This window comes from Nioella aestuarii (assembly GCF_050896395.1).
GTDB classification, from domain to species: Bacteria; Pseudomonadota; Alphaproteobacteria; order Rhodobacterales; family Rhodobacteraceae; genus Nioella; species Nioella aestuarii.
In genome coordinates, this window is record NZ_JBPBBA010000015.1 from 1 (window position 1) to 55,710 (window position 55,710).

Genomic DNA, 55,710 nt, shown 5'->3' on the forward strand with positions numbered 1-55,710 from the left:
CGCCCCCGCCTCTGCCAGCGCCACGGCAGCCGCCAGCCCGATGCCCGAGGACGCCCCGGTCACCAATGCGCGCTTACCGTCGAGGCGGAACGAGGGGGTGCGGGGTAGGGTCATGCGTCTCTCCAATCCGGTTCGGGGATGGTGCCGGGGACCCGGGCCTTGTTGAATTCCCGCATCCGCCCCAGCACATCCACCCCAAGCTGCCGGTAGGCGTCGAGAATGTCCACAAGGACCCAGTTTTCGCGGATCAGACCACCTTCCAGACGCCAGAAATCGAGGCTGCGCAAGAGAATCTCGGTGCCCGTAGGCGCGATCCCCATCCAGCCGTCGCCCGAGAGGGTCAGGCGCATATTGGGCCAGCCGGTTTCGCAGACATAGTCACCCTCGCCCACCCAGTGGGACATGAGATCGCCCATAGCGTCGAGCTTGCGGTCAGGCATCCCGCGCAGGAACGGCCCCTGGTGCCAGGTGCGAAAGCCGGAAATGCCGCGCGCGGTGCCGATCCCGGCGGGGCCATACCAGTTCATCTGCGGGTGCCAGTAACGGTCGAGGCGCATGATCTCGGGGTCGGGATTGGCGGGGTATTTGCACAGATCCGTCAGCATGGCGATGACGTGATCCATCGCCGCCTGCCCGCAGCCTTGGATGGATAGGCCATCGCCTGACATGGGTGCAGGCGTGCAGAGGAAGGCGCCAAGCTGCGGCGCCATGGGCCAGGCACGGGCCTGCATCATCAGTTCGGGGATGTCCCAGATCGCCTGTATCTCGGTGATCTGACCGCCTTCGATGCGGAAGAACTCGTGATAGCGCATATGGGCAACGTGGCCCGTGGGCGGGATGCCGAGGAAGGGCGCGCGGAACGTGCCCATGTAATTGCCCATGCAGCCGACCCAGTCCTGCCCTTCGGGCGTGGTGCCCGCCATGACAATCATATCGCGACGTTCGAGGTCGGGCATGGCGGCCAGAAGCGGCGCATAGGCAGTGTCATAGAGCGCCGCACCGCCCGTCAGATCGCCGAACGGGTGGCACAGACGGGCCGTGGACTGTGCGGCGATGCTCGCCAAGGCGTCGCGAACCGGTTCCGTGGAAAACTGTGCCATCGCGGCCCGGATCGGGGCCAGAACAGATTTGAGCGCGGCGGTTCGGTCAGGCATGGCGCCCTCTTTCGGCACGGGCGCGGGATGGCCCTTCGAAGGGCCATGCAAGACGCGATTTGCAAATCGCGTGGGAAGCGGTTTCAAAACCGCTTTTTGAAGGCGCTTCGAAGCGCCCTTCCCGCGTTCCGATCACTCTGCCGCCTCCCTATGGGGCGCACCTTCGCCATAGGGCACATTCACCCCGCCATAGCGGCGCACCCGGATATTGCATTGTTCGGCATGACCGACAAAGCCCTCCAACATACACAGGCGCGAGCCGTATTCGCCGATCATGGTCGCGGCCTCATCGGTGGCAACCTTCTGATAGCTATGGGTTTTCAGGAACTTGCCGACCCAGAGCCCACCGGTATAGCGCCCGGCCTTCTTGGTGGGCAGCGTGTGGTTGGTGCCGATCACCTTGTCGCCATTGGCCACGTTGGTGCGTGCACCCAGGAACAACGCGCCATAGCAGGTCATGTTGTCGAGGAACCAGTCGTCGCGGTCGGTCATCACCTGCACATGCTCTGACGCAATGTCATCGGCGACGGCCAGCATCTCGTCATAGCTGTCGCACAGGATCACCTCGCCATACTCCTCCCAGCTGACGCGGGCGGTATCCGCCGTCGGCAGGATCTGCAGCAACCGGTCGATTTCGGACAGTGTTTCTTCGGCCAATTTGCGGGAGTTGGTCACCAGCACAGCGGGAGAGTTGTAGCCATGCTCGGCCTGACCAAGCAGATCAGTCGCGCAAAGCTCTCCGTCCACGGTGTCATCTGCGATCACCATGGTTTCAGTCGGGCCTGCGAAAAGGTCGATGCCGACGCGGCCGAACAGCTGTCGCTTGGCTTCGGCCACGAAGGCGTTGCCGGGGCCGACCAGCATATGCACGGGCTCTATCGTTTCAGTGCCGATGGCCATGGCTCCCACGGCCTGGATACCACCAAGCACATAGATCTCATGCGCACCGCCCAGATGCATGGCGGCAATGACTGCGGGGTTGGGCTTGCCCTGCCAGGGGGGCGTGCAGGCCACGATGCGCGGCACGCCAGCGACCGATGCCGTCGCCACCGACATATGCGCCGAGGCCACCATCGGGAATTTGCCGCCGGGGACGTAGCAACCGACCGATTGCACGGGAATGTTCTTGTGGCCCAGGATCACGCCCGGCAGCGTTTCCACCTCGATATCCAGCATCGAGGCGCGCTGCGCCTGCGCGAACTTCACCACCTGTTCCTGGGCGAACTTGATGTCAGCCAGTTCCCGGTCAGACAACTCGCCGATCAGCGCGTCGATCTCTGCCTGGGACAGCCGGTAGCTGGCGGGTGAGTAGCCGTCGAACTTCTCCGACAATTCCCGCACAGCCGCGTCCCCGCGCGCTTCGATATCGGCCAGTGTAGCCTCTACAACGGTGCGTGTTTTGGCGTCGTCCTCGGCGCGCTCGGATGCCGGTTTGCCTCGCTTGAGATAGTCGATCGTCATTGTCTCGTCCTCGGTTCTCGGTCAGGGCCGCATGTCGCGCGGTCCCCTATCTGTGTCAGGCCGCCTTGGCCCCGATCTCTGCGAACAGGTCTTTGCCAAGTTGCTTCAGCGCGTGCGGCACATCCACGAACACCCAGTTCTCGACCAGCAGATCGCCTTCGCGCCGCCACCAGTCGCAGACGCGGAAGAAGATGCGCTCGTTCGAGACTGGCTGTTCAAGGAAGGGTTTCACATTCACGCCAGTCAGAGAGGGCCAGCCGCCTGAGCAAGTGTAATTGCCATCGCCGAAGCGGGTGAAATGGCGTGTCATCCCGTTGTAGGACGACCCACCGGACCAGCCCTCGAATTGGCTTTCAAACGGCACCTGGAAGCTGGCGAACTGTTCGATTCCGACAAAGGATCCAAAGGCGCCCGGGCCATACCACATCATGTTTTCATGCCAGTATGGGCGCCACGCCTCATCCTCGGTTGCCAGCTGCGCCAGCATGTCGGTGACAATCCGGTAGCTGTTCTTCGCCGCAGACGGGTTGCCTGCTTCGCGCAGGATACCGTTCTGGTTGGCTGGTCCCTGGATCAGTCCGGTATGCCCGCGCGTCAGGCCCGGGCCCGTGGCAATCGGCCATTGATTGCACGAGATCATCAGCTCGAGGATATCAAGGAAGATGTAGCTCTCTACGGCCTGTCCATCCTCCATCCGGTGAAACTCGCCGTAGCGCAGGTAGCTCAGTTTTTCGGGCGCGCGGATGCCGATCCAGTCGCGTGCAAAATGGCCGACATAGTAGCCGGTCGCGCTGATCCATTGATGCCCGTCGAAGTCACCTGACATGACGATGTCATCGCGCCGGTAAAGTCCTTCAAAGGCCGACTGAAGCGAGGTGATTAGTGTTTCGGCATAGGCATCGCGGCCCGAGCACAGATTAAGGGGATGGACCACGTTGATCGCGGCATCGGGGTGAAAGAAACCCTCTAGCGCTGCGCCGAAATCACCGGGGTGTTTTAGGGCATCGGCAAAGTTGAAATAGGGTTGGCGGGTCTGGTCGGTCATTTGGGGCTATCCGGGGTTCGGTCATGGGGTCCTGTCTGTGGCTGGATCAAGATCCCCCTGGCCCTGCACGCATCAGCGCGAAGGGTATGCGCCCTGGCCTTCGGGACCGTACCGCCGCGAGGCTTAACCTTGCGTCCCGGCCAAGGGCGCGGATCGCGACGGCACCGGCCAGAACCATCCCAACCATGCCCCGGCGCGACGGGGTGGGTGGGCGGGCGGCGTGCCGGGGCATGGTCACATACCCTATCATCCTTTCACCGCCCCTGCGGTCAGGCCGCTGACGATCTGGCGCTGGAAGAACATCACCAGGATGAAGAGCGGCGCTGTGGCGGACACCACGGCGGCGACCGCGAACATCACGTTGCCTTCCGTATAGGTCGTGCCCAGGAAGGCGGCGATTTCGGGCACCATCGTGCGGTTGGATTCCGACAGCAGCATCGAGGTCACGGCGAAGTCGTTATAGGCCAAGAGGAAGCTGAACAGCCCAGTGGTGATCACGCCCGGCCACATCACCGGCACGATGACCAGCCGGAAGGCCTGGAACTGGGTGCAACCATCAACCTTGGCGCTTTCATCCAGCTCCTTGGGAATGTTCTGAAAGAAGCTGTGCAGCATCCACAGGGTGAAGGGCTGATTGATCGCCACCAGCACGATGATCGTCGTGGGCAGAATGCCCCATAGGTTCCACTCGAAGAAGGGCAGCATATAGCCCGCGACCAGTGTCACCGGCGGCATGGCGCGAAAGATCAGCGCAATGATCAGCAGCCAGAACGTATAGCGGAACGAAGAGCGCGACAGGGCATATCCGCCCAATGTGCCAAGAGTCAGCGAGGTGCAGACCACGAAGAAGCACACGATGAAGGTGTTGATGACGGCGCGCCAGAATTCCTCGGTCACCCAGGCCCCTTCATAGCCCGCGCCCGTGAAGGGGCTGCCATGGGTGCGCTCGGTGTTGAATCCGGTCAGTGCGTTGGTCCAGTCGGCGATCGAGAAGAAATCAAGCTCGACCTTGAACGATCCCCACAGCGTCCACAGGAACGGGAATGCCGCGAGGATCAGCCAGAAGACGATAAATCCGTTGGTGGCGATGCGCAGCGGCAGGGGTGCGCGGAGTGCTTTCGAAGCCATTACATTTTCCCCTTGAAGTCGCGCCAGGTGCGCACCAGCACGGGCGAGAGCAGGATCGCCACCCCTATGATGGTCATGACCGATGTGGCCGCAGCCGAAGAGAGCTGCCTCGTTTCGCCGCCAAGGTCATTGAGGATGAACCAGCTTAGCGACTGTGCATGTGCGGCGGCGTTGAACCCGATGATCGGCTCCAGCACCCTAAAATTGTCCATCAGCTGGATCAGCGCTACGAAAGTCACCAGCGGCATCAGATGCGGCACCACGATGTAGCGGACCTGCTGCCAGCGGCTGGCCCCGTCGATCTGCGCCGCTTCGATTTGGTCCTCGGGCATGGTTTGCAGCCCGGCATAGAAGACGACGAAGGCAAACGGCGCGGAATGCCAGACGCCATAGACGATCAGGGCAATCCACATCATCGGGGTCGAGGCCTTGACCGACAGATCGGGGTCATTCACCAGCCAGCTGATTAAATTGCCCAACACGCCCCGGTTGTCGATCATCCAGAACATGATCAGAGATCCGACAAGCGGCGTCACGATCATCGGCAGGAGCGAGAAGAAGATGACAACGCCTTTTAGCTTTTGCGTCAGGGTGTTGACCGCCAGCGCGATCATCAGCCCAAGGATGATCAAAAGCGGCGTGACGGTGAATGTATAGGTCAGGGTAAAGCCCATGGCGCGGTAGAAGGGCAGATCGCCCAACTCGCTGAAAAAGGCACCGAAGCTGTCACTGCTGCGCCAGGCTTCGGCCACCTCGGCAGTGGCCAGATGCCCGCGGTTTAGGTAGATATCCAGCCCCACGAACCGGCCCAGTGGGCGTTCCTCGCGCAATTCGCGCGTGGCAGCCTGATCGATCGTGGTTTCCTCGACACAACTGAAAGGTGTGCAGGTTTCCACGGTAACGAGAACCGGCTCCAGCGGGGCGAAGACCGACTGCATCACCACCGACACGATGGGGGCGGCGATGAACAGCAGCATCGCAAGGCCCGTCGGCAGAAAGAACCAGAAGAAGGTGCGATGTTTCATGGCGCTCGGCTACTCGGTCTGAGAAAGGCAGGGCGGAGGAGGATCTCCGCCCCGCGAGGGAGGACGGATTACTGGCGGTAACCCTGTTCCTGGGCCGCCGCGATATAGGCGGCTTCCACATCGGCCAGCGCCTGTTCAGCGCTTTCATTGCCTTGCATGAAGTCCGACAGTTCGGCGCCAAGCGCCGTGTGCATCAGACCCATATAGGGCAGCATCGGATAGGGAACGGTGCCCATTTCGGCAGCGGCGAAGACGCCCACGGCGGCCTCGGTCGGCTCATATCCGGGGATCAGCCACACGGCCTGCGTGCGCACCTCTTCATCTTCCATCAGCGCCGGGCGGATGCCGTTCATCATCGCGACAAAGGTGGCCTCGGCCTCTTCGTCCGAAATGTTGCGGGCCACGGTCCAGCCGTCCCACCACAGGGTGGAGGCCGGAATATCGCCGCCACCAACGGTCATCGGGCCGGCAATGGCAAAGCCATCCACCACCTCTTGCGGCACGCCATCGGCGGTGACCAGCGTCGCGGCGCGGCTGCCCCACATGTTCATCAGCGCAACGTTACCGGCGCGGAATTCCGCGTTGGTGGCGTTGGAATCGTGGGTCAGGAAGTCGGGGTTCATGTATTCCGACAGGGCCAGCATCATGTTCAGCGCCTGAACGCCGGCTTCCGAGTTCACGTTCGGCGCGGCGCTTCCGGGCTCAAAGTGCTGCCCGCCAAAGCCCAGGAACATGTTGTTAAACTCCTGCGCCAGGTTCCAGCCAGCGGCATAGGCACCGCCCACGGGATATTCCATGATGCCCGCAGCACGGATCGCCTCGGCAGCGGCCAGCATTTCCTCATATGTGGTCGGCGGCTCCAGCCCGACCTGTTCCAGCACATCGGCGCGATAGACCAGATGCTGTGCGTTCGCCATGAAGGCCACGGCCATGACCTCGCCGCCGATGGTGATCAGCTGGTTGCGGTTCAGGCCCTCGCCATTCGCTTCGACCAGATCACCAAGCGGGCGGATCACGTCGGCATTCATCAGCGCCACGATGGAGGAGTTCGCAATAATGGCCGAGGTGTATTCGGCGGGGTTGCCCTGCATACCCGGCACGTTGATTTCCTGATGGTCAGCGGTCAGGTTGGTCGACACTTCTGCGCCGGTGCATTCCTGAGCGCCTGCGCCGACGGTCTGAATGGCGGGAAATTCATTGCCGACGATAGAGACACGGGCACCGATTGTGCAGCCGTGGCCTTCCGCCAGGACGGCGGTAGAGGCAAGCAGGGTTACAGCCCCTGCGGTCGTGAGTGTTCTGAGAAACATGGAGATCCTCCCGTTGGTGTTGTCTGGATGCATCTTGCAAGCCTGCACCCCTGTTGGCCCGGCACCCTGTCGTGCCGGAATTGGAATGGGGGTTAACCCCCGATACGTGCCCCTGTTTTCGCGTCGAACAGGTGGCAATGCTCTGCCGGGATGCTGATCGAAACCGGATCTCCGATTTCGGCCCGAAAGGATTTGTCGGCCTTGGCGCTGACAAGCGCGCCGCCAATGCGCAGCGATACCATCGTGGCCTCGCCCAACAGCTCGAGCGTGTAGATCGGGCCGGAGATTTGGCCGCCCTCGGCCACAACGGTTGCATCCTCGGCACGAAAGCCAAGTGTCACGGCACCGTCGGGCACATCCAGCCCGTCGACCCGGGTGTTGGGGGCCGTGAAGCTGCCGGATGCGGCGGTGCCGTCCACCAGGTTCATCGCCGGATTGCCGATGAAACTGGCGACGAAGGTATTGGCTGGGCGGTCATAGATCTCGGTCGGAGACCCAACCTGCTGCACCACGCCGTGGTTCATCACCACCACGCGATCGGCCAGCGTCATCGCCTCGATCTGATCATGGGTCACGTAGACCGTGGTCACGTTCAACTCGTGGCTGAGGTTCTTGATCTGCGCCCGTGTAGATACCCGTAACTTGGCGTCCAGATTGGACAGCGGTTCATCCATCAGGAAAACCTTGGGCTTGCGCACAATCGCGCGGGCCAAAGCCACGCGCTGGCGCTGACCGCCCGAAAGGGCCGCGGGTTTGCGGTGCAGGAATTCGGTCAATTCTACCATTTCCGCCGCTCGCATGACCCGTTCTTCATGGGTCGCCGGGTCGATCTTGCGGACCTTCAGGGGGAAGCGGATGTTTTCGTAGACATTCATGTTGGGGTAGAGCCCGTAGCTCTGGAACACCATGGCGATATCGCGGTCCTTGGGTTCCAGATCGTTGACCACCCGGTCGCCGATCACGATCTCGCCCTCGGACGGGTCCTCAAGCCCTGCGATCATGCGCATCGTCGTGGTCTTGCCACAGCCAGAGGGACCAAGCAGCACGAGAAACTCCTCATCCGCAATGGTCAGGTCGAACTTGTCGACGCCCACAAAACTGCCCCATCGCTTGGAGATGTTGCGCAATTGGATTTCGGCCATCGGGCCCCCCGCAGGTATTTTGCATACGTTTGCACGAAGGCTAGACAAGGCGAGCGCAACTTGGCAAGGATTTTTTGCAAACGTATGCAGTTTTTCTCTGGCCATGCCATCGAGACTGCCCCAGACTGATTGCAAGTGCTTGAATTAAAGGTGGAGACCATGGTGGACTTCCAACCCGAAAAAGACCTCGTTCGCAGCTACTACGCGGCCCTGGATACTGCGACGGCGAGCGAATCGTCGGATGTCATGGCGCGGTTCTGCGCCCCCGATTTGATCTGGCGTGGGATGCATCCGTTCGACACACTGTCCGGGCCAGAGGCGGTGGCGGACCGGTTCTGGAGCCCGCTAAAGAGCGCACTCGCCCGGATGCAGCGGCGCATGGATGTGTTCATGGCAGGGCGCAATTCCCTAAGAGAAGACGCTGCGGTCTGGGTCAGTTCCATGGGCCATTTGATGGGGCTCTTTGACGATGCCTGGCTTGGCATTCCGCCAACGCGCAAAATCGCAATGCTGCGCTATGCGGCGTTTCACCGGATCGAGCATGGCAAGATCGTGGAAACCGCCATGTTCTTCGACATTCCTGCGTTGATGATGCAGGCGGGGCTACAGCCCTTCCCTGTTCAAACCGGCGCGCAGCTGGTCCAGCCCGGCCCCCTGCCCCATGATGCTTTGATGTTCGCGCCGCAGCCTCCCGAAGACGGCGCAAAAACGCTGGCCACCATCAACGCGATGATCTCCGATCTCGGGCAATGGCAATCCGGCCTGCCACTGGAGGAGGAACTGGCGCGCACATGGCACGACGATATGATCTGGTGGGGCCCCGCCGGGATCGGGGCGACCTACACGATTGAACGCTATGCCAAACAGCATTCCGGCCCCTTCCGCGCGGGCCTGACCGACCGCAGCGGCACCGGCCATATCTGCCGTTTTGCGGAAGGACACTATGGCGGGTTCTTCGGCTGGCCCAACTTCACCGCGCGGCCCACGGGCGGGTTCATGGGAATGCCCGCGACAGGTCAGCCGGGTGAATTCCGGGTGGTCGATATCTACCGGCGTAAGGGCGACAAGCTGGCCGAGAACTGGGTGTTCATCGACCTGCTGCATTTCTGGAAGACGCAAGGGCTGGATGTGCTGGGGCGGACGGTCGGGATTTGACAATCTTTGCCATCGCGACCATCTTGCTCCACAGGAGGTCCACAGAATGGCAACGATGAATATCTCGCTTCCCGATCAGATGAAGGAATGCGTCGATGCCCAGACTGCCTCGGGCCGCTACGGCAATGCCAGCGACTATGTCCGTGACCTGATCCGCAAAGACCAAGACCGCGCCGCCGCCTTCGCGGCCCTGCAGGCGGAGATCACCAAGGGTGTAGAAAGCGGGATCGCGGAAGAGTGGGATCCGGAAGAGTTTCGCAAGCGGATGCGGGCCAAGTACGGTGGCCTCTGACATCTATCGGATTTCTCGTCAGGCCGACGCCGATCTAGATGAAATCTGGCGCTACTCGGCAGACACATGGTCACCCGCGCAAGCAGAACGGCACTATGATCAACTGCTAGAGAGCTTCGACCGGCTAGCCGCCTTTCCCCTAATGGGGCGGCTGCACGCTCTGGCAACACCACCGGTTCGGATCCATCCAATGCGACAGCATCTTGTGATCTATACGGAAGATGCGGAAGGTATCACCAATCTTCGTATTCTCGGCTCGGCGCAGGATTGGAGCGTCATTCTCTCGGCGTTGGAATGACGATCAAACCTCCTCCACCATCAGCACCCCATCAAGGCTTTTCAACGCGCCTTTGATCTGCGGGTTCACGGGGAAATCTTCGCCCAATAGCACGTCTACTTCTCCGGGCAGCTCCGGGCTTAGCAGACACAGGCTGACGGGCCCCCGGCCCTTCAGCTTCGCCTCTCCCTTTGCGCGCTCCAACAGGCCCGCCACGGCGGGGATGGCCACGTCTTCCTCGATGAAAATCCGCAAACCCGATCCGCCCGCATCAGCCACCACACCATCCACGGGCTGCACGGTGCGGGCCAGCAGTTTCAGCTGTTCCCCCTCATAAGTCGCATCCGCCGTGATCACCACGTTGGAGCCGCTGTCCAGAAACTCACGGCTTGCCTCCAGCACCTCGGAGAACATGGTGACTTCGTAAAGCCCCGTCGGGTCCGACAGCTGCACAAAGGCAAAGCGGTTGCCGCGCTGGCTTTTGCGTTCCTGCCGGGAGGACACGGACCCCGCCATCTTCGCCACAAAGGCCCCGCCCTGAACCTTCTGCTCCACCTCTTCCAGCGTCATGCATTTCTTGCGTTTCAGCGCCGGCATATAGTCGTCCAGCGGATGACCGGACAGGTAGAACCCGATGGCCTTATGCTCCTCCGCCAGCCGCTCATTTGGCAGCCAGTCGGCGGGGTTGGGCAGGCGCGGTTCGGGCAGGTCATCACCCGCCTCACCAAAGAGCGATACCTGGTTGGAACTGCGCTGTTCGTGGATGGCGGCGGAGTAACCCACCAGCGCATCCAGACTTTCAAAGACCCGGCGGCGGTTGCGGTCAAGTTCGTCAAATGCCCCTGCACGCGCCAGCATTTCCAACGGACGCTTGCCGACGCGTTTCAGATCCACCCGGCGGGCGAAGTCGAAGAGCGTCGCAAAGGGCTGCCCTGAACGACCTTCTTCGATCAGCCGCATCGCCTCGACGCCGACATTCTTGAGGCCACCGAGCGCATAGACCACCCTGCCTTTATCAACGGTAAAGGTCGCGGCAGACCGGTTCACGCAAGGCGGAATGGTCTCCAGTCCCAGCCGGTCCACCTCCTGCTTGTAGACATTCAGCTTGTCGGTCAGGTGGATATCGCAGTTCATGACGGCGGCCATGAATTCCACTGTGTGGTTCGCCTTCAGCCACGCCGTCTGGTAGCTAACCACCGCATAGGCCGCCGCGTGAGATTTGTTGAAGCCGTAATTCGCGAACTTCTCCAGAAGGTCGAAGACCTCGGACGCCTTCTTTTTGTCGACGCCGTTTTCCATCGCCCCTTTTTCGAATTTGGGGCGTTCCTTGGCCATCTCCTCGGCAATCTTCTTGCCCATGGCGCGGCGCAAGAGGTCGGCACCGCCGAGGCTGTAGCCCGCCATGACCTGCGCGATCTGCATCACCTGTTCCTGGTAGACGATGATGCCTTGGGTTTCCTCAAGGATATGGTCGATCAGCGGATGGACGGATTCGCGTTCCTTCAGCCCGTTCTTGACCTCACAATAGGTCGGGATGTTTTCCATCGGACCAGGACGGTAAAGCGCCACAAGCGCCACGATATCCTCGATGCAGGTAGGTTTCATGCGCCGAAGTGCATCCATCATGCCCGAGCTTTCCACCTGGAACACCGCGACAGTCTTGGCACTGGCGTAGAGCTGATAGGTCGCCTCGTCATCCAGCGGAATGGCGTTGATCTGGTTTTCTGCCCCGGCGGGCGGGTCGTAAAGCTGTGTGCCGTCCGGCCCGATATGCAGGTCACGCCCCTGCCCGTGGATCAGGTCGATAGCGTTCTGCACGACGGTCAGGGTCTTCAGACCCAGAAAGTCGAATTTCACCAGCCCGGCTGGCTCCACCCATTTCATGTTGAATTGGGTTGCGGGCATGTCGGATCGCGGATCCTGGTAGAGTGGCACCAGCTCATCCAGCGGCCTGTCCCCGATCACGACGCCCGCCGCGTGGGTCGATGCGTTGCGCAAAAGCCCCTCGACCTGCTGACCGTAATCCAGCAGCCGCTTCACGACCTCCTCTTCCCGCGCGGCGTCGCGCAGGCGGGGTTCATCGGCCAGTGCTTTTTCGATCGAGACGGGCTTCACGCCCTCGACCGGGATCATCTTGGACAGCCGATCCACCTGCATGAATGGCATTTGCAGCACCCGACCAACATCGCGCACGGCGGCCTTGGACAGCAGCGCGCCGAAGGTGATGATCTGCCCCACCTTGTCGCGCCCGTATTTCTCCTGCACGTAACGGATCACCTCTTCGCGGCGGTCCATGCAGAAGTCGATATCGAAGTCGGGCATGGAAACCCGCTCGGGGTTCAGGAAGCGTTCGAAGAGCAGCGAATAGCGCAACGGATCAAGGTCGGTGATGGTCAGCGCATAGGCCACCAGAGACCCGGCGCCGGACCCCCGCCCCGGACCCACAGGAATGCTGTGTTCCTTGGCCCAGTGGATGAAGTCGGCCACGATCAGGAAGTAGCCCGGAAAGCCCATGCCTTCGATGATATCCAGCTCGAAATCGAGCCGCTTCTGGTATTCCTCCGGGCTGACCGCATGGGGGATCACGGCCAGACGCGCCTGGAGACCTTCATTGGCCTGACGGCGCAGCTCGCTCACCTCGTCATCGGCGAACTTGGGCAGGATCGGCGGGTGCGTCCGCGCGCGGAAGGCGCAGCGCTTGGCGATCTCGATGGTGTTTTCCAACGCCTCGGGAAGGTCAGCGAACAGTGTCGCCATTTCCTCGGGCGTCTTGAAATAGTGCTGCGGGGTCAGGCGGCGGCGCGGTTCCTGCTGATCGACATAGGCCCCTTCCGCGATACAGATCAGCGCGTCATGCGCCTCGTACATGCTGGATTTGGGGAAATAGACATCGTTGGTGGCAACCAGCGGCAGGTCCATCGCATAGGCCATTTCCACATGGCCCTGTTCTGACAGGCGCTCCGCCTCGGGCAAGCCGCCTTCGCCGGGGTGGCGCTGCAGCTCAACATAAAGCCGGTCGCCATAGATGCCCTTCATCCGCGCCATCAGCGCCTCGGCCTTGGGCCGCTGGCCGTTGCGCAGGAAGCGCCCGATTGGGCCATCGGGGCCACCAGTCAGGCAGATCAGGCCATCGGAGTGGGCGGCAAGCTCCTCCAACGTCACGTGGGGCAAGCTGCCATCGCCACGCAGGTAGAGACAGGAGTTGAGCTTCATAAGATGCTCATAGCCCGTCCGGTTCTGGGCCAGCAGCACCACGGGCGCAGATGGGCGCGGTTTCTCACCCGGCTGCGGCGGGTCGTAATCAAGGCTGAGCTGACAACCGATAATTGGTTGCACCCCGGCGCCCGCCGCCAGCTCCGAAAATTGCAGGGCCGAGAACATGTTGTTGGTCTCGGTCACTGCAACGGCGGGCATCCCGGCGCCTGCGCACATACCGGCCAGCTTCTTAACCGGAACGGCCCCTTCCAGTAGGGAATATTCGGTGTGAAGGCGGAGATGAATGAATCGGGGGGCGCTGCTCATGGTAGGACTGTATCGTGCCAATCTTGCGGAGGGAATTGAGCTTGGCTTCCTAGATGCAGATTTCCGTCAGCCATCAATCGTCCGGTTTTTTGGGGTCATTCTAGGAACAGATACCGATTTGCCCCCACAAGGTTTCCAGCCTGGAAACATTAACATCTTCAAACTTGCCTTGGCGCAACCAGGGTGCTCTGCTGCTTGGAATGATGACCCGTGGCTCTGAACATCCGGTGGAAGTTCACGCATTCGCCTCTGCCGCTTTGGAGAGCGTGCAAGGGCCTTCTGCCCCTGTGCCGGACGTTCCCGGCCCAGACAGCTTACGTCGGCGCGTCCTGCATCTAGCCGCCGGACTTTTCCCGCGACTGACCGCACGGCTGCTTGCCCGCCGTTTCCTGAGCTCCACCTCCTTCGTGGACCGCGCGAAAATTGCCGCCTCGCCAGATATCACTTTGGTCGAACTTGGCACCGGAGGGGCAGTGCTGCGCCACGCAGCTCCAGACCCGACGCGGCCGTATGCACGGGTTCTGCTCGCCCATGGACATGACGGTCATCCAAGGCAATTCGCGCGCATCCTGAAGGCGCTGCGAGTTCGCAATGCAGCGGTCGATGTCCTGGTGTTGCCCGGTCATCTGGATCAGCAGCCGGAAATCTGTGGAGTTGACCGTATCGTCGGCGCCATCGGCGCCGCTTTGGATCTGTTTGGCCCTTATGATTCTGTGGCCACCCACTGCGTCAGCGGCAACGGGTTGCTACACTGTCTCGATGAGGGGCGCGACGTGGGCAGCGTGGCATTGATTTCCGCCTCGCTCGACCTGCCGCACCTGGTCCGCACAAGCGGGGTTCAATATGGGCTGAAGGGAAAGACGCTGGACCATTTCATCGCGTCGGTCGGCTCGCTTGGCGCACCGTATCCGCTGAATACGCCGTGGCACCACATTGCGACCAGACGCGGTGAACCGCTGATGGTGATCCACGCTAAGGCAGATTGGGCCGCACCGGTTGAGAATGCCGAAGAGCTTGGCAAGCTCTGGCCGAACGCGGATATCCGTATCTTCGACCGGGGCGATCACAACACGATTCTCTCCGTCAGCCCCGCCGTCACGGCAGTTGCAGAGTTCCTCTCAATGATTCCGCTGTGACCTTCCTGTTGTCAAAGCGTTCAATTTTCACCCACATCCCGTGAATAGAACGCATTATTGTGCATTTCTTGAAAGTCCTTTCGCCCGCATCAGTGCCGCATCGCTTGCCACAGAGAGAAAAAGCCGCTTTCCTGAGGACGCAACAGGGAAGGCGCAATGGCTTTACGTCGCATCGGGCCAGCGCAGATGAGGGCAACGTCCCTCCGACCAGACCGCGACAAGAGATTTGAATGACAGACGAGGTTGTTTTCCTCCTCAATGGCGCGCCGGTCCGGGTCTCGGATCAGCCGTCTACCCGGACATTGTTGGATTGGCTGCGCGAGACACAGGGCCTTACCGGAACCAAGGAAGGCTGCAATGAGGGCGATTGTGGTGCCTGCACCGTGGTTGTCACCGACGCGGACGGGTCCAAGGCCGTCAACGGCTGCATCCTGTTTCTGCCGCAGCTGAACGGCAAGGCAGTGCGCACGGTCGAGGGCATTTCCGGCCCCGACGGTCAGATGCACCCGGTTCAGACCGCGATGGTGGAGCATCACGGATCGCAATGCGGGTTCTGCACGCCCGGCATCGTGGCCACTCTGGCAGCGGCCCACACCAATGAAGACACTAAATTCGATGATGTGCTGGCAGGGAACCTCTGCCGCTGCACAGGCTACGCCCCGATCATACGGGCCGCGGAGGCTGCTGCGTCCCAACCGGTGCCGGACTGGATGCAGACCGACCGCGCGGCGGTGGCCTCTCTCGAAGCCGCCCCGCTTACCTTTGCGCCGTCAAGCAGCGATGAACTGGCCGCATGGTTCGAAGCCAACCCCGATGCCACGCTCATCGCCGGGGCTACGGATGTGGGGCTCTGGTTCACAAAGATGCTGCGTGATCTTGCGCCAGTGGCTTTTCTCGGCGGGTGCGCGGATCTGAAAACCATCTCGGAAGATGCGTCCGGGATGCGTGTGGGCGCGATGGTGTCTCTCACGGATCTTCATGCTGCCATTGCATCTCGCCATCCCTCGTTTGCCGAAATGCTGCGCCGGTTTGCCTCTACGCAAGTCAGGAACGCCGCCACCATCGGCGGCAACATCGCCAATGGGTCGCCCATTGGGGACGCGCCCCCCGCGCTGATCGCGCTTGGAGCGGAGCTTCATCTGCGCAAGGGCGACACCCGCCGCACGATCGCGCTGGAAGAATTCTTCATTGATTACGGCAAGCAGGACCGCGCGCCTGGCGAATTCGTGGAAGGCATCACCATCCCGACCCAGCCCGACCGGCTGCGCTGTTACAAGCTGTCCAAGCGCTTCGATCAGGATATTTCCGCTGTCTGTGGCTGCCTGTCGGTGACTGTGAAAAACGGCACCGTGACCGACGCAAAACTGGCTTATGGCGGCATGGCGGGCATCCCCAAGCGGGCATCGAATGCCGAGGCCGCGCTGGTCGGCCAGCCCTGGACGGAAGACACCGTGCGCGCCGCGATGGCCGCCTACGGGCAGGATTTCACCCCACTGACCGACATGCGCGCCTCTGCCGCCTACCGTCTGGAGACTGCTGCCAACATGCTCCTGCGCTATTTCCACGAGGATCAGGGCACCCTGTCCAATGTGCTGGAGGTGTCGGCATGAGCGTTCACAAATCCCTCCCCCATGACGCGGCACCCCTGCATGTGACCGGTCAGGCCCGCTATGTCGATGACATCCCGGTCCCGGCCAACTGCCTGCATCTGGCTTTCGGCATGTCCGAGATTGCCCATGGCCGGATCATCTCGATGAATCTCGACGCCGTGCGCGCCGCGCCCGGTGTGGTGATGGTACTGGCCGGTGAGGATTTCGACGAGATCCCCGATTGCTCGCCCTCGGCCCACGACGAACCGCTGCTGTCGGACGGCTCTATCCACTACCTCGGCCAACCTCTCTTCCTCGTGGCCGCGACCAGCCACCTTGCAGCCCGCAAGGCCGCGCGTCTGGCGCAGGTCGTGTACGAGGAACTGGAGCCCATCCTGACCATCGAGCAGGCGCTTGCAGCGAATGCCCGGTTCGAGGACGGCCCCCGCATCTACGAAAAGGGCGATATCGACGCGGCCCTGGCCCGCGCCACGCATATCATCGAAGGCCGGCTGGAAATGGGCGGGCAGGAGCATTTCTACCTCGAAGGTCAGGCCGCGCTTGTCATGCCGCAGGAAGGCGGCGACATGGTGGTGCATTGCTCCACCCAGCATCCAAGCGAAATCCAACACAAGGTCGCCCACGCACTCCACCGCCCGATGAACGCGGTGCGGGTCGAGGTGCGGCGCATGGGTGGTGGCTTCGGCGGCAAGGAAAGCCAGGGCAACCATCTGGCCATTGCCTGCGCCATGGTCGCGGATCGCACGGGGCGCCCCGTGAAAATGCGCTATGACCGCGACGATGACATGATGATCACCGGCAAGCGGCACGACTTCCGTATCGACTACCGTGCAGGCGTTGACGCCCATGGCAAGCTGACCGGGGTCGATTTCGTGCAGATGACCCGCTGCGGATGGGCGATGGACCTGTCCCTGCCCGTGGCAGACCGCGCCATGCTTCACGCGGACAATGCCTATCACCTGCCCGCCGCGCGCATCACCTCGCACCGGTTGCGCACCAACACCCAAAGCGCCACCGCCTATCGCGGCTTTGGCGGACCGCAGGGGGTTCTGGGGATCGAGCGGGTGATGGACCATATCGCCCACACGCTTGGCCTCGACCCGCTGGAGGTGCGCAAGGCCAACTACTACGCCGAGATGGGCGGCAAACCGGGTGCAATTCCGGAAGCCGATGTCGAGGCCAAAGGTGCGGGCACTGCCCACAAGATCAGCTCCGGCACCGGCGGCGCAAAACGCTTCGGCGGCGCGCATTCGCCCGAACCGATGGAAGCCGGTCAGCAGACCACGCCCTATCACATGCCGGTGACGGATTTCATCCTGAACGGGCTGACCGCGAAACTGGCGAAGAGCTGCGACTACCACGCCCGCCGCGCCTCGATTGCGGATTGGAACGCCAGCCAGCCGGTGTTGAAACGTGGTATCGCCCTGACGCCAGTGAAATTCGGCATTTCCTTCACGTTGACCCATCTCAACCAGGCAGGCGCGCTGGTGCATGTCTACAATGATGGCTCCATCCATCTGAACCACGGCGGCACGGAAATGGGCCAGGGCCTATTCCAGAAGGTCGCGCAGGTCGCCGCTGACCGCTTTGGCGTGCCGCTCGACCGGATCAAGATCACCGCGACCGATACCGGCAAGGTGCCCAACACGTCGGCCACTGCGGCCTCGTCGGGCTCTGACCTCAACGGTATGGCGGTGAAAGCCGCCTGCGACACGATCCGCGACCGGATGGCGGACTTCTTCGCTGAGCAGTACCAGACCAAGCCTGCACAGGTCCGGTTCGCCGATGGCATGGTCCATGTAGGCAACGAGGCAATCCCTTTCGACGAGGCCGCGAACCGCGCCTATGTCGGTCGGGTCAGCCTGTCGGCCACGGGCTTCTACAAAACGCCAGAGGTCGCATGGGACCGCATCGCCGGGCGCGGACGGCCGTTCTTCTACTTTGCGCAAGGGGCGGCCTGTTCCGAGGTCGTCATCGACACGCTTACTGGCGAAAACCGTATCCTGCGCACCGATATCCTGCATGACGCGGGCAGCAGCCTGAACCCGGTCCTCGATATCGGTCAGGTGGAAGGGGCTTTCGTGCAGGGCGCGGGGTGGCTGACCACAGAAGAACTGGTCTGGGACGGAAAGGGACGGCTGCGCACCCATGCGCCCTCGACCTACAAGATCCCAGCCTGTTCCGACCGTCCCCGCGTCTTCAACGTCGCGCTTTGGGATGCACCCAATCCCGAGGAGACGATCTATCGCTCCAAGGCTGTGGGGGAACCGCCCTTCATGCACGGGATCAGCGTCTGGTCCGCCTTGGCCGAGGCCGTGGCCGCCTGCGGCCCGAACTATGCCGACCTGCAGGCCCCCGCGACCGCCGAAGAGGTGCTTTCCGCCGTGAAGAGGGCAAGGGGATGAGCCTTGATCTGAACGCCCTTCGCGCCGCCGTCGCTGCGCATGGCCGCGTTGCGCGGATCGTGATTGCAGCCTGTGCCGGTTCGGTGCCGCGCGAAACCGGTACAGCCATGCTGGTCTGGGCCGATGGCCAGTCCGGCACCATCGGTGGTGGTGCGCTGGAGTATCAGGCGGTTGAGCGGGCGCGTCAGGCGCTGACCGGCTCGGATCGCTTCGACAAGGTGCCGCTTGGCCCCGGACTGGGCCAATGCTGTGGCGGGGCGGTTCAATTGCTGACCGAGGTTTGGGACGAGGCGCGCCTTGCAGGCGTAACTGGCGCTGTCCATGCGCGCGCCCTGCCCGGCTCCACCCACGCAATGCCGCTAAAGCTGACGGGCCATCTGCGCGCCGCACGGGCAGGTCATCGCCCGATTGAGGCACAGCTTGTTCAGGATTGGTTTGTGGAGCCGATCCGGGCCGCAACCATTCCGCTCTGGATCTGGGGGGCGGGCCATGTGGGGCGGGCGATTGTCGCCACGCTGTCCCCTCTGCCTGACTTCGCCATCACATGGATCGACAGCGCAGCGGATCGCTTCCCCGAAGACATCCCGCAAGGCGTCACCGCCCTGCCAGCGCCTGACATGCCGGCAGCCATTCGGCTGGCCCCCGTGGACGCACATCACCTGATCCTCACCTATAGCCACGAGATCGACCTGGCGCTTTGTCATGGTGCACTGGCCCACGGTTTCCGCTTCTGCGGCCTTATCGGATCAGCCACCAAATGGACCCGGTTTCGCAAGCGTTTGCAGCAGCTTGGCCACCAGGACGCCCGAATTTCACGCATCACCTGCCCGATCGGCAACCCGGAGCTCGGCAAACACCCGCAGGCCATTGCCGTGGGGGTCGCCGCCAGCCTAATCAGGAACGCCACCCGCGCCGACCTGCATCAAGATACAGACCGCAATCTGCGGCTCCACTCGGGAGGGGAGTGACATGACACATTCAGGAACAGGACCGGAGGGCGTCACATGACCGACCAACCGCTGCTATCCATCAGCAACATTACCAAGGCCTATCCGGGTGTCGTCGCAAATAGCGACGTGTCCTTCCAGATCATGCCGGGCGAGGTTCACGCCCTGCTTGGCGAAAACGGCGCCGGGAAATCGACGCTCGTGAAAATGATCTACGGTCTGGTGCGGCCCGATAGCGGCTCGATGACCTTCCGGGGCGCAGCCTATGCACCGCCAGAGCCGCGTGTGGCGCGGTCCACCGGTGTGGCCATGGTGTTCCAGCACTTCTCGCTCTTCGAAGCGCTCAATGTGGCTGAAAACATCGCGCTCGGCATGGAAAACCCGCCGCCGCAGCGCGATCTGGCCAAGCGGATTCGTGATGTGAGCGAGGCTTATGGCCTGCCGCTTGATCCTGATCGTCTGGTCGGTGATCTTTCCGCGGGCGAACGCCAGCGGGTCGAGATCATCCGTTGCCTTCTGCAAGATCCCAAGCTTCTGATCATGGACGAACCCACCAGCGTTCTGACCCCGCAGGAAGTGGAAATCCTGTTCCACACCCTGCGCAAGCTGGCCGCCGAGGGCACCTCGATCCTCTATATCAGCCACAAGCTGGAAGAAATCCGGGCGCTGTGTGACGAAGCAACGATCCTGCGGCTAGGCAAGGTCGTGGGCACCTGCACGCCGCGCGACACGTCGGCGGCGGAAATGGCGGAACTGATGGTCGGCAAATCGCTGGCCACCCCGGCCCGCGACAATGCCGATCTGGGCGATGTCATCCTGAAGGTCTCTGGCCTGTCGGTCGAACCCTCGAATCCCTTCGGCACAACGCTGCGCAATATCGGGATCGAGCTGCGCGCGGGTGAGGTTCTGGGCATTGGCGGCGTTGCCGGAAACGGCCAGGACGAGTTGCTGGCCGCGCTTTCCGGTGAAGTCACCACCGCGCCGGGGACTGTCTATCTCAACATGCAGCCGATCGGCGACAAGGGCCCCAATGAACGGCGCGAAATGGGCATTCTCTGCGGGCCGGAAGAACGGCTTGGCCATGCCGCTGCGCCGGATATGAGCCTTGTGGAAAATGCCCTGCTAACCGCACGCCAGCGCAAAAACCTTGCAAGTAGCGGCTTCATCAACTGGGGGGCAACGCGCGCCTATGCCGAGAAGGTCATTGCCGATTTCGACGTGCGCACGCCCGGCCCGGACAATTTGGCCCGGTCTCTGTCCGGCGGGAATCTGCAGAAATTCGTAATTGGTCGGGAAATCCTGCAAGACCCAACGGTTCTGGTGGTCAACCAGCCGACCTGGGGTGTCGATGCCTCGGCTGCCGCCGATATCCGGCAAGCGATCCTTGATCTGGCCCAGAAGGGCGCAGGCGTGATCGTCATCAGCCAGGATCTCGACGAACTGCTGGAGGTGTCCGACAATTTCGCCGCCCTGAACGAGGGCCGCCTGTCGAACGTGCGCTCCACGCGCGACCTGACCATGGAAACCATCGGGCTGATGCTGGGTGGGGCGCATGACATGCATGATCTGGACGAGGAGGCAATCCATGCTGAGGCTTGAGAAACGACCGTCCCCGTCAAAGGCGTGGACCATGGCGACACCGCTGCTGGCCGTGGTGCTGACCATGATCGCGGGCGGGTTGATGTTTGCCGCACTGGGCAAGAACCCGTTCGAGGCGATCCGCATCATCTTCTGGGATCCGCTCTTTCACGAAAGCTTTGCCGCGTATTCGCGGCCCCAGCTTCTGGTCAAGGCTGGCCCACTGATCCTGATTGCCATCGGCCTGTCCCTCGGCTTCCGGGCCGGGATCTGGAACATCGGGGCCGAGGGTCAGTATATCATGGGCGCCATCGCTGGTGCGTCTTTCGGGCTCGCCTTCTACCCGTCCGAAAGCCCGCTGATCTTCCCCGGAATGATCATTGCCGGTGCGCTTGGCGGTTGGGCCTGGTCGATGATCCCCGCGATCCTCAAGACCCGGTTCCGCACGAACGAGATCCTTGTGTCACTGCTATTGGTCTATGTGGCCGAGAAATTCCTGGCCTCTGCTGCCGTGGGCTTCCTGCGCAACCCCGAAGGGTCCGGCTTCCCCGGCTCGCGCAACCTCAGCCGCATCGAGTCGATGAACAACCCGGAACTGATCACGGGCACCGGGATGCATTGGGGTGTGCTATTGGCCTTCATCGCGGTCATTGCCGCCTATGTGCTGCTGAACAAGCACCTACTGGGCTATCAAATCAAGCTGGCCGGACAGGCACCGCGCGCAGCCCGCTTTGCCGGGGTGAACCCCAACAGGCTGATCGTGCTGTGCATGGGTGTGTCAGGTGCGCTTGCGGGGCTTGCGGGGCTGTTCGAGGTGTCCGGCCCTGCCGGTCAGATCAGCATCGACTTCAACGTGGGCTATGGCTTTACCGCGATCATCGTGGCCTTTCTGGGCCGCCTGCATCCCATCGGCATCCTGCTTGCGGGCCTGCTGATGGCGCTGACCTATATCGGCGGTGAACTGGCGCAGCTGATGCTGGGCATCCCCGCACCGGCAATTCAGGCGTTCCAGGGCATGTTGCTGTTCTTCCTGCTGGCCGTCGATGTGTTGTCGAGCTTCCGTATCCGCTTCAAGAAAGAGGGGGTCGCATAATGGGTATCGATCCAGTCACCCTGATCGTTGCACTGATCACCGTTTCCACCCCCGTGCTGCTGGCCGCGATCGGAGAGCTCGTCGTCGAAAAGACCGGCGTTCTGAACCTAGGGGTCGAGGGCATGATGGTGACTGGCGCCGTCATGGGCTTTGTGGTTGCCGTCAATACCGGCTCACCAACGCTTGGCTTTCTTGCCGGGATGGCCAGCGGCGTTGCGCTATCCCTGATTTTCGGGGTCCTGACCCAATTGCTGCTGTCCAACCAGGTTGCGACGGGGCTTGCTCTAACCTTGTTCGGGCTTGGCCTGTCTGCCCTTCTGGGTGTTGGCTATCCTGGATCGACGCCGCCGGTCGTGACCGACCCGTTCCCGGCCGCGATGGCCGAGATCCCGGTAATCGGTCCGATCCTATTCGGCCATTCGATGATCACCTATCTTTCCGTCCTGCTGGTTGCAGCGGTTTGGTATGTGCTTGGCTACACCAAGATGGGCCTGATCATCCGTGCCGTGGGCGAAAACCATGACGCCGCCCATGCGCTTGGCTACAAGGTGATCCGCATCCGCCTTATGGCAATCATGTTTGGCGGGGCCTGCGCAGGCCTTGGCGGCGCGTTCCTGTCGGTGGTGCGGGTTCAGAACTGGGTCGACGGGATGACCGCTGGCGCAGGTTGGATCGCGCTGGCACTGGTTGTTTTCGCCAGCTGGAAACCCTGGCGCGCGCTGCTTGGTGCCTACCTCTTCGGTGGCGTAACAGCGCTGCAACTGCGCCTGCAGGCAGCTGGCATCGACATCCCGGTCGAGATCCTTGCGATGTCGCCCTATGTCATCACCATCGTAGTTCTTGTAATCATGTCCTCGGATAAAAGCCGTGCTGCATTGAATGCGCCCGCCGCTCTTGGCAAGGTGTTCCATGCAACCGGCTAGGAGGGCACATGACTCGCAGCGAGATCCTGCAGGCAATGGATGGAACGCACCCGAAGATTGGTCGGGGCATTGCGTTCACCCTGCAGCTTCTGATCATCGTATCGGCCTTCGCCATCGCGCTCGAAACGTTGCAAGATCTGCCGCCTACAGTGCGGCAGGTGCTTGTGGTGGTGGAATACGGTGTGCTGGCCATCTTCACAGTGGAATATCTTTTACGCTTGGCCTGCTCTCGCAAACCGTGGCACTACGCGGTCAGCTTTTGGGGAATCGTGGATTTTCTGGCGATCGTGCCCGCGATCCTCTTCCTGGTGCCCGACGCCCAGTCCATCCGCTCGCTGCGCCTGCTGCGGCTCATTCGCCTGCTGAAGCTCTTTCATGCCAGCCATGCGCTGGACAGGCTCGCTCGCGCTTTCCAGAAGAACCGGAACGAGCTGTGGATCTTCAGCTTCATCGCTCTCGTCGTGCTCTATCTCTCGGCCGTGGGCATCTATCATTTCGAGCATCAGGCGCAGCCCGATTCCTTCGGCTCGATTCCCGCCTGCCTGTGGTGGTCCCTGGCGACGCTGACAACCGTGGGATATGGCGACGTATATCCCATCACACTGGGGGGACGGGCCTTTACTGGCATGGTGCTTCTGGTCGGGCTTGGGGTGATCGCAGTGCCCGCCGGCCTGATCACCAGTGCCCTGCTGGCGAGCGATATTGAGGATCCGATAACGGACCTCGATCTTGAAACAGACTACAAAACAGACACCAACAAGGAGACGTAAGAATGAAAACACTCACCAAGTTCATGGCCGTCAGCGCACTGGCGCTTGGCCTTGCCGCACCGGCAGCGGCGCAGGACGACCCGACGCAGGTCGGCTTCGTCTATGTCGGCTCCATCGGCGACCTGGGATGGACCTACGAACATGACCGCGCCCGTCTTGCCGTGGAAGAGCATTTCGGCGATGCCGTCGAGACCACCTATGTGGAAAACGTGCCGGAAGGTGCCGATGCGGAACGCGTGCTGACCCAGATGGCGCTGTCAGGTGCAGACCTGATCTTCACCACCTCGTTTGGCTACATGGACCCCACCAACGCAGTGGCAGAGCGCTTCCCGAACGTGCGCTTCGAGCACGCCACCGGCTATCGTCGCGACCATCCGAACGTATCGACCTATTCGGCCCGCTTCTATGAAGGCCGCGCCGTGATGGGCCATATCGCCGGTCACATGACCGAGTCCAACATCGTCGGCTACATCGCCTCCTACCCGATCCCGGAAGTGATCCGCGGCATCAACTCGGCCTTCATTCACGCGCGTGAAGTGAACCCCGATGTCGAGTTCCGCATCGTTTGGGCCTACACTTGGTTCGACCCGGCCGTCGAGGCCGAGGCCGCGCAGGCGCTGATCGACCAGGGCGCCGACGTGATCATGCAGCACACCGACTCCACCGCACCCATGACGGTTCTTGCAGAAGCCGGCGCCATCGGCTTTGGCCAGGCGTCTGACATGTATCAGTTTGCACCCGCTCCGCGCGTCTCGGCCATCATTGATGACTGGGCCCCCTACTACATCGCCCGGACCCAGGCCGTGATTGACGGCACCTGGGAAAGCACCGACACCTGGGACGGCATCGGGCCGGGCATGGTCGGCATCGGTGAGATCACCGACGCTGTTCCGGAAGAGGTCCGCGCCACTGCTCAGGCCATGGTCGAGGCCATCGCCTCTGGCGAGTACCACCCCTTCACCGGCCCGCTGAACCGTCAGGACGGCTCCGCGTGGCTGGCAGAGGGCGAAGTGGCCGATGACGGCACGCTGGCTGGCATGAACTTCTACGTGGAAGGCATCGTTGGCGACGTGCCGAACTGATCGCCGCCACCTGATCACCGAAAGGCCCGCCCCACCCGGCGGGCCTTTTTCCTGGGCTACGGCCGGTGCCGGATAAAGGGCGAATGGCTGGGACTGTCCGGTTTCAATCGCCCGTCAGCGTCAAAATCCGCGTCCGCGTTGAACGCGATCTCGGGCCGCTTTTCCAGCCCGGCAATCAGGTCCGCCTGACCATCCAGAACCGCGCCAAGCCGTGCCCGCAACGCCTGCTCCTCCACACCTTCAAAATAGCCATGCACCCCATGCACGGCTTCGGGCTGAAGAACGGTGAACCCCAGATAGCGCAGCGTCTGCGCCATCGGCCACAGCAACAGGTGGATATCGCCTTCTTTCCCGTCATGGCCGCTTTCCGCAGCACTCGCCCCGGTGGTCACGCAGAACAAGGCCCGCTTGCCCCGGAACATCCCGGTGTCAAAGCGCTGATCGACCGTATGCAATCGCCCGTGCAACAACACCCGGTCGAACCACCCCTTCAACACCGCTGGCGGCGCGAACCACCAGATAGGGAAGTGCAAGATCACCAGATCGGCGCGTGTCAGCTTTCCGATTTCTGCCGCTACATCCGCAGGGATCGTTCCCGCCCCGGCAGCTTCCTCCTGTGCTTTCAGCGGGTCAAACGCGCGGTCCTCCGCATATGTCGGAAAGTGCCGCCGCCCCTCAACCGCATCAAAACCCATGGCACACAGATCGCTGACCAGCACCTCATGGCCCAGTTTCCGGCAGGCCCGCGCGCTGGCCTCGGCCCAGGCCCCGTTGAAAGACCCAGGATCCGGATGCGCCAAAACGATCAAAGTGGTGGTCATGGTCTGCCCCTGGCCCGCGCGGTTTCCCGAGAACTTATCCCGGCACAGACGTTGATGACAGCCCCCCCCACATCTGCCCCTTGCCTGCCCCGCTGGTCCATGCCACCCATTCGCCATGACATATGATTTCCTCATCATCGGCGGCGGCATCGCCGGAACATCAGCGGGCGGGCGCCTGTCGCATCTGGGCAGCACCCTGTTGCTGGAGGCCGAAACCAGCCTCGCCTATCACGCTTCGGGCCGCTCGGCGGCGCTGTTCGAGTCGCAATACGGCCTGCCTGCCACGGTTCAGTTGAATCTTGCCTCGCGCGACTATCATATGACCGCCAATGGCGGCGTGCTCAGCCCACGTGGTCTCATGTTTCTGGCCGGTCCGGGCGAGGTGAACACGCTGGCCCATGATATCGACGATATGGGCCTGCACCCGATCAGCATAGACGAGGCCATGGCGCTTGTTCCCGCGCTCAACCGCGATCATCTGCGTGGCGCGGCCCATCATGACGAGGCCTGGGATCTGGATACCGATCTGCTGATCGGCAATTTCGTCAAGGAAATGCGTGGCAATGGTGGCACGGTGAAGACCGGCCAAAGGGTCGATGCGATATCGCGCGCGCACGGTCTGTGGCAGGTCAGCGCCAGGGGCGAAACATACGAGGCCCGGCAACTGGTGAACGCCGCCGGGGCCTGGGTCGACATCATCGCCAAGATGGCCGGGATCAAGCCGATTGGCATCAGTCCCCTGCGCCGATCCATGGCGCGGATGCCTGCACCCGGCGGCTATGATCCTTCGGGCTGGCCGATGCTGATCGGCGCCGGTGAAACCTGGTACGCCAAGCCCGACGCGGGCAAATGGATCGTGTCGCCCGCCGAACAGGACCCCGTGGATGAACCCCATGATGCCTGGGCCGATGACATGGTGCTGGCCGAGGGCATTGCCCGCTATCAGCCCTTTGTGACCGAGGAAGTGACGCGCGTCGAAACCACCTGGGCGGGGCTGCGCAGCTTCGCCCCTGACCGGACATTGGTTCTGGGCCGCGATATGCGAGAGCCTGATTTCATCTGGTGCGCCGGGCAAGGCGGCTATGGATTTCAGACGGCACCAGCCGCCAGCCAGTTGCTGGCCGATGTGGTGGCGGGTCGCTCACCTGAACTTGATGCCTCCACGGTCGCAGCACTCAGCCCAGCGCGCTTCGGATGACCCGCAGGCTGAACCTGCCCGAAGCCCCCGGGTCGGGTGGCGACCGGCGCATGTTCGCCCCATCTGCCCGGCGCAACATGGCCCCTATACTGGAGGTGCTGCGCGCCCATGCCCCCACCAAGGGCCGCGCGCTGGAAATCGCGGCGGGTACAGGCGAACACGCGGTAGCCTTTTCCCGCGCCTTTCCAGGGCTGGACTGGCAACCCACGGATGTGGACCCGGACCGTCTGGCCTCGATTGAGGCGTGGAGGCGGGCCGAAGGCCCCGACAATATGCGCGCACCAATCGAACTGAACGCGGTCACCCCCAACTGGCACGAAACCCATGGCCCCGCCGACATGATCCTGCTGGTGAACCTGCTGCACCTGATCTCGGAGGCCGAGGCAAGGGCCGTTCTGGCTGGCATCACTCAGGCCCTGGCCCCCGGCGGCAAAGCCTTCCTCTACGGCCCCTTCCTGCGCAATGGCGAAGCGACCAGCGAGGGCGACGCTGCCTTCCATGCCAGCCTGCAAGCACAGGACTCTGCCATCGGCTATAAGGATATCGCCTGGGTGAGCGACCGGCTGGCGCCGATGCAAACCGAAACCACCCCGATGCCCTCCAACAACCTCATGGTAATTGTCAACGCCAATTGATCCCGATCAAGGCGTGGCCCCTGCCGACCTGCTCTGACGGGTCGAACCCAAAGCAGGAGACCCAGATGAGCTGGATGGACAAACGCGATGAGATGCGCGGGCAGTTGCGCAAGCTGAACAAGGCGATACCCGAAGTCACCAAGGCTTTTGCGGGCGTCAGCGCGGCGGTGAAGACCGACGGCGCGCTTGATGTGAAAACCAAGGAACTGATCGCCGTGGCCATTGCCGTCGCCGACAGCTGCGAACCGTGCATGAATTTCCACATCGAGGTGCTGATCCGCGCCGGTGGCAGCCGCGAGGAATTGGCTGAAGCGCTCGGGATGGCTGTGCAAATGGGCGGCGGCCCGGCCCTGATGTACGCGGCCAAGGCGATGGATGCCTATGACGAGCTGCAGGCAGCCCTGTCTCCCACGGCGGCTGAGTAGCCCCGATCCGCCGGTCTTATGCCTGATCCTCGAATCGGCTTTCCCGGCCGGGGCTTCTGTGTTGACCTGTCCCGGTCACGGAATTTGAGAAGGGACATTACAATGTCGATCATGCGATTGCTGCAACAGGCGCAGGGCGGTCAGGGGCTGGGGCAACTGGCCTCTCAGCTTGGACTGGATGATGCGCAGGCCGAAAGTCTGACGTCGCTTCTGGCCCCGGCCATCGGATCGGCCGCGCGCCAGCGGGCGGAAAGCGGCGGGCTTGGCGACGTTCTTGCCCGGTTACGCGGTGAAGATCAGGCAGGGCTCTTCGACGATGCCGAGGCAGCGGCAAGTTCAGACGGTCAGGCGCAAGGGCGCGATTTCCTGTCTGCACTTCTGGGCGGGCAAGAGGCCGCTGACGGTTTGGCAGAAGAAGCCGCTGCGCGCTCTGGCGTGGACCGCGACCTTGTCAGCCAGTTCCTGCCAGCGCTGGCGGCGATGGCCCAGGGTGGACTGCAACGACAGATGCCAGACGACCAGATCGAAGCCGCCGAGCAAGAGGCACAAGGCGGCGGGCTGGCTGGAATGATCGGCGGTTTGCTTGGCGGCGGCGGTCAGCGCGGCGGCGGCGGGCTTGGTATGTTGAACGACCTGCTGGACGCCGATGGCGACGGGTCTGCCATGGACGATGTTCTGGGCCGTTTCCTAAGGCGCTAAGGGGTTTCGCTGCGCACTGCACCTGCGCAGCGACCCACAGGGCCCGTTCCGGGTCATTCAATATCCCATTGCGTCCGCACAGCACCCCAAGCGCAGACCCCGGCCCCTCGTCAGTTCAGAGCGGGTCAAGCCAGCACCAGGGCCAGGCATGACCCTGCGCAAAGCAGCGCCAGCGGCACACCGTGCAACCTTTCCAACCCTTTCGCACCGAATAGATTGGCCAATACGCTAAGCCCGAACAGGGCCACAAGAACCCAAAGGATTGGGCGCAACCAACCGCCGGGCAATAGCGGGGAAATCATCCCCCCAGACTGCGCGACTGTGATCAAGGCAAGCACCGCAACCAAGGCTGAAACAGCACTGGCCACCCGCAATTGCGTTGGCAGCGTTCGATGAACACCTCCCCAGGCCAACCGCCCGAGAGGCGCCCCCGCGGCAAGGACAACCTGAAACAACGTCAGCCAAGCGAAGGCCAAAACCCCGATCATCGCAGCTGTCATTTCCAGTCTTTCCTCCTGTCCCAATGATCAACTGATCCCTCGGCTGACCCTCTCACAATGCGGACATGTCCGCAGCCGGAAAATCCGTTTATGCCTCGATGCTCCGGCATCAGCGCCCAATCCGTGCCCAATCGTGTCGCAAGGTATCAAAAAAAGGCCCGCCAGATCGGCGGACCTTTTCAATTACTGCCCCAGCTCTGGACGGTTAACCATTTGCGCGCCCTTGAGGCCCGATCTGAACGGGGGGCACAGAGGGTGTTCGCCCGGTGTACGGGCGGCACCCCCGGATAACGCGGCTTAGCCGTCCTTGCGGATGGTCTCGTTTTTTGGATCGTAGGGGCTGTCGCAGGTCACGACCGCATCCCACAACTCGTCCAGCATCTTGACCCTCAACTTGGTGCCTTCCACCGCAAGCTCGGGCTTCACATAGCCCATGCCGATGGACTTCTCGAAAGCCACGGAATAGCCGCCCGAGGTCAGGCGACCCACGCGGGTTCCATCCTCTGCATAGAGCGCCTCGCGCCCCCAGGGGTCAGCGTCCGACGGACCGTCGATCAACAGCGTTACGCATTTGGAACGGATGCCTTTGGCCTCCATCTCGGCCTTGCCGTGGAAGTCTTTCGACAGGTCCACAAAGCGCGGCAGGTCGGCTTCCAGCGGGGTCGCGTCGCGGCCCAGTTCGGTGCCGAAGGCGCGGTAGGATTTTTCCTGCCGCAGCCAGTTCTGAGCGCGTGCACCGACAAGCTTCATGCCGTGCTTTGCGCCAGCTTTATCAAGCAGATCAAAGAGATAGTTCTGCATTTCGATCGGGTGATGCAATTCCCAGCCAAGCTCACCCGTGTAGGCCACGCGGATCGCGTTCACCGGGCACATACCCAGTTCGATCTGGCGGGCAGAGAGCCACGGGAAGCGCTTGTTCGAGAGGGCCGTCGCAGGATCAGCGTCCTTGATGACCTCGTTCAGCACATCGCGCGACTTCGGTCCGGCGATCGCAAATACGCCCCACTGGGTGGTCACGTCCTGGATCTCGATATAGCCGAATTCCTCCATCTTGTCCTCGGCCGCCTTGCGCAGGAAGTCGGCATCATACTCCGTCCAGGCCCCGGCAGAGACGAGGTAGTAGTTGTTCTCGCCATTGCGCACGATGGTGTATTCGGTGCGCGTGGTGCCCGCGCTGGTCAGCGCGTAGGTCAGGTTGATCCGGCCCACTTTCGGCAGCTTGTTGCAGGTGAACCAATCCAGGAACGCCGTCGCACCGGGGCCCTTGACCACGTGCTTGGTAAAGGCGGTCGCATCGATCAGACCGACGCCCTCGCGGATCGCCTTTGCCTCTTCCACCGCATATTGCCACCAGCCGCCACGGCGGAAGCTGCGGGCGTCATGGTCGAAGTTCTCGGGTGCGTCGAGCGGCCCGTAATAGTTGGGGCGTTCCCAGCCATTCACAAACCCGAACTGCGCGCCGCGCGCTTTCTGCCGGTCATAGGCGGGCGCAGTGCGCAGCGGGCGGCAGGCTTCACGCTCTTCATCCGGGTGGTGCAGAATGTAGACGTGTTCGTAGCATTCCTCGTTCTTGCGCGCGGCGAACTCGGTGGTCATCCAGTTCTGGCTGTAGCGCTTGGGGTCAAGGCTGGCCATGTCGATCTCGGCTTCGCCATCGACCATCATCTGGGCAAGGTAATAGCCGGTGCCGCCCGCTGCGGTGATCCCGAAGGAAAAGCCCTCGGCAAGCCACATGTTGCGCAGGCCCGGTGCGGGGCCGACCAGCGGGTTGCCATCGGGCGTGTAGCAAATCGGGCCGTTGAAATCGTCTTTCAGGCCGGATTCAGCGCAGGACGGAACCCGTTCCGCCATCGCCATGTACTGATCGGCAATCCGGTCGAGGTCGAGCGGGAAGAGGTCCGCGCGGAAGCTGTCCGGCACGCCATATTCAAAGCGCGCGGGCGCGCCGTGTTCGTAAATGCCCAGGATCCAGCCGCCGCGTTCTTCGCGGGCGTAGGATTCGTTGTCGGCATCGCGCACGACGGGATGTTCCGGATTGCCCGCTTCGCGCCATTTCACAAGCTCGGGGTCCTGGTCCATGACGATGAAGGTATGCTCCACCGGGATCGCTGGCATCTTGATACCCAGCATCTTGGCGGTGCGCTGCGCATGGTTGCCGGATGCGGTCACGACATGTTCGGCGGTGATCACCACCTGTTCATCGGAAGGAATAAGGTTGCCGCCCTTTTCCACCATCTTGGTGCAGGTCACTTCCCAGTGGGTGCCATTCCAATGGAAGGCATCGGCCTGCATCTTGCGCACAATCTCAACCCCGCGCTGGCGGGCACCCTTGGCCATCGCCTGGGTCACATCGGCGGGGTTAATGTAGCCGTCCTCGGTGTGGTAGATCGCGCCCTTCAGATCGGACGTCTCGATCAGCGGCCAGCGTTCCTTGATCTGATCCGGGGTCAGCCATTCGTATTTGACGCCGCAGGTTTCAGCGGTGGACGCGTAGAGCATGTATTCGTCCATACGCTCTTGCGTCTGTGCCATGCGCAGGTTGCCAACCACCGCAAAGCCCGCATTCAGACCGGTTTCTTCTTCCAGCGTCTTGTAGAAATCGACCGAATACTGGTGGATATGGGTGGTTGCGAAGCTCATGTTGAAGAGCGGCAGCAGGCCAGCGGCGTGCCAGGTGGAGCCGGAGGTCAGCTCGTCACGTTCCAGCAGCATCACATCGGACCAGCCTGCTTTGGCAAGATGATAGGCGATCGAGGTGCCAACGGCACCACCGCCGACGACAAGGGCTTTGACTTGGGTTTTCATTGGGCGCGACTCCGGGCCAGATTTTCTGCCGGTAATGTGCCGAATTGCGCGGATCAGTGCGAAGGGCAGCCGACCAGATAACGCGAGAATCCGACACCGGACCGGGTTTTTGACGACATGCCGCGCGGATCAGTCCCCGGCAAGGCCATTTCTGCGGGCCCGGATCACCGCGACGATCATGTAGACCGCCCCCGAAACGAGGCCGATCATGCCTGCCAAATAGCTGGTGTCATGCATCAGCCCGGCCCGCACGAAGCCCTGAACATCCTCCACCGCCGCAGGAATGTGAAAAAGGCGGTACTGCGACGGGTCTGTAGGAACCAGAAGGCTTGCAACGCCAAGCACCAGCGTGATCGTCACAACCACCAGCGCGGCCTTCACGAACGCGCCAAACATCTGCCGCGCTGTTGGCATGGCCAGCGACAGGGCAGCAATGGGAACCCCGATCACCAACCCCATCCACCAGCTCGCCCGCCACCCGACAATGGCCGCCCCGACCCGGTGGGGCAGCGCCTCGGCGATGTTGAACTGGTGGAACTTGAAGGCGTGAAAATAGTCGGGGCCGACCGTATAGCTGATCTGGTTGTGAACCATGCCGTAGGTGCCCGCCAACAGGCACGCAAGGACGAGGAGGAACGGCAGAGCAAAGAGCTTAGCCATGACCATTGCTTGCGCGTGAAAATCCTTCGGGAAGGATTTTCAAGGCAGCCCAAAATTCTTCAGGAAGAATTTTGCGACGGGAAGAAAATTCCGGAATTTTCTTCTGGTTGCACATGGTCACAGCATGCTCGGCACGACCAGATCGGGCGGCCGATGACCGTCATTGAAGGTCTTGATATTGATGATCACCTTCTCGCCCATCTCGACCCGGCCTTCCACGGTGGCCGAGCCCATATGGGGCAACAACACCACATTATCCAACTCGCGCAGGCGCGGGTTAACGTCCTTGCCGTGTTCGAACACATCAAGCCCGGCCCCGGCAATATCGCCAGAACGCAACATGCGGGTCAGGGCGTTTTCGTCGATGACCTCTCCGCGAGATGTATTCACGATCACCGCCGAAGGCTTCATCAGCTTCAGCCGCCGTGCGTTCATCAGGTGGAAGGTCGAGGGCGTGTGCGGGCAGTTGATCGACAAGATATCGACGCGCGCGATCATCTGGTCGAGGCTTTCCCAATAGGTCGCTTCCAGATCCGCCTCGATGTCTTCATGCAGGCGGCGACGGTTGTGGTAATGCACCTGCATCCCAAACACCGCAGCGCGACGGGCAACGGCCTGGCCGATCCGGCCCATACCGAGAATGCCCAATCGTTTGCCGCCGATACGCCCGCCCATGAACGCCGTAGGCGACCAGCCGTCCCATTTCCCGGCCTGCATCACGGCCAGTCCTTCGGGGATACGGCGGGTCACAGCCAGGATCAGGGCCAGCGTCATGTCTGCGGTATCTTCTGTCACAACACCTGGCGTGTTGGATACGAGAATGCCCCGCTGACGGGCAGTGTGCACGTCGATATGGTCAACCCCTGCGCCATAGTTCGCAATGAGCTTCAGTTTCTCACCCGCCTGTCCCAGCAAACCCGCATCAATGTGGTCGGTGACACAGGGCACCAGAATATCGGCACGGTTCATCGCCGCCACCAGGTCCGAGCGGGACATCGGGCGATCATCATCGCGCAATTCCACGTCGAACAGTTCCGACATCCGTGTTTCAACCGCTTCGGGCAACCGTCGCGTTACGACAACACTCAGCTTCTGACCTGGCATCCCGTCATTCCCTTTGTCTGGCGTTTCAGCCCTTGGCGTGACACTCTCTCATCCTAGGCAGGGGTGCAAGACGCAGGCACCCCTACAGCGACAAAAACACCGGAAAGACCGCATCAGAGCGGCACAGGTGCGGGCAGGCAGTGCAAGTGATGAAACGCAAAATATCGGGCGTGTTCCTGGCGGTGATTCTGGGCTTGGCAGCGACGGTCGCCTCTGCGCAAGAGGTCGACCAGCGTGGACCCGTCACGGGCTTTCCCCTGCCCCGCTATGTCTCGATCCAGGCCTCAGAGGCCTATGCCCGTCGCGGCCCGTCGCGCAGCCACAGGATAGACTGGGTATTTCAGCGCCGCAACATGCCGATGCAGGTGGTAGCGGAACATGAACACTGGCGCCGGGTCATCGACCGGGACGGGGCTGGTGGCTGGATGCATTACTCGCTGCTGTCGGGCATTCGCACCGCGATCGTGGAGGTCGACATGCTGGAGCTGCACCAGCGGCCTGATCCGGCCTCCCCCGTCACGGCACAGGCAGAGCTTGGCGTGATTGCCTTTCTCGATGAATGCAACGGCAGTTGGTGCCGCCTGAATGTGGGCGGTCATCGCGGATGGGTGCCGATGGAATCGCTGTGGGGTGTCGACCCCGGTGAGGTGTTCGACTAACCCGCGCGGCGCATCAGGGTCAGAAACCCGGGGATCATCAACAAAAGCAGGGCCACGAAACCGAACGAGACCCTGAGACCAAAGCCCTGTGCGATGAACCCCATGACCGGCGGCCCGATAAAGAAGCCGAAATAGCCGATGGTTGTAACCCGGCTGATGACATAGGCCCGCGCGTCATCACTGGCCAATCGGCCTGCCAGCGCCAGGAGCATCGGCGCGATGGTCGAGACGCCAAGACCCAGAATGGCAAATCCCGCATAGGCCACCAGCGGCGCCGGGGCGATGGCCACCAGCAGCGCCCCGCAGGCGGTGACAAGCGCGCTCCAGAACACGACGCGGGTTTCTGAAAGGCGGCCTACCACCAGCTGCCCGGTAAAGCGGCCGATTCCCATGGTCAGGCCAAGCATTGCCGGACCAAGCGCACCCTCTGCGGCGCCGCCGCCCAAAGTACGCTCCACATGCAGTGCCGACCATCCTTCGGTTGCGTTCTCGGCCAGGAACGCCACCAGAACGATCAGCCCCCCCCACATCACAACACCACCGAATCGCCCTCGGGCAGCTTTGGCGGTGCCGTGGCTTTCCGCTCCGTCGCTGGACATCATGAAGGCAGATGCAATCAGGGTGAGAACGCCAAGCACCGCGAAAACCGGTGCAGGTGGCAAACCTGCCTCTCGCGCAAGACCGGCAGAGATGGCGGATGCCGCGTAGGCAAAGGAAAACATCGCGTGGTTGAGGTTCATCAAAGAGGCCCCAAGCCGCGACTCGGTGCGGGACAGGCGGGTGTTCATCACCACATCCTGCAAGCCCGACCCGGCCCCGGCGAAGAACATCAACGCCGCAAAGACGGGCACCGAGGCCACCCACATTGGTGCCTGAAAGGCCAACGCCAGCAGGACCGAGGCCAGTGTCACCGCATAGCGCCCGAAGCGCGCGGCAAAAACAGGCGCACTCAGCATCGCCGTCACTGCCCCAGTGGCCGTTACCAGCATAGCCAGCCCGAACTCGCCATCGCTGGCGCCGATATACGCCTTTATCTGCGGCACATATGCGGCAAACGCCCCCCAATAGATGCCTTGCACGGCGAAGGCCGGCAGGTCATTACGAGACAGGGATATGGCGCGCAGGATCGACATAATCGGGCGCTTGTCACGGTCCGTGGCCCGACGCAAGTTCCAAAGCGCAGATTCATCGCGCTTGGCCCCTTTCCAAACCCTCAAGGGTCGTCTATAGGCACGGCTTCAACCGGGCGGACACCCTTGGAGGCCGCCCTTTATCATATGGAGAATAGCTATGGCTGGAGAGATTAAAGATCTCGTCGCCGAGGCACGGACGGGGACAGGCAAGGGGGCCGCTCGTCAAGCACGCCGCAACGGTATGGTGCCCGGAGTTGTCTATGGCGGTGGTGCAGACCCCGTTGCAATTCAGATCCCCTTCAATGTGCTTCTGAAGCACCTGAAAGCAGGCCGCTTCCTGGCGCAGCTTTTCAACCTGAAGGTTGAAGGCCAGGAAGATGTGCGCGTGATCTGCCGCGGCGTTCAGCGTGACGTCGTGAAAGACCTGCCCACCCATGTCGACCTGATGCGCCTGCGCCGCACGAGCCGCGTCAACCTGTTCATTCCGGTTGAGTTCGTTGGCGAAGAGGTTGCACCCGGCATCAAGAAAGGTGGCGTTGTCACCGTGGTCCGTCCGGAAGTTGAACTGCGCGTAACCGCAGGCGACATCCCGGAAAAGATCACCGTGGACCTGTCGACCCTCAACATCGGTGACGTCGTGACCATTTCCGACGTGACCCTGCCCGAGGGCGCACGCCCGACCATCGACCGCGACTTCGTGATCGCCAACATCGCCGCCCCCTCGGGTCTGGCACGTGGCGGCAGCGACGAAGACGAAGGTGAAGAGGGTGAAGCCGAAGAGGCAGCCGCAGAGGAATAATCCTCGCGGTCCACTGATCGGACATGAAATGGCGCGGCCTGTCCCCACCGGGATGGGCCGCGTTTTCTTTTGGCCTAGCCGTTGCGCCTGACCCGCCGAAACCCCAGGACACGCCCGCGTGAGGTGGCCGGGTCATAGGTCAGGCCTGAATCCGACATGCAATCCACGATCCGTTTGATCACCCTGTCGGAATATCGGGGTGGGTGCAGTTCCAGTACCAGAAAGCGCAACTCGGGGTTCCAAGGCTGATCGAACAGCCTCTCTTCCGCGCCTTCGATATCCATCATCACCAGTTCTGGCCGATGGTCATACAGCAAGCTTTCCAGGCCAAGGCTCGGAACCTCGACAATCTCATCTTCTGGTGCCCCGGATCGCGCAAGGCTGGCCCCCAGGATGGCGCGCGGCACCTGGAACGCGGCCTTGCCGCCGCCCTCGCCCTGCATCACTGCACCGTGCATCAGCCGGATGCCCCCTTGCCCGTTGCGGTCAAACGTATCGCGCAGCACCGGCAGCAAGGCCGGGTTTGCCTCGACACTTAGAACATTGTCAGCCCCAGCAACCCGCGCCGCCAGAACGCTGACCACCCCTAGCCCCGCGCCGAGGTCCAATACCCGCATCCCCGGCCCAACCCGGCACATCACGGCGGCGATCTCGTCTGCCTCATAGCTGCCATCCGCCAATCGGGTGGACAACGCCTTGGTCGCCAGCGCCTCCGGCAGATCAATCGACACGTCGTGAAGGGTGAAAACCGGCATATGCCCCCTGCTCGTTGATCCCTCGTCCAGTCATGCCTATAGGACTGAGCAGGCAATTTGAATGCGAGGATGCCATGAAACTCTGGGTTGGTCTTGGGAACCCCGGTGCGAAATACGCGGGCAACCGGCACAATATCGGCTTCATGGCGCTGGACCGGGTGGCCGAGGATCACGGCTTTGCGCCGTGGCGTAGCAAGTTTCAGGCCAGCCTGAGCGAAGGGAAGTTCGGATCGGAGAAGGTCCTGCTGCTGAAACCCGAAACCTTCATGAACCTGTCCGGGCAATCCGTGGGCGAGGCGATGCGGTTCTACAAGCTGGACTCGACTGATATCACCGTGTTTCACGACGAACTGGACCTCGCCCCCGGAAAGTGCCGGGTAAAGGCGGGTGGCGGTCATGCGGGTCACAACGGGCTGCGCTCGATCCATCAGCATATCGGTCCGCACTACGACCGGGTGCGGCTTGGCATTGGCCATCCTGGCCATAAGGACCGTGTGGCGCCCTATGTTCTGTCCGATTTTGCCAAGGCCGATCAGGACTGGCTTGACGATCTGCTGCGCGGGATTTCCGACGGCGCGCCAGAGCTTGCGCGCGGCGACACTGGTCGCTTCATGAACGCCGTCGCCCTGCGAACCGCCCCGCCCCGATCTTCGGGCAGCGACAAACCCAAGCCCGCCGCCAAGCCACCCGAAGCAGAGCCCGAGGCAGAGTCAGAAGACAACAGGTCCGCATTGCAGAAGCTGGTGGACCGCTTCCGTTGACCTGCTGCCTGACGTTGGGTCAGGATTGCCGCGTGCGGCACTGCCATGTTCTGCTTTCGCGCATCCAAAAGGGGGCACGCAATGCGTCGTCGTATCATAAAACTACTGGTTCGGATTCTTCTGATATTCCTTATCGTTACCGCCACAGCCGGCTGGTACATGCGCGAGGAAATTCAGCGGCTTTGGGCGGTTAACTCGCTCTTTGATGCAGAGCTTATCGTTCACAATTTCAGCCATATGGACGAGGCTTTCCTGAACGTTGAGGTGCCGCGCGGTTCGGGCCCCGCCAGCTCGCTGCCCGAGGGAGAGCCCGCAGAGCTGCCCGCCGACGTGACAGAATGGATCGAAGAGCGTGCGGTGACCTCGCTATTGGTGCTGCAAGGCGGCCAGATCCGGCACGAGAGCTATCATCTGGGCACCGCGCCGTCAGATCAGCGGATATCGTGGTCGGTCGCCAAAAGCTTTCTCTCCGCATTGATGGGCACGTTGGTCGATGACGGCACAATCCCGGAACTGGGCGCGCAAGTAACGGACTACGTCCCGATGCTGGCCGGGTCCGCATATGATGGCGCGACAATTCTGGACGTCCTGCAAATGTCGTCCGGCGTGACCTTCGACGAGGACTATCTGGACTACGATTCAGACATCAACCGAATGGGGCGCGAGATCGCCCTTGGCGGCACGCTGGATGGCTTTGCCGCAGCACTGACCGAAAACGACCGCCCTGCGGGTGAGCAGTGGCAATATGTGTCCATCGACACCCATGTGATCGGCATGGTGATCCGGGGGGCAACCGGCCGCGATATTCCTTCTCTGTTGTCAGAGCGTATCATCCAGCCGCTCGGCATGGACAGTACCCCTTATTATCTGACCGATGGTGAGGGCGTCGCCTTCGTACTTGGCGGGCTGAACATGACAACGCGCGACTATGCGCGGTTAGGGCTGCTCTTTCTGAACAATGGCGAATATGACGGCCAAAGGATCCTGTCACCGGACTGGGTTGCGGCCTCGACAACCGCATCGGCCAACACCGCACCCGGTGAGATCGGTTATGGGTACCAGTGGTGGATTCCCGTAGGGTCAGAACCTGGGCAGTTCATGGCGCGTGGTATCTACGGCCAGTATATCTATGTCGATCAACTCAATGACGTGGTCATTGCAACAACCGGCGCCGACCGGCAGTTCCGCGATGCCGGCATCAACGAAGAAAACGTGCGCATCTTTCGCCTGATTGCCGATAGCCTCGCTCCACCGGAACCGGAACCGGAACCAGAGCCCGAACCGGAACCCCTTTCAGAGCCGCAGCCGGAGTCAGAGCCGGACCAGCAACCGGAGGACGGCCAGTGACAAAAATGGACGCCTCCGTGAACGTGTTGGGCGGGGTTCTGCAACCCTGCTCGACCGCCCCTTTGACCGGGTTCTTCCGTGACGGTCACTGCAACACCTGTGCCGAAGATCAGGGTAGCCACACGGTTTGTGCCGAGATGACCGCCGAGTTCCTTGCCTATTCCAAATATGTCGGAAACGACCTGTCCACGCCGCGACCCGAATTCGGCTTTTCCGGGCTGAAGCCGGGCGACCAGTGGTGCCTGTGTGCCGGCCGCTTTCTACAGGCCTATCAGGAGGGCTGCGCACCAAGGGTTCGATTGCAGGCGACCCATGCCCGCGCCTTGGACATCGTGCCGTTGGAGGTTCTGAAAGAATTGGCGGCGTTCTGACCTATTCGGCGGCGATCCGCACCCGGTCATCCACATCCACAAGGTCCTCGATAAAGACGCTCAGCAATTGCGGGCGTCCGCTGACGCCGGCTTTGCGATAAATCGCGTTGGTCTGCGCCTTGACTGTACCTTCCGAGGTTTCGCGCAAGGCGGCGATCTCTTGGATCGACATGCCCTTAATCGCAAAAAGAGCCACATCACGTTCGGCAGGGGTCAGGCCCCAATCGTCAAAGCGTTCCTCCATCACCTCCATGAAGGCCCCGGATGCGGCTTTAAGTTTCTGTTCGGCCGCTGCAGTGCGACGCAGGGAATTGCGCAGGTAAACTCCGCCGATCACGGAGCCGAGGATCAAACCGATGGTCGCGCCGATCTCCATCAGCTCGCGGGTCTGCCAGCTGATTGGACGGGCGCGAACGTTGAAAATGGTCAAAACAATCTCGGACACGAAAAAGACCGAGCAGACCAGCTGCACCAGCAAGACTACCGCTAAGAGCAGTTTACCCTTGGTCACGCACCGGCCTTTCCGGTTGCTGACGGGGCTCAATCATCGTCATCGTCATCATCATCCCCCTCATCATCATCGCCCCCGCCCGGACCGCTGTTATCGTCGTCGTCATCATCGTCGTCGTCATCGTCATCATCGTCATCACCGGAGCCGCTGTTGTCGTCATCGCTGCCGCCCGAGCTTGAAGACGGCAGCACACCTCCGCCTTCGTGTCGGTCGTCTTCAAGCTCCCAGTAGTCACGCAGGATTTCACCCGTGTTCGGATTGAAGATGATTTCACGTTCGCGGCCGCGGCCTTCTGCTTCGATCCGCACACGCCCAAGCCAGGTACGTGTCACCTGAATATGGTCGTAGCCCTGGGCCTGAAGCTGCGCGATGATCTGGGCCTCGATATCCTGTGCCCAAAGTGCCCCGGGCCCCGCCGAAAGGCAGAGCGCGGTGGCCATCAAAAGGCGCATGGGTTTCATCAATGCCGTCTCCTTCGTTGAATGACTCTGCCCCGCCGGACAGTTGGGGGGATGGGCGGGGCAGAGCAAGGTCCGTCTATCGGCAATAGGAGAGCACACCAATCTCCTTAAAGGAACCTCTGCCGATCTCGGTCCTTAGTCGTCGTCGTCATCATCGTCGTCTTCATCGTCGTCATTGTCGTCATCATCATCGTCGTCGTCGTCATCGTCATGATCGTCGTCGTCATCGTCATCGTCATGATCGTCATCGTCGTCATGATCATCATCGTCGTCGTCATGATCGTCATCGTGGTCGTCGTCATCATCGGCAGGTCCGGTTTCAGTCGAGATGACATTTCCGTTGGCGTCATATGTGGTTTCGGTCTCAATCCCGCCGGAAACCACCTCTTCGCGGATCAGGTTGCCGTCGCGGTCGAAGGTCTGCTCAATCGACCCATCGGCACCGGTCGCTTCGATCCGGTAGCCGCCATTGCGGATGCGAACTTCAATATGCATGTAGCCGGCGCCCTGAAGTTCGGCGATGGCTTCATTCACCGCGTCATTAGATGTCTGAGCAGACAGTGTGGTGGTGGACAGCAGCACCGCCGTTACGGATGCGGTCAGAATGGATTTCGGGGTCATGGATCGTCTCCTGTTGATGTTGTCTCTAGGACGGATCGATAGGGGGCCCGCCGATCCGATGACCGGACAGAAAGCACTTTCGCGGATGACACTCTATTTGCCCGCCGTTTATCCCTGGGTCCATAAACCCCCGGTTCAGGCGCCTAAACCCAAGGTATAAACGGGCAGACCCGCCCGGATTCCTCCGGACGGGCCTTTGTTTTCAGGGGCTTTCGCTCAGTCGCGAAGCTTTACGAGGTCGGTCATAAGACCTTCGGTCCCGTTGTGGACCGTAAGCCGTTCAACCTTGGCCGCGATAGACTCCAACGCCTCAAGCTCTTTCAACCGCAACATGACGGGGTTATCCGCCATGACTTTGGCCGTGTTGAGCAAGGACCGCGTAGCGTTCGTTTCCTCACGCCGTCGAATCACGTTGGCCTCAGCCTCTTTTTGGGCGGCGACCACCCCGTTGAGGATGTCGCGCATCTCGCCGGGCAAGATCACATCCTTCAATGCGATCTCACCCACCTCGATCCCGATCCCCGCCATTTCGGCGCGGACCTTCTTGGCGGCCTCGGCGTCGACCATCCCCTTCTCGGCCAAGACCTGATCAAGGGTCATCGCCCCGAGCGTCTTGCGAAACGCAAGCTGCACGGCGCGGTGAAGCGCCTCGTCATGATCGCGCACGGCGGTCACGGCCTTCACCGCATCCACCACACGGAAGACGGCGGTCAAGTTCACCCGGATGGACACGCGGTCCTTGGTGAGGATCTCCTGACCCGTGACCTCTTTGGTCTGCCAGCGCATATCGACCTGTCGGACGGTATGCTTGCGCCCGAAAATCCAGAACCAATGCGTCCCGGGGTCGAGCACTTTCACAAGCTGACCGTCGGTGAAAAGAAGGGACACGCGCCCTTCCTCGACCGTGGTCACGCTAATCTGGCCATCCAACCGTGCCCGCTCAAGCCGGCGGGCAAGGGCCGGGTCGACCATCACCTCTGCCGCCATGTCGAACCGGTCGACAGTCCATGGGCCTGCATCGGTCCAGAAAAGCACGCGCTGTTCCGGCGCCACAAGATCGGTGACAATCCCCTCGCGGGTGATCACGGCCACCTCATCGGGTCCGGTTTGAACCTCGGTGAAATGGGCCTCGACCAAGTCGGGCCGGTCCCGACGCAAAGCTGCGGCGAGCGCGGACACGAACCGTGGGGAGGAGAGATCAAACCGTTCGGTCTGAACCTCCTGAATGTCTATCCAGTGCTCACCTGGGCCGAGGATCGTGTCGATCTTTCCCTTGGCAAGCACGAGGGTGCGGGTGTTGATCGGAACAAGCAAACGTCGCTGGTTCCTGAGGGCTTTCAAAATAGACATGTCAGGTCTCCTTTTCATGGTCGTGTCTATCGTCGTCGTCGCAAAGCGCGATCTCCTTTGAGGTTGATTGGGTTGCACGGGCTGAGAGCCGTGGCAGGCGTTGGCGACGGGCGGGATTGCCCTTCGCGGGAATGGGGTGGGTTCCAGCGTCGGCCCTGCCATGCCCCTGGGCGGAGAGAGGCGGAGCGGCAGGCCACCAGCGACGCGGGGGTCCGGCCTTGAGCGGCGGAACCTGGCGACAGCAGGCGGGTCTGCATCACGACTCTCCCGGCCCAAGGCCAGGACGAGTGGCATCCTTCCCCCCCGGGCAAGCCGGAGGATCCGGTCACCCCTCGCGAAGCGACCCCGGAACCCTATGTTTCAAACCACTCACGTGGCTGGTTGTGCGAAAACCAGTGCCCTCTGGGGCTTTTTGGAGCGAAAAGCAGGAGTTGAACCTGCGCCACTCGGATTAACGGTCCGATGCTCTACCAACTGAGCTACTTTCGCGTGACGTTTGGTTGTCACGTTTGGCACCTGCCCCGGTTTCAGGCCCTGGCATACGAGGTCGGCAGTGCCGCCCGCACCGGAGGGGTGATCACCCCCTGCCGTTAGGGCCAGCCCGTCGGCTGGTGAGGGCGGGTGATAAGGCAAGGGGGATGAGTCGCTCAATATGTGATTTCGTGTAACAATCACACCGTGACGGATGCGCAACATTATTGCGAGACTGCGCAACAAATGAAAAGGGCGCCCTATGCAGGACGCCCATTCGATACCGTCTGACCGGGGTCAGGCTTTCGCGATCTTTCAATCCGCTTCGGCCATGTCGAAACCCAAATGTTTCGCGACCGTGAAGATGTCTTTGTCGCCGCGCCCGCACATATTCATGCAGATGATGTGATCCTTCGGCAGATCCGGCGCGATCTTGATCACATGGGCCAGCGCGTGAGAGGGCTCCAGCGCCGGGATTATCCCCTCTTGCTCACAGCAAAGCTGGAACGCCGACAGCGCTTCCTTGTCGGTGATAGAGACATATTTGGCGCGTCCGATCTCGTGCAGCCAGCTGTGTTCCGGGCCGATGCCGGGGTAATCCAGACCAGCCGAAATCGAGTAGCCTTCGAGGATCTGCCCATCATCGTCCTGTAAGAGGTACGTCCGGTTGCCATGCAGCACGCCGGGGCGACCACCGGTCAGCGAGGCGCAATGCTCCATCTTGGCGTTCACACCTTTGCCGCCGGCCTCAACGCCGATGATGTTGACCGATTTGTCGTCGAGGAAGGGGAAGAACAGGCCCATGGCGTTCGATCCGCCACCGATAGCGGCGATAATCGTGTCGGGAAGGCGGCCCTCGCGTTCCAGCATCTGCGCCTTGGCTTCCTTGCCGATGATCTGCTGAAAGTCTCGGACCATGGCTGGGTATGGGTGCGGACCCGCCACGGTGCCGATGCAGTAGAACGTATCACGCACATTGGTCACCCAATCGCGCAGCGCGTCATTCATGGCGTCTTTCAGCGTGCCACGGCCGGAAGTGACGGGGACGACTTCGGCCCCGAGCAGGCGCATACGGAAGACATTGGGTTTCTGCCGCTCGACATCATGCGCGCCCATGTAGACCACGCATTTCAGGCCGAACTTGGCGCAGACCGTAGCGGTGGCCACCCCGTGCTGCCCTGCCCCGGTTTCGGCGATAATCCGGGTCTTGCCCATGCGGCGGGCAAGGATGATCTGGCCGAGAACATTGTTGATCTTGTGCGCGCCGGTGTGGTTCAGCTCGTCGCGCTTCATGTAGATCTTGGCACCGCCCAGATGCTCGGTCAGGCGATCGGCAAGATAAAGCGGGCTGGGACGACCGACATAGTGCGTCCACAGATCATTCATCTCTGCCCAAAAGCTGTCATCTGTCTTGGCGAATTCGTATTGCTTTTCCAATTCCAGGATCAGCGGCATCAACGTTTCCGACACGAAGCGCCCGCCGAAATCGCCGAAGCGACCGTTTTCATCGGGGCCCGTCATGAAGGAATTGATCAGGTCTTCGGCCATGTCGGTCATCCTTGCAGAGTCATCTGACCTGTCCTATTCGAGCGAACGCTTGGGGACAAGAGCAGCCGGTGTAAAGGCGTTTCGAAACGCCTTTGAAGACGCGGTTTCGAAACCGCGTTTGAAGCCGCTTCGAAGCGGCTTTTTCAAAGGGCCTTCGAAGGCCCTTTCACCGCACCCTTCGAATTGGGGCGCCATTGCAGAACACGACGAAATGGCGACCATTCTCCACTGCCTGGAGCCCTTTGCGCTCCAGCGCGCGGGCGAAGGCTTGCCGCCCCACCAGCCGTTCCACATCGCGGATCTGGCGTTTCACGACACCCCCGCGCTGCGCCTCTTTCGAGGAGAACATCTGATCGAGCCAAAGGTCTGGGGTCAGGTATTCAGGTAACTCAGCCATGCCGGGAAGCCTAGCCCCGCGCTGGTTAACACAGGGTAAACTACCCCCTAGCGGCAAAGCAGCCGGTCAAATGCCGCGAGGCAGCTGCGTGGCTCAAAAAACGGCGACTGTGTTACGACCGTCGCAAACAGGTAGCGATTCTCGTATTCGAATGAGATCACTCCCTCGATCAATCGCGCGCAGTTGGCGGGTGTCACCTGGCAGGCTGCAAGTGCGGTTTGTGCTGCGCCATTATCGGCCGAAATGATCGACCCATCAGCAATTTCAGCGGCGACCATTTCCCGATAAAGCGCGCGCACCTCATCGACCGATGGCCGCGTTGCGAATGCCGCGCCGGCCGCCGCAATCGCACCATAGATCAGCAGCTTGCCCAGAATTCCCATCAGCCCCTCGCCGCCGCTGAAAATTGCGCCATCAGCCCTGCATCCTTTACGCCCGGAGCGCTTTCCACTCCCGACGACACATCAACCTGCTTCGCGCCGGTCAACCGCACCGCCTCGGCCACGTTGTCCGGGGTCAGCCCGCCAGCCAACATCCAGGGTCGGGTCCAGTACTTGCGGTCAGCCAGCAAGCGCCAGTCAAACGCCAGCCCATTGCCGCCGGGCAAATCCGCGCCTCTTGGGGGCTTTGCGTCGATCAGAAGCTGGTCGGCTACGGGCGAATAGAGATCAATGGCCGCCAGATCCCCGGCATCAGCCACACCGATCGCCTTCATCACCGGCAGACCGTACCGCGCCTTTATCTCCGCCACGCGGTCCGGGCTTTCATGCCCGTGAAGCTGCAACATATCGAGAGGAACCCGCGCCGTGATGGTGTCGAGAGTCGCGTTGTCGGCATTCACACTCAGCAGCACCTTGGCCAGCCCTGGCGGCACTTCGACAGCGAGGGCTGCCATCGGCTCGATGTCCAGATGCCGGGGGGATTTGGCAAAATGCACGAAACCCACATACCGCGCGCCAGCATCATGCGCTGCGGCGATGTCCTCTGACCGGGTCAGCCCGCAGAATTTGACGGCAGTCGACATGGGATCGGTTCAGTCTTCCAGAAGCGCAAGCACTTCGTCCCGGCCCCGATTGGCTTCGCCGCGCAGGCTTTGAACCTCACGCGCCAGCTGATCGCGTTCCTTGCGCTGTGCCTTGGCCTCGGCCCGCTGCTTATGCTCGCGGAACCATTCCCAGACGAAGCCGATCAGCAAACCGGCCAGAATGCCCCCAAGGATCACCAGAAATAATGGCAGGGTGATCGCGTAGTTCCAGTTCACCCATTCCGCCAGATTGTGGGGTAGCACGGTCAGCGTCACCGGCTCGACATTGGCAAGCGAAACCAGCACCAGCGCAATGCCGATGACAGCCAAAAACAGGTATTTGATGTATTTCACCGTTCAGGAACCTTCCAAACCGTTCAACCTGTCGCGCAACAGCTTGCCGGCCTTGAAGAAAGGAACGTGTTTCTCTTCCACCTGGACACTTTCACCGGTGCGCGGATTTCGTCCAACCCTCGCATCCCTTTTCTTCACGGAAAACGCGCCGAAACCGCGCAGTTCCACGCGGTCGCCTTGCGACAATGCTCCGATGATCTCTTCGAAAATTGCACTGACGATCATCTCGACCTCACGCAGGGTGAGTGTCGGATTCTCGTCAGCCAGCTTTTGGATCAGTTCCGATCGTATCATCCAAACCCCCTGGCCGCGGTTTCCTGATGCTAGACTATAAGCATAAAGATGCCTTGGGGGAATTGAAAAGCCGTTGAAAATCCGGGGGAAATTGGCCGAACTGTGGGTCTACACGCAGCTTGTCGCCGATGTTTCGCGGTGATCTGCCGATCAGCGTCTGTCTGACGGCCCGTCCGTTGAAACTGATTCGGAGGGGTAAAAACGCAAAGGGCCCCGCGTTTCCGCGAGGCCCCAATGCTTGGCTGACGCCGGTATCAGTTGTCGCCGCCCTTGAGAGCTGCGCCAAGGATATCGCCGAGCGATGCGCCGGAATCGGAGGAACCGTACTGTTCCACGGCTTCTTTTTCTTCCGCGATTTCGCGGGCCTTGATCGACAGACCCAGACGGCGCGACCGGCCATCCACGTTCGTGACGCGAACGTCCAGCTTGTCGCCAACCTGGAAGCGCTCGGGGCGCTGTTCGGCACGGTCACGGGACAGATCGGAGCGGCGGATGAAGGATTTCATGCCTTCGTAATCCACTTCGATGCCGCCATCTTCGATCGCGGTCACTTCCACAGTGATGATCGAGCCACGCTTCACACCATCGACGGCATCGGCGAAGGGATCACCTTCAACGGCCTTGATGGACAGCGAGATGCGTTCCTTGTCGGTGTCGACTTCGGAAACAACTGCCTGAACGACGTCGCCCTTGCGGTAGTTGCCGATCACGTCTTCGCCACGGCCTTCCCAGGTCAGGTCGGAGAGGTGAACCATGCCGTCGATGTCGTTGTCGAGGCCAACGAACAGACCGAATTCGGTGATGTTCTTGACTTCGCCTTCGACAACGGTGCCGACCGGGTACTGCTCTTCGAACACTTCCCACGGGTTGCGCATGGTCTGCTTGAGACCGAGCGAAACACGGCGCTTGGCGGTGTCGATCTCCAGCACCATGACTTCGACTTCCTGAGAGGTCGAAACGATCTTGCCGGGGTGAACGTTCTTCTTGGTCCAGGACATTTCGGACACGTGAACCAGGCCTTCGACGCCGGGCTCCAGCTCTACGAACGCACCGTAATCGGTGATGTTGGTGACGCGGCCGGTGTGGGTCGAGTCCAGCGGGTACTTGCCTTCGACCAGGTTCCACGGATCTTCCTGCAGCTGCTTCATGCCCAGGCTGATACGGTGGGTGTCCTTGTTGACCTTGATGACCTGCACCTTGACGGTTTCGCCAATGGACAGAACCTCTTTGGGGTCGTTCACGCGGCGCCATGCCATGTCGGTGACGTGCAGCAGGCCGTCAACGCCACCCAGATCGACGAACGCGCCGTATTCGGTGATGTTCTTGACGACACCGTCAACCACGTCGCCTTCAGACAGCTTGCCGATGACCTCGGCGCGCTGTTCGGCGCGGGACTCTTCAAGGATCGCACGGCGCGACACAACGATGTTGCCACGGCGACGGTCCATTTTCAGGATCTGGAACGGCTGCTTGAGGTTCATCAGCGGGCCAGCGTCGCGCACGGGGCGCACGTCAACCTGCGAACCGGGCAGGAAGGCAACAGCGCCGCCGAGGTCGACAGTGAAGCCACCCTTGACGCGGCCGAAGATGGCGCCTTCGACGCGCTCTTCGTCTGCATATGCTTTTTCCAGACGATCCCAGGCGGCCTCGCGGCGGGCCATTTCGCGGCTGATGACAGCTTCGCCACGGGCGTTTTCGACCGTGCGCAGGAAGACCTCGACCTCATCGCCGACAGCGATTTCAGGGGCTTCACCGGGATTTGCGAATTCTTTCAGATCAACGCGGCCTTCCATTTTGTAGCCGACGTCGATGATGGCCTGGCCCGCTTCAATCGCGATCACCTTGCCTTTAACAACAGCCCCTTCTTCGGGCGTGTCGATTTCGAAGCTTTCGTTAAGGAGGGCTTCGAATTCCTCCATGGTTGCGTTAGCCATGTGGCGTCATTTTCCTTTAGTGGTGTTACTGGCCGTGCGGTTGTCTCCGCCGGTCTTTGGGTTGGTCTTTACGGTCATTTCTCAAACGAATGAGGGCCGGGGAATGACCCGACCCTGCCCGTATGAGACGTTGACCGCCTGCTTGACGGGCGCTCTATAGCCACTGGCGGGGGAAAGAGCAAGCCTGCAACGCCTGCAAATCAAGGCTTGGAGTTCAGCAGAAGCGCTCGGGCCCGACCCACTGCTCCTCTGAATAGCGGTCGCCATGCGCCCACCCGGCGGGCAGAACGGCTTCAATCGCCGCAAGATCACTTTCTGACAGGGTCATGTTGGCCCCCTCGATATGCTGGCGGAAATGATCCAGCGACCTTGTGCCGGGAATGGGCAGCACGTGATCCCCCTGCGCCAGCGTCCAGGCGACGGCCAACGCGGCGGCACTGGTGCCCATCTCGGCGGCCAGTGCGCGGAACGCATCGGTTGCGGAGATATTGGCAGGGTAGGTTTCCGCGCTGAAGCGCGGGTTAGAAGCGAGGAAGGGCAGGTCCTGCACCACTTCCCAGCTAAGCGGCCTGTCCGTGAGGAAAGAGCGCCCCACGGGCGAGAAGGCCACGAATGTCGCCCCGATCCGCGCGCAGCCCTGGATGAGCCCCAGTTCCGGCGACCGGGTGGACAGAGAATATTCCGACTGAACCGCCGCAATCGGGTGCACCGCATGGGCGCGGGCCAGCGTTGTCGGCGAGATTTCGGACAGGCCAATGGATTTGGTTTTGCCTTTTTTGACCAGTGATGCCAGCGCCTCAGCGCTTTCCTCGATAGGGAGGGATTTATCCCGGCGATGCGCGTAGAAGAGGTCCACCGCCTCAACCCCGAGCCGCTTCAGGCTGGCATCCAGTTCTGCCTCCAGATGCTCCAGATCGTTTCGGAAGATGCGGTTGCCATCCCCGTCCCGCGTTATCGCGGCCTTGGTGGCGATGGTGAAATGGTCGCGCGCCTCTGGCCGCGCACGCAGGTAGTCACCGATCACCCGCTCCGACCGCCCCATGCCATAGACATTGGCGGTATCCAGATGTGTCACCCCGGCGGCCATCGCCTCATCAAGAATGGCGAAAGAGTTTTCGTCCGTTGTGGCCCCGTAGAAATCGGAAAATGACATCGCTCCGTAGCCGAGGCAGGAGACTATGGGGCCGGATTGGCCAAGCTTCATCCGTCGCATCAAGGCATCCTTTGGGAAATGGCTGTTATCGCTGCTACGAATGCTTGCTCAATCGTCATGTCCGACGTGTCGATCATCACGGCATCCTCCGCAGGTTTCAGCGGGGCGGTGGCCCGGGCGCTGTCGCGCGCATCGCGTTCGCGCAGTTCCGCCAACACCTCGTCAAAGCCGATCTCACGACCGTTCGCCACCAGTTCCTTGTGCCGCCTGGCCGCGCGGGTTTCGTCGGATGCTGTGACGTAAAGCTTCGCTTCCGCATCGGGGCAAATCACCGTGCCAATGTCGCGCCCATCCAGAACGGCGCCACCCATGCGCCGGGAAAAGGCGCGCTGAAAGTCGAGCAGCGCCGCGCGCACCTCTGGGATCACCGCAACCTTGCTGGCCGCCTGAGCCGCCTCAGCCCCGCGCAGGTCGGGATGATCGAGGTCTTCGGCGCGCAAGGCCTCAGCCGCTGTGACCGGATCTTCTCCATCCAGCATCCGCTGGCCCACGGCGCGATACAGCAGCCCCGTATCCAGATAGGCAAAGCCAAAATGATCCGCCACTGCCCGCGCGATGGTGCCCTTGCCCGCCGCTGCGGGCCCGTCGATTGCAACTGTAAAAGCCATGGGCACAGGGCTAGCCCCGCCCGCGCCTCGGTGCAAGCCCGATCAGTCCACGACCATGGTCGTCAACACCGGGTCATAGCCCTCGGCCTGCGGCACACCCTCGGGGATATCGTAGTAATCGCCCTTGTCAGCGCAGAAGATATGGCCAGCGATCGTCAATCCGGATGCCCCATCGAGACTGCCCGCGAAGATTGAAAGATTCTCTCCCGTTCCGTCCCAGAACAGGTTTGACCCGCAAATACCACAGAACCCACGCCGGGCTGTGTCCGAGGATTGGAACCACGTCACCGCGCCCTCGACCGTGATGTGGTCGCGATGCGTAGATGTTGCGGCAACGTGGTGGCCCGAAGTCTTGCGGCACTGGCTGCAATGGCAGGCGATCACGGGTCTGAGCGGCCCGGTGATTGTGAAGCGGACAGCGCCGCAAAGACAGGATCCATTGGTCATGCGTCGATCTCCTCTCCGGTTTCCCAGCCCACGTAGCAAGGCGCGCCATCCTCGCAGCGGTAATAGTCGCCCTTGTCGGCGTAGAAAATATGCCGCTTCAGACTAAGCCCGGTTGGTGCATCCATCGACCCCGCCGAAACAAAGACGATACCGTCGTACTGCTCCCAGAACAGATAGCTGCCACAGGTGCTGCAAAAGCCCCGCCGTGCCTTGCCGGGAGTGGAGTCATACCAGCGGGGCGAGCCTTCGATGGTGATTGCGTTCCAGGCGACGGGCGCGGCTGCGCTGAAATGGCCGGTCACTTTGCGGCACTGGTTGCAATGGCATCCAGAAACACCCTCGGGGATCTCCCCCCGAATCTGATAGCTGATCTCTCCACACAGGCAGCTTCCCGTGATCATCGTGCCATCCTTTGTCGTGACCTCGGGCCAAAGACAGCACGGGCAGATCAACGATGTCACGCTGGAAAGCGACCTGTTAAAGGCCAGTCCGCTCCAGCGAGGCCCCGAGCGACGCCATCAGTGGCTCAAAAATCGGGAAGCTGGTGACGATCGGGCTGGCATCATCAACCCGCACCGGGTTTTGCGTGGACATACCGAGGCAGAGGAAGGACATGGCAATGCGGTGGTCGAGATGGCTTTCGGTCAGGCCGCCCCCGGGTACGTTCCCCGCTCCCTTGCCGGTGACGATCCACCAATCGGGACCATCTTCGACCTCCACACCATTTGCACGCAGCCCAGTGGCCATCGCGTCGATCCGGTCGCTTTCCTTCACCCGCAATTCCTTGACGCCACGCATGACGGTCTGGCCGGTCGCATTGGCCGCGACGACCGAGAGAATCGGGTATTCGTCGATCATTGATGCGGCGCGGGCAGGCGGAACCTCTATACCCTGCATATTCGGGGAATATTTCGCACGCAGATCGGCGACCGGCTCTCCCCCCTCTTCGCGCTTATTCTCGAAGGTTAGGTCCGCGCCCATCTCCTGTAGAGTGTAGAACAGACCTGCACGGGTGGGGTTGAGTCCGATATTTGGGACCAGGACGTCAGATCCCGGCACGATAAGCGCCGCACAGACCGGGAAGGCCGCCGAGGACGGATCGCGTGGGACGGTGATGGTCTGCGGCTTCAGCTCCGGCTGGCCAGTCAGGGTGATGACCCGGCCTTCGCTTGTGTCTTCCACCGAGATCTCAGCGCCAAAACCCGCAAGCATCCGCTCGGTATGGTCGCGGGTCGCTTCTTTCTCGATCACCACGGTCTGTCCGGGGGCATTGAGCCCTGCCAGCAGCACCGCGGATTTCACCTGTGCGCTCGGCACTGGCACCGTGTAGCGCACCGGAACCGGCTCTGCCGCGCCCACAAGCGTCATCGGCAGCCGCCCGCCCTCGCGGCCCACAGACTGACACCCGAACAGCGCCAGCGGGTCCGTGACCCGCGCCATGGGGCGCTTGTTGAGGCTTGCATCGCCAGTGAAGGTCACAGTGATTGGACAGGTTGCCATCGACCCCATGATCAACCGCACGCCGGTTCCGGAATTGCCGCAGTCGATTACGTTGTCAGGTTCTGCAAAGCCTCCGACACCCACCCCGTGCACGCGCCATTCGCCATCGCCCAGGCGTTCGACATCCGCACCGAAGGCCTCCATCGCCTTGGCTGTGTCGAGCACGTCTTGCCCCTCTAGCAGGCCAGTGATGCGAGTTTCGCCCACGGCCATGGCACCAAGGATCAGGCCGCGGTGTGAGATCGACTTGTCGCCGGGCACATCGGCGGTGCCTGTCAGCGGCCCCGAAGGGTGCGAGGTCATGGGAACGGGGCTGCCGTGGCCGGACATGGGCGCGTCTCCTGCAAAGGGTTCGGGCCGGGTGATAGCGCCTGACAGGTGGGGCGTCCACTCCCCTCTTTACCCGTCTGCAAACATGTTGGAACCAGACGCTTTCACCGCCTTCGGCATGGATCCGGGCGCAAGTGAACGCACACCCCATTTTCGGGGGCATTCATCCACCTGCTGGGGTTCTGTCCCGCCGCCTCGCGCCCGCCCCAAGTATTGGCCCCAAGGGCGACATCGGGCCTCAGCGTCTGCGGAACGTCAGATAGTGGGGTGTGCGCCCTTCACGTAGCGCCTTCATCTCATACCGGGTCGAGATCCAGTCTTGCCAAGGATCACGCCAATCCTCTGGCCCTTCCGCCAGCCATTCGAACCCGTGGCGCGGCACCTCTTCCAGAGTTTGGCGCACGTAGTCGGGAATATCGGTTGCGACCCGGAAAATCGCACCGGGCTTCAGCACATGGGCCAAGGGCTCCAGATGCTCAGGCGTCACGAAGCGGCGGCGATGGTGGCGTTTTTTCGGCCAGGGATCGGGGTAGAGCAGGAACGCGCGTGAAATGCTCGCCTCGGGCAGCACGTCGAACATATCGCGCGCATCGCCGGGATGGACCCGAAGGTTGTGGACGCCCGCCGCGCGGATCTTGCCAAGCAGCATGGCGACGCCATTGATATAAGGCTCGCATCCGATGATACCGACATCGGGGTTCTGCGTGGCTTGATGCACCATATGTTCGCCACCGCCAAAGCCCACCTCCAGCCAGACATCGCGCCCGCCAAAAAGCGTATCGAGGTCAAGCGGCACCCGCTCTGGGTTAGATTCCCAATCGACCGCACCAGGAGACAGGGCCGCAAGATCCTCATCCAGATAGGTTTCCTGGCTGTCGCGCAGGGTCTTTCCCTTGCGACGGCCATAGAAGTTGCGCCACGGGGCCTTGGGGTGCTTGGTGTTGTCGCTCACGCTGGTGCCTCGATTGCCGGATCAGCCGCGGGACATAGCGGCAAAGCGCCGGCGGCTCAACCGCCCCGTGCGCGGCGTTCGCGCGCCTCGATGCCGCTGAAGGCCGACCAGATGAAAAGCCGAAAAATCGGCACCTGAAAGAACAACGCAACGGCGATCAGCACGCCGATCATCTGAACCTGCTCCTGGGGCAGAATGCCAGGGATCCGCCAGCCGATCACAAAGAGTGCAACAGCAACGACGATATGCACAAGCATCGCCAGCGCCGCCCATGTGAAGCTGAATTTCCAGGCCTCTCCGCCGGTTGAGCGCTGCCCCTCGGCATCGCGATAGCTTTGGGCGAACCACTGGAACGGCACGATCATCGCGCCAATGGCACCACCTATTACGGCTCCGCGCAGGATCGAACCGCTGAGATCCAGGCCTACCACAGTGATCAGAAGGTATAGAATGATCGCGACCGAGGCGGCGAAAACAGCATAATGCTTGATGAAATTGCGCGTGTAGGGCGGCTTGGTGGCGGACATCTGGTGTCTCCGAATAGAAAAACGGCGCCCCGCATCAGGACGCCGCAGTTCTTTAGCACAGGTTGCGCTGCCTGTTAAACGGCGGCTTTCAGGGCCTCGACCAGATTTGTCGCCTCCCATGAGAACCCGCCATCAGCTTCTGGTGCCCGGCCGAAGTGACCATAGGCCGCCGTGCGCTGGAAGATGGGCTTGTTCAGCCCAAGGTGGGTGCGGATGCCACGCGGGGTCAGGTCCATGCACTGGGCAACGGCCTTCTCGATCGCTGCTTCATGCACCTGACCCGTGCCATGGGTGTCGACATAGATCGACAGAGGCTTGGCCACGCCAATGGCGTAGGACAGTTGCAGCGTGCAACGGTCGGCCAGACCTGCGGCCACAACGTTCTTGGCAAGGTAACGCGCGGCATAGGCAGCCGAGCGGTCCACCTTGGTCGGGTCCTTGCCGGAAAACGCGCCGCCGCCATGGGGCGCAGCGCCACCATAGGTGTCGACGATGATCTTGCGGCCCGTCAGGCCCGCGTCCCCATCGGGGCCGCCAATGACAAACTTACCGGTCGGGTTCACGTGCCATTCGGTAGCAGCGGTCAACCAGCCATCGGGAAGGGTTTCGCGGATATAGGGCTCTACGATTGCGCGCACATCGTCCGAGCTCAGCGTCTCATCCAGATGCTGCGTTGACAGCACAACCGAGGTGACTTCAACCGGCTTGCCGTTTTCATAACGAACGGAAAGCTGCGACTTGGCATCGGGACCAAGCGCGGGTTCCTGACCCGATTTGCGAACTTCCGCCAGACGGCGCAGGATCGCGTGGGAATACTGGATAGGTGCGGGCATCAGCGCGGGCGTCTCATTGGTGGCGAACCCGAACATGATGCCCTGATCGCCCGCACCTTCGTCCTTGTTCTCCGCCGCGTTTACCCCCTGAGCGATATGCGCGGATTGTTCGTGGAGCAGGTTGGTGATTTCCACCGTCTGCCAGTGGAACTTGTCCTGCTCGTAGCCGATGTCGCGGATGCAATCGCGCGCGATTTCGTCGATCCGGCCCATATACTCGGTCAGCTTGGCCTGATCGCTCAGCCCCACTTCACCACCGATGACGACCCGGTTGGTGGTTGCGAAGGTTTCACAGGCAACGCGGGCCTCGGGTTCTTCGGCAAGGAAGGCATCCAGAACCGCATCAGAGATACGATCACAGACCTTGTCCGGGTGCCCTTCTGACACGGATTCAGAAGTGAAAATGTAGTTATTGCGCGACATGGGAAGTGCTCCATTACCTGTTATCGCCGCCACGCCAGGAAGCCGTTGTGGGGCGGTTAGACCTGCGCCATACGCGCTTTGGACGGCAGGATCAATGGCGCACGCGTCGATCTGCCAGCGTGACGCAGAGTGACAAGCCAAGTAGCAACACCCAGATGGGCCAATCCCCGGTCCGTGCATAGACC

At 61.7% G+C, this 55,710-nt stretch carries 57 protein-coding genes, 1 tRNA gene, 1 pseudogene and 1 riboswitch (1 of these 60 only partly in view); of the genes and pseudogenes, 22 read left to right on the top strand and 37 right to left on the bottom strand.

Annotated elements, in window-relative coordinates; all coding sequences use genetic code 11:
- From ACROHD_RS10340 to ACROHD_RS10375, 8 genes and pseudogenes are all read right to left on the bottom strand, one after another.
- A pseudogene (locus ACROHD_RS10340) lies at positions 1 to 114 on the bottom strand (3-oxoacyl-ACP reductase); the annotation flags it as partial.
- Entirely contained in the window at positions 111 to 1,154 is a 1,044-nt protein-coding gene (locus ACROHD_RS10345; protein ID WP_432677676.1) for an ester cyclase, read from the bottom strand. The pseudogene ACROHD_RS10340 and the gene ACROHD_RS10345, both read right to left, overlap by 4 nt.
- A 132-nt stretch (positions 1,155 to 1,286) precedes the next feature.
- A complete protein-coding gene (hisD, locus tag ACROHD_RS10350) occupies positions 1,287 to 2,615 on the bottom strand; it encodes a histidinol dehydrogenase (RefSeq protein ID WP_432677677.1) in 1,329 nt (442 codons plus the stop codon).
- Between the two features lie 55 nt (positions 2,616 to 2,670).
- On the bottom strand, positions 2,671 to 3,660 hold the full coding sequence (locus ACROHD_RS10355) for a hypothetical protein (protein WP_432677679.1): 990 nt from the start codon (positions 3,658 to 3,660) through the stop codon (positions 2,671 to 2,673).
- Between the two features lie 246 nt (positions 3,661 to 3,906).
- Positions 3,907 to 4,788: a carbohydrate ABC transporter permease gene (locus ACROHD_RS10360; protein WP_432677680.1), complete on the bottom strand. Its 882-nt coding sequence runs from the start codon at positions 4,786 to 4,788 to the stop codon at positions 3,907 to 3,909.
- Positions 4,788 to 5,813 carry a carbohydrate ABC transporter permease gene (locus tag ACROHD_RS10365; protein WP_432677681.1) on the bottom strand — a complete coding sequence of 342 codons (1,026 nt, stop codon included), beginning with the start codon at positions 5,811 to 5,813 and terminating at the stop codon, positions 4,788 to 4,790. The genes ACROHD_RS10360 and ACROHD_RS10365 overlap by 1 nt, the downstream gene beginning before the upstream one ends.
- A gap of 68 nt (positions 5,814 to 5,881) precedes the next feature.
- Positions 5,882 to 7,123: an ABC transporter substrate-binding protein gene (locus ACROHD_RS10370; RefSeq protein WP_432677682.1), complete on the bottom strand. Its 1,242-nt coding sequence runs from the start codon at positions 7,121 to 7,123 to the stop codon at positions 5,882 to 5,884.
- A gap of 92 nt (positions 7,124 to 7,215) precedes the next feature.
- Positions 7,216 to 8,265 (bottom strand): ABC transporter ATP-binding protein, encoded by a 1,050-nt coding sequence (locus ACROHD_RS10375; RefSeq protein ID WP_432677684.1) that lies wholly within the window; start codon positions 8,263 to 8,265, stop codon positions 7,216 to 7,218.
- Positions 8,266 to 8,424: 159 nt separating this feature from the next.
- Between ACROHD_RS10375 and ACROHD_RS10380 the strand changes: the two genes are divergently transcribed.
- The 3 genes from ACROHD_RS10380 to ACROHD_RS10390 are packed head-to-tail and all read left to right on the top strand — an operon-like array spanning position 8,425 to position 10,010.
- Entirely contained in the window at positions 8,425 to 9,420 is a 996-nt protein-coding gene (locus ACROHD_RS10380; protein WP_432677771.1) for a nuclear transport factor 2 family protein, read from the top strand.
- Between the two features lie 46 nt (positions 9,421 to 9,466).
- Positions 9,467 to 9,712 (top strand): type II toxin-antitoxin system ParD family antitoxin, encoded by a 246-nt coding sequence (locus ACROHD_RS10385; protein ID WP_432677686.1) that lies wholly within the window; start codon positions 9,467 to 9,469, stop codon positions 9,710 to 9,712.
- On the top strand, positions 9,702 to 10,010 hold the full coding sequence (locus ACROHD_RS10390; protein WP_432677687.1) for a type II toxin-antitoxin system RelE/ParE family toxin: 309 nt from the start codon (positions 9,702 to 9,704) through the stop codon (positions 10,008 to 10,010). The genes ACROHD_RS10385 and ACROHD_RS10390 overlap by 11 nt, the downstream gene beginning before the upstream one ends.
- Positions 10,011 to 10,013: 3 nt before the next feature.
- Here ACROHD_RS10390 and dnaE read toward each other — a convergent pair whose 3' ends face one another.
- The gene (gene dnaE / locus ACROHD_RS10395; protein ID WP_432677688.1) at positions 10,014 to 13,511 is read right to left on the bottom strand and encodes a DNA polymerase III subunit alpha; all 3,498 of its coding nucleotides are present in this window, start codon (positions 13,509 to 13,511) and stop codon (positions 10,014 to 10,016) included.
- Between dnaE and ACROHD_RS10400 the strand changes: the two genes are divergently transcribed.
- The 10 genes from ACROHD_RS10400 to ACROHD_RS10445 all read left to right on the top strand — a co-directional run bounded on the left by ACROHD_RS10400 (position 13,510) and on the right by ACROHD_RS10445 (position 25,055).
- Complete coding sequence (locus ACROHD_RS10400) at positions 13,510 to 13,731, top strand: hypothetical protein (RefSeq protein ID WP_432677689.1); 222 nt, start codon at positions 13,510 to 13,512, stop codon at positions 13,729 to 13,731. The genes dnaE and ACROHD_RS10400 overlap by 2 nt on opposite strands.
- The gene (locus ACROHD_RS10405) at positions 13,715 to 14,647 is read left to right on the top strand and encodes an alpha/beta fold hydrolase (protein WP_432677690.1); all 933 of its coding nucleotides are present in this window, start codon (positions 13,715 to 13,717) and stop codon (positions 14,645 to 14,647) included. The genes ACROHD_RS10400 and ACROHD_RS10405 overlap by 17 nt, the downstream gene beginning before the upstream one ends.
- A 230-nt stretch (positions 14,648 to 14,877) precedes the next feature.
- Positions 14,878 to 16,257: a xanthine dehydrogenase small subunit gene (gene xdhA / locus ACROHD_RS10410; RefSeq protein WP_432677691.1), complete on the top strand. Its 1,380-nt coding sequence runs from the start codon at positions 14,878 to 14,880 to the stop codon at positions 16,255 to 16,257.
- Entirely contained in the window at positions 16,254 to 18,662 is a 2,409-nt protein-coding gene (gene xdhB / locus ACROHD_RS10415; RefSeq protein ID WP_432677692.1) for a xanthine dehydrogenase molybdopterin binding subunit, read from the top strand. The genes xdhA and xdhB overlap by 4 nt, the downstream gene beginning before the upstream one ends.
- On the top strand, positions 18,659 to 19,630 hold the full coding sequence (xdhC, locus tag ACROHD_RS10420) for a xanthine dehydrogenase accessory protein XdhC (protein ID WP_432677694.1): 972 nt from the start codon (positions 18,659 to 18,661) through the stop codon (positions 19,628 to 19,630). Before xdhB ends, xdhC begins: the two co-directional genes overlap by 4 nt.
- Before the next feature lie 36 nt (positions 19,631 to 19,666).
- Positions 19,667 to 21,208, top strand: a complete 1,542-nt coding sequence (locus ACROHD_RS10425) for an ABC transporter ATP-binding protein (RefSeq protein WP_432677695.1) — start codon at positions 19,667 to 19,669, stop codon at positions 21,206 to 21,208.
- Entirely contained in the window at positions 21,195 to 22,280 is a 1,086-nt protein-coding gene (locus ACROHD_RS10430; RefSeq protein ID WP_432677696.1) for an ABC transporter permease, read from the top strand. Before ACROHD_RS10425 ends, ACROHD_RS10430 begins: the two co-directional genes overlap by 14 nt.
- Positions 22,280 to 23,203: an ABC transporter permease gene (locus ACROHD_RS10435; RefSeq protein WP_432677697.1), complete on the top strand. Its 924-nt coding sequence runs from the start codon at positions 22,280 to 22,282 to the stop codon at positions 23,201 to 23,203. Before ACROHD_RS10430 ends, ACROHD_RS10435 begins: the two co-directional genes overlap by 1 nt.
- Positions 23,204 to 23,211: 8 nt before the next feature.
- Positions 23,212 to 23,973 (top strand): ion transporter, encoded by a 762-nt coding sequence (locus ACROHD_RS10440; RefSeq protein WP_432677698.1) that lies wholly within the window; start codon positions 23,212 to 23,214, stop codon positions 23,971 to 23,973.
- A gap of 2 nt (positions 23,974 to 23,975) precedes the next feature.
- Complete coding sequence (locus ACROHD_RS10445) at positions 23,976 to 25,055, top strand: BMP family ABC transporter substrate-binding protein (protein WP_432677700.1); 1,080 nt, start codon at positions 23,976 to 23,978, stop codon at positions 25,053 to 25,055.
- A 56-nt stretch (positions 25,056 to 25,111) separates the two neighbouring features.
- On the opposite strand, the gene ACROHD_RS10450 is transcribed toward ACROHD_RS10445, so the two are convergent.
- A complete protein-coding gene (locus ACROHD_RS10450; RefSeq protein ID WP_432677702.1) occupies positions 25,112 to 25,876 on the bottom strand; it encodes an NAD(P)H-dependent oxidoreductase in 765 nt (254 codons plus the stop codon).
- 115 nt (positions 25,877 to 25,991) lie between these two features.
- On the opposite strand from ACROHD_RS10450, the gene ACROHD_RS10455 reads away from it, so the two are divergent.
- From ACROHD_RS10455 to ACROHD_RS10470, 4 genes are all read left to right on the top strand, one after another.
- On the top strand, positions 25,992 to 27,074 hold the full coding sequence (locus ACROHD_RS10455) for an NAD(P)/FAD-dependent oxidoreductase (RefSeq protein ID WP_432677703.1): 1,083 nt from the start codon (positions 25,992 to 25,994) through the stop codon (positions 27,072 to 27,074).
- Positions 27,071 to 27,709, top strand: a complete 639-nt coding sequence (locus ACROHD_RS10460; protein WP_432677705.1) for a DUF938 domain-containing protein — start codon at positions 27,071 to 27,073, stop codon at positions 27,707 to 27,709. The genes ACROHD_RS10455 and ACROHD_RS10460 overlap by 4 nt, the downstream gene beginning before the upstream one ends.
- A gap of 65 nt (positions 27,710 to 27,774) precedes the next feature.
- Entirely contained in the window at positions 27,775 to 28,134 is a 360-nt protein-coding gene (locus ACROHD_RS10465) for a carboxymuconolactone decarboxylase family protein (protein ID WP_432677707.1), read from the top strand.
- Between the two features lie 102 nt (positions 28,135 to 28,236).
- Entirely contained in the window at positions 28,237 to 28,833 is a 597-nt protein-coding gene (locus ACROHD_RS10470; RefSeq protein ID WP_432677708.1) for a DUF937 domain-containing protein, read from the top strand.
- Between the two features lie 125 nt (positions 28,834 to 28,958).
- Here ACROHD_RS10470 and ACROHD_RS10475 read toward each other — a convergent pair whose 3' ends face one another.
- From ACROHD_RS10475 to ACROHD_RS10490, 4 genes are all read right to left on the bottom strand, one after another.
- A complete protein-coding gene (locus ACROHD_RS10475) occupies positions 28,959 to 29,333 on the bottom strand; it encodes a hypothetical protein (protein ID WP_432677710.1) in 375 nt (124 codons plus the stop codon).
- Positions 29,334 to 29,630: 297 nt separating this feature from the next.
- Positions 29,631 to 32,138 (bottom strand): GcvT family protein, encoded by a 2,508-nt coding sequence (locus ACROHD_RS10480; RefSeq protein WP_432677712.1) that lies wholly within the window; start codon positions 32,136 to 32,138, stop codon positions 29,631 to 29,633.
- Positions 32,139 to 32,267: 129 nt separating this feature from the next.
- Positions 32,268 to 32,798: a hypothetical protein gene (locus ACROHD_RS10485; RefSeq protein WP_432677713.1), complete on the bottom strand. Its 531-nt coding sequence runs from the start codon at positions 32,796 to 32,798 to the stop codon at positions 32,268 to 32,270.
- 117 nt (positions 32,799 to 32,915) lie between these two features.
- Entirely contained in the window at positions 32,916 to 33,902 is a 987-nt protein-coding gene (locus tag ACROHD_RS10490; RefSeq protein ID WP_432677715.1) for a 2-hydroxyacid dehydrogenase, read from the bottom strand.
- Between the two features lie 149 nt (positions 33,903 to 34,051).
- On the opposite strand from ACROHD_RS10490, the gene ACROHD_RS10495 reads away from it, so the two are divergent.
- On the top strand, positions 34,052 to 34,561 hold the full coding sequence (locus ACROHD_RS10495; RefSeq protein WP_432677717.1) for an SH3 domain-containing protein: 510 nt from the start codon (positions 34,052 to 34,054) through the stop codon (positions 34,559 to 34,561).
- Here the strand turns inward: ACROHD_RS10495 and ACROHD_RS10500 are convergent.
- Positions 34,558 to 35,778 carry an MFS transporter gene (locus ACROHD_RS10500; RefSeq protein WP_432677718.1) on the bottom strand — a complete coding sequence of 407 codons (1,221 nt, stop codon included), beginning with the start codon at positions 35,776 to 35,778 and terminating at the stop codon, positions 34,558 to 34,560. The genes ACROHD_RS10495 and ACROHD_RS10500 overlap by 4 nt on opposite strands.
- Positions 35,779 to 35,851: 73 nt before the next feature.
- Here ACROHD_RS10500 and ACROHD_RS10505 point away from each other — a divergent pair, with 73 nt between their 5' ends.
- Complete coding sequence (locus ACROHD_RS10505) at positions 35,852 to 36,493, top strand: 50S ribosomal protein L25/general stress protein Ctc (protein WP_432677719.1); 642 nt, start codon at positions 35,852 to 35,854, stop codon at positions 36,491 to 36,493.
- Positions 36,494 to 36,567: 74 nt separating this feature from the next.
- Here the strand turns inward: ACROHD_RS10505 and ACROHD_RS10510 are convergent, their stop codons facing one another.
- Entirely contained in the window at positions 36,568 to 37,248 is a 681-nt protein-coding gene (locus ACROHD_RS10510; RefSeq protein WP_432677720.1) for an FkbM family methyltransferase, read from the bottom strand.
- Between the two features lie 74 nt (positions 37,249 to 37,322).
- On the opposite strand from ACROHD_RS10510, the gene pth reads away from it, so the two are divergent.
- The 3 genes from pth to ACROHD_RS10525 all read left to right on the top strand — a co-directional run bounded on the left by pth (position 37,323) and on the right by ACROHD_RS10525 (position 39,727).
- The gene (gene pth, locus ACROHD_RS10515; RefSeq protein ID WP_432677721.1) at positions 37,323 to 38,009 is read left to right on the top strand and encodes an aminoacyl-tRNA hydrolase; all 687 of its coding nucleotides are present in this window, start codon (positions 37,323 to 37,325) and stop codon (positions 38,007 to 38,009) included.
- Positions 38,010 to 38,090: 81 nt separating this feature from the next.
- Positions 38,091 to 39,356, top strand: a complete 1,266-nt coding sequence (locus ACROHD_RS10520) for a serine hydrolase domain-containing protein (protein ID WP_432677722.1) — start codon at positions 38,091 to 38,093, stop codon at positions 39,354 to 39,356.
- Between the two features lie 5 nt (positions 39,357 to 39,361).
- A complete protein-coding gene (locus ACROHD_RS10525; protein WP_432677772.1) occupies positions 39,362 to 39,727 on the top strand; it encodes a DUF2237 family protein in 366 nt (121 codons plus the stop codon).
- Between the two features lies 1 nt (position 39,728).
- Here the strand turns inward: ACROHD_RS10525 and ACROHD_RS10530 are convergent, their stop codons facing one another.
- The 21 genes from ACROHD_RS10530 to lnt form a co-directional block, all read right to left on the bottom strand.
- Positions 39,729 to 40,238, bottom strand: a complete 510-nt coding sequence (locus ACROHD_RS10530) for a helix-turn-helix transcriptional regulator (protein ID WP_432677723.1) — start codon at positions 40,236 to 40,238, stop codon at positions 39,729 to 39,731.
- Positions 40,239 to 40,267: 29 nt separating this feature from the next.
- Entirely contained in the window at positions 40,268 to 40,699 is a 432-nt protein-coding gene (locus ACROHD_RS10535) for a hypothetical protein (protein WP_432677724.1), read from the bottom strand.
- Positions 40,700 to 40,834: 135 nt separating this feature from the next.
- Positions 40,835 to 41,320 (bottom strand): hypothetical protein, encoded by a 486-nt coding sequence (locus tag ACROHD_RS10540; RefSeq protein ID WP_432677725.1) that lies wholly within the window; start codon positions 41,318 to 41,320, stop codon positions 40,835 to 40,837.
- A gap of 216 nt (positions 41,321 to 41,536) precedes the next feature.
- Positions 41,537 to 42,670 carry a slipin family protein gene (locus ACROHD_RS10545; protein WP_432677726.1) on the bottom strand — a complete coding sequence of 378 codons (1,134 nt, stop codon included), beginning with the start codon at positions 42,668 to 42,670 and terminating at the stop codon, positions 41,537 to 41,539.
- A 413-nt stretch (positions 42,671 to 43,083) separates the two neighbouring features.
- Positions 43,084 to 43,159, bottom strand: a tRNA-Asn gene (locus ACROHD_RS10550).
- A gap of 297 nt (positions 43,160 to 43,456) precedes the next feature.
- A complete protein-coding gene (trpB, locus tag ACROHD_RS10555; protein ID WP_432677727.1) occupies positions 43,457 to 44,689 on the bottom strand; it encodes a tryptophan synthase subunit beta in 1,233 nt (410 codons plus the stop codon).
- Between the two features lie 166 nt (positions 44,690 to 44,855).
- Complete coding sequence (locus tag ACROHD_RS10560; protein WP_432677728.1) at positions 44,856 to 45,086, bottom strand: N-(5'-phosphoribosyl)anthranilate isomerase; 231 nt, start codon at positions 45,084 to 45,086, stop codon at positions 44,856 to 44,858.
- Between the two features lie 47 nt (positions 45,087 to 45,133).
- Entirely contained in the window at positions 45,134 to 45,469 is a 336-nt protein-coding gene (locus ACROHD_RS10565; RefSeq protein ID WP_432677729.1) for a hypothetical protein, read from the bottom strand.
- Positions 45,469 to 46,110: a phosphoribosylanthranilate isomerase gene (locus ACROHD_RS10570; protein ID WP_432677731.1), complete on the bottom strand. Its 642-nt coding sequence runs from the start codon at positions 46,108 to 46,110 to the stop codon at positions 45,469 to 45,471. Before ACROHD_RS10570 ends, ACROHD_RS10565 begins: the two co-directional genes overlap by 1 nt.
- A 9-nt stretch (positions 46,111 to 46,119) precedes the next feature.
- The gene (locus tag ACROHD_RS10575) at positions 46,120 to 46,464 is read right to left on the bottom strand and encodes a LapA family protein (protein ID WP_432677732.1); all 345 of its coding nucleotides are present in this window, start codon (positions 46,462 to 46,464) and stop codon (positions 46,120 to 46,122) included.
- Between the two features lie 3 nt (positions 46,465 to 46,467).
- On the bottom strand, positions 46,468 to 46,758 hold the full coding sequence (gene ihfB, locus ACROHD_RS10580; RefSeq protein WP_432677733.1) for an integration host factor subunit beta: 291 nt from the start codon (positions 46,756 to 46,758) through the stop codon (positions 46,468 to 46,470).
- 254 nt (positions 46,759 to 47,012) lie between these two features.
- Entirely contained in the window at positions 47,013 to 48,692 is a 1,680-nt protein-coding gene (gene rpsA, locus ACROHD_RS10585; protein ID WP_432677734.1) for a 30S ribosomal protein S1, read from the bottom strand.
- A 214-nt stretch (positions 48,693 to 48,906) separates the two neighbouring features.
- Positions 48,907 to 49,905 carry an aldo/keto reductase gene (locus ACROHD_RS10590; RefSeq protein ID WP_432677735.1) on the bottom strand — a complete coding sequence of 333 codons (999 nt, stop codon included), beginning with the start codon at positions 49,903 to 49,905 and terminating at the stop codon, positions 48,907 to 48,909.
- Positions 49,905 to 50,513: a (d)CMP kinase gene (locus ACROHD_RS10595; RefSeq protein ID WP_432677736.1), complete on the bottom strand. Its 609-nt coding sequence runs from the start codon at positions 50,511 to 50,513 to the stop codon at positions 49,905 to 49,907. Before ACROHD_RS10595 ends, ACROHD_RS10590 begins: the two co-directional genes overlap by 1 nt.
- Before the next feature lie 42 nt (positions 50,514 to 50,555).
- Positions 50,556 to 50,960 (bottom strand): GFA family protein, encoded by a 405-nt coding sequence (locus ACROHD_RS10600; RefSeq protein ID WP_432677737.1) that lies wholly within the window; start codon positions 50,958 to 50,960, stop codon positions 50,556 to 50,558.
- Complete coding sequence (locus ACROHD_RS10605; protein ID WP_432677738.1) at positions 50,957 to 51,361, bottom strand: GFA family protein; 405 nt, start codon at positions 51,359 to 51,361, stop codon at positions 50,957 to 50,959. Before ACROHD_RS10605 ends, ACROHD_RS10600 begins: the two co-directional genes overlap by 4 nt.
- 76 nt (positions 51,362 to 51,437) lie before the next feature.
- Positions 51,438 to 52,790, bottom strand: coding sequence for a 3-phosphoshikimate 1-carboxyvinyltransferase (gene aroA / locus ACROHD_RS10610; protein ID WP_432677740.1), 1,353 nt, complete (start codon positions 52,788 to 52,790; stop codon positions 51,438 to 51,440).
- Positions 52,791 to 53,028: 238 nt separating this feature from the next.
- On the bottom strand, positions 53,029 to 53,742 hold the full coding sequence (gene trmB, locus ACROHD_RS10615; protein WP_432677741.1) for a tRNA (guanosine(46)-N7)-methyltransferase TrmB: 714 nt from the start codon (positions 53,740 to 53,742) through the stop codon (positions 53,029 to 53,031).
- Between the two features lie 56 nt (positions 53,743 to 53,798).
- Positions 53,799 to 54,269, bottom strand: coding sequence for an ABZJ_00895 family protein (locus tag ACROHD_RS10620; RefSeq protein ID WP_432677742.1), 471 nt, complete (start codon positions 54,267 to 54,269; stop codon positions 53,799 to 53,801).
- Positions 54,270 to 54,343: 74 nt separating this feature from the next.
- The gene (metK, locus tag ACROHD_RS10625; protein WP_432677744.1) at positions 54,344 to 55,525 is read right to left on the bottom strand and encodes a methionine adenosyltransferase; all 1,182 of its coding nucleotides are present in this window, start codon (positions 55,523 to 55,525) and stop codon (positions 54,344 to 54,346) included.
- Between the two features lie 6 nt (positions 55,526 to 55,531).
- Positions 55,532 to 55,582, bottom strand: a riboswitch (SAM-SAH riboswitch).
- Between the two features lie 34 nt (positions 55,583 to 55,616).
- A protein-coding gene (lnt, locus tag ACROHD_RS10630) for an apolipoprotein N-acyltransferase (RefSeq protein WP_432677746.1) crosses the window boundary here: on the bottom strand, positions 55,617 to 55,710 show its 3' end. 1,424 nt of this gene lie beyond the right edge of the window; only the last 94 of its 1,518 coding nucleotides appear in the window; its start codon lies beyond the right edge, outside the window; it ends in the stop codon at positions 55,617 to 55,619.

Coding starts and splice junctions, on each gene's coding strand:
- ACROHD_RS10345 (WP_432677676.1), bottom strand. CDS start 1,154: ATGCCTGACCGAACCGCCGCGCTCAAATCTGTTCTGGCCCCGATCCGG.
- hisD (WP_432677677.1), bottom strand. CDS start 2,615: ATGACGATCGACTATCTCAAGCGAGGCAAACCGGCATCCGAGCGCGCC.
- ACROHD_RS10355 (WP_432677679.1), bottom strand. CDS start 3,660: ATGACCGACCAGACCCGCCAACCCTATTTCAACTTTGCCGATGCCCTA.
- ACROHD_RS10360 (WP_432677680.1), bottom strand. CDS start 4,788: ATGGCTTCGAAAGCACTCCGCGCACCCCTGCCGCTGCGCATCGCCACC.
- ACROHD_RS10365 (WP_432677681.1), bottom strand. CDS start 5,813: ATGAAACATCGCACCTTCTTCTGGTTCTTTCTGCCGACGGGCCTTGCG.
- ACROHD_RS10370 (WP_432677682.1), bottom strand. CDS start 7,123: ATGTTTCTCAGAACACTCACGACCGCAGGGGCTGTAACCCTGCTTGCC.
- ACROHD_RS10375 (WP_432677684.1), bottom strand. CDS start 8,265: ATGGCCGAAATCCAATTGCGCAACATCTCCAAGCGATGGGGCAGTTTT.
- ACROHD_RS10380 (WP_432677771.1), top strand. CDS start 8,425: ATGGTGGACTTCCAACCCGAAAAAGACCTCGTTCGCAGCTACTACGCG.
- ACROHD_RS10385 (WP_432677686.1), top strand. CDS start 9,467: ATGGCAACGATGAATATCTCGCTTCCCGATCAGATGAAGGAATGCGTC.
- ACROHD_RS10400 (WP_432677689.1), top strand. CDS start 13,510: ATGGTAGGACTGTATCGTGCCAATCTTGCGGAGGGAATTGAGCTTGGC.
- dnaE (WP_432677688.1), bottom strand. CDS start 13,511: ATGAGCAGCGCCCCCCGATTCATTCATCTCCGCCTTCACACCGAATAT.
- ACROHD_RS10405 (WP_432677690.1), top strand. CDS start 13,715: ATGACCCGTGGCTCTGAACATCCGGTGGAAGTTCACGCATTCGCCTCT.
- xdhA (WP_432677691.1), top strand. CDS start 14,878: ATGACAGACGAGGTTGTTTTCCTCCTCAATGGCGCGCCGGTCCGGGTC.
- xdhB (WP_432677692.1), top strand. CDS start 16,254: ATGAGCGTTCACAAATCCCTCCCCCATGACGCGGCACCCCTGCATGTG.
- xdhC (WP_432677694.1), top strand. CDS start 18,659: ATGAGCCTTGATCTGAACGCCCTTCGCGCCGCCGTCGCTGCGCATGGC.
- ACROHD_RS10425 (WP_432677695.1), top strand. CDS start 19,667: ATGACCGACCAACCGCTGCTATCCATCAGCAACATTACCAAGGCCTAT.
- ACROHD_RS10430 (WP_432677696.1), top strand. CDS start 21,195: ATGCTGAGGCTTGAGAAACGACCGTCCCCGTCAAAGGCGTGGACCATG.
- ACROHD_RS10435 (WP_432677697.1), top strand. CDS start 22,280: ATGGGTATCGATCCAGTCACCCTGATCGTTGCACTGATCACCGTTTCC.
- ACROHD_RS10440 (WP_432677698.1), top strand. CDS start 23,212: ATGACTCGCAGCGAGATCCTGCAGGCAATGGATGGAACGCACCCGAAG.
- ACROHD_RS10445 (WP_432677700.1), top strand. CDS start 23,976: ATGAAAACACTCACCAAGTTCATGGCCGTCAGCGCACTGGCGCTTGGC.
- ACROHD_RS10450 (WP_432677702.1), bottom strand. CDS start 25,876: ATGACCACCACTTTGATCGTTTTGGCGCATCCGGATCCTGGGTCTTTC.
- ACROHD_RS10455 (WP_432677703.1), top strand. CDS start 25,992: ATGACATATGATTTCCTCATCATCGGCGGCGGCATCGCCGGAACATCA.
- ACROHD_RS10460 (WP_432677705.1), top strand. CDS start 27,071: ATGACCCGCAGGCTGAACCTGCCCGAAGCCCCCGGGTCGGGTGGCGAC.
- ACROHD_RS10465 (WP_432677707.1), top strand. CDS start 27,775: ATGAGCTGGATGGACAAACGCGATGAGATGCGCGGGCAGTTGCGCAAG.
- ACROHD_RS10470 (WP_432677708.1), top strand. CDS start 28,237: ATGTCGATCATGCGATTGCTGCAACAGGCGCAGGGCGGTCAGGGGCTG.
- ACROHD_RS10475 (WP_432677710.1), bottom strand. CDS start 29,333: ATGACAGCTGCGATGATCGGGGTTTTGGCCTTCGCTTGGCTGACGTTG.
- ACROHD_RS10480 (WP_432677712.1), bottom strand. CDS start 32,138: ATGAAAACCCAAGTCAAAGCCCTTGTCGTCGGCGGTGGTGCCGTTGGC.
- ACROHD_RS10485 (WP_432677713.1), bottom strand. CDS start 32,798: ATGGCTAAGCTCTTTGCTCTGCCGTTCCTCCTCGTCCTTGCGTGCCTG.
- ACROHD_RS10490 (WP_432677715.1), bottom strand. CDS start 33,902: ATGCCAGGTCAGAAGCTGAGTGTTGTCGTAACGCGACGGTTGCCCGAA.
- ACROHD_RS10495 (WP_432677717.1), top strand. CDS start 34,052: ATGAAACGCAAAATATCGGGCGTGTTCCTGGCGGTGATTCTGGGCTTG.
- ACROHD_RS10505 (WP_432677719.1), top strand. CDS start 35,852: ATGGCTGGAGAGATTAAAGATCTCGTCGCCGAGGCACGGACGGGGACA.
- ACROHD_RS10510 (WP_432677720.1), bottom strand. CDS start 37,248: ATGCCGGTTTTCACCCTTCACGACGTGTCGATTGATCTGCCGGAGGCG.
- pth (WP_432677721.1), top strand. CDS start 37,323: ATGAAACTCTGGGTTGGTCTTGGGAACCCCGGTGCGAAATACGCGGGC.
- ACROHD_RS10520 (WP_432677722.1), top strand. CDS start 38,091: ATGCGTCGTCGTATCATAAAACTACTGGTTCGGATTCTTCTGATATTC.
- ACROHD_RS10525 (WP_432677772.1), top strand. CDS start 39,362: ATGGACGCCTCCGTGAACGTGTTGGGCGGGGTTCTGCAACCCTGCTCG.
- ACROHD_RS10535 (WP_432677724.1), bottom strand. CDS start 40,699: ATGAAACCCATGCGCCTTTTGATGGCCACCGCGCTCTGCCTTTCGGCG.
- ACROHD_RS10540 (WP_432677725.1), bottom strand. CDS start 41,320: ATGACCCCGAAATCCATTCTGACCGCATCCGTAACGGCGGTGCTGCTG.
- ACROHD_RS10545 (WP_432677726.1), bottom strand. CDS start 42,670: ATGTCTATTTTGAAAGCCCTCAGGAACCAGCGACGTTTGCTTGTTCCG.
- trpB (WP_432677727.1), bottom strand. CDS start 44,689: ATGGCCGAAGACCTGATCAATTCCTTCATGACGGGCCCCGATGAAAAC.
- ACROHD_RS10560 (WP_432677728.1), bottom strand. CDS start 45,086: ATGGCTGAGTTACCTGAATACCTGACCCCAGACCTTTGGCTCGATCAG.
- ACROHD_RS10565 (WP_432677729.1), bottom strand. CDS start 45,469: ATGGGAATTCTGGGCAAGCTGCTGATCTATGGTGCGATTGCGGCGGCC.
- ACROHD_RS10570 (WP_432677731.1), bottom strand. CDS start 46,110: ATGTCGACTGCCGTCAAATTCTGCGGGCTGACCCGGTCAGAGGACATC.
- ihfB (WP_432677733.1), bottom strand. CDS start 46,758: ATGATACGATCGGAACTGATCCAAAAGCTGGCTGACGAGAATCCGACA.
- rpsA (WP_432677734.1), bottom strand. CDS start 48,692: ATGGCTAACGCAACCATGGAGGAATTCGAAGCCCTCCTTAACGAAAGC.
- ACROHD_RS10590 (WP_432677735.1), bottom strand. CDS start 49,905: ATGCGACGGATGAAGCTTGGCCAATCCGGCCCCATAGTCTCCTGCCTC.
- ACROHD_RS10595 (WP_432677736.1), bottom strand. CDS start 50,513: ATGGCTTTTACAGTTGCAATCGACGGGCCCGCAGCGGCGGGCAAGGGC.
- ACROHD_RS10600 (WP_432677737.1), bottom strand. CDS start 50,960: ATGACCAATGGATCCTGTCTTTGCGGCGCTGTCCGCTTCACAATCACC.
- ACROHD_RS10605 (WP_432677738.1), bottom strand. CDS start 51,361: ATGATCACGGGAAGCTGCCTGTGTGGAGAGATCAGCTATCAGATTCGG.
- aroA (WP_432677740.1), bottom strand. CDS start 52,790: ATGTCCGGCCACGGCAGCCCCGTTCCCATGACCTCGCACCCTTCGGGG.
- ACROHD_RS10620 (WP_432677742.1), bottom strand. CDS start 54,269: ATGTCCGCCACCAAGCCGCCCTACACGCGCAATTTCATCAAGCATTAT.
- metK (WP_432677744.1), bottom strand. CDS start 55,525: ATGTCGCGCAATAACTACATTTTCACTTCTGAATCCGTGTCAGAAGGG.